This is a genomic window from Paraburkholderia sp. BR10923 (genome assembly GCF_040948765.1).
GTDB classification, from domain to species: Bacteria; Pseudomonadota; Gammaproteobacteria; order Burkholderiales; family Burkholderiaceae; genus Paraburkholderia; species Paraburkholderia youngii.
The window spans coordinates 1-46055 of record NZ_JBFPKO010000036.1 but is presented as its reverse complement, the minus strand read 5'-3'; the positions used below and the strand labels follow the sequence as shown (position 1 = coordinate 46055).

General features: G+C 64.6%; 39 protein-coding genes. 13 read left to right on the top strand and 26 right to left on the bottom strand.

Annotation, left to right across the window (positions count from 1 at the left end; translation table 11 throughout):
* Positions 1-167: 167 nt before the first annotated feature.
* From AB3X94_RS36910 to AB3X94_RS36870, 9 genes are all read right to left on the bottom strand, one after another.
* On the bottom strand, positions 168-728 hold the full coding sequence (locus AB3X94_RS36910; RefSeq protein WP_176105649.1) for a phosphonate degradation HD-domain oxygenase: 561 nt from the start codon (positions 726-728) through the stop codon (positions 168-170).
* A gap of 3 nt (positions 729-731) precedes the next feature.
* Entirely contained in the window at positions 732-2183 is a 1452-nt protein-coding gene (gene phnY / locus AB3X94_RS36905) for a phosphonoacetaldehyde dehydrogenase (protein WP_368614085.1), read from the bottom strand.
* Positions 2180-3460, bottom strand: a complete 1281-nt coding sequence (gene phnA / locus AB3X94_RS36900; protein WP_176110328.1) for a phosphonoacetate hydrolase — start codon at positions 3458-3460, stop codon at positions 2180-2182. The genes phnY and phnA overlap by 4 nt, the downstream gene beginning before the upstream one ends.
* Positions 3461-3485: 25 nt before the next feature.
* On the bottom strand, positions 3486-4229 hold the full coding sequence (locus AB3X94_RS36895; protein WP_217709837.1) for a phosphonate utilization associated transcriptional regulator: 744 nt from the start codon (positions 4227-4229) through the stop codon (positions 3486-3488).
* Positions 4230-4337: 108 nt separating this feature from the next.
* Positions 4338-5201 (bottom strand): 2-aminoethylphosphonate ABC transport system, membrane component PhnV, encoded by an 864-nt coding sequence (gene phnV / locus AB3X94_RS36890; protein WP_368614084.1) that lies wholly within the window; start codon positions 5199-5201, stop codon positions 4338-4340.
* Positions 5191-6153: a 2-aminoethylphosphonate ABC transporter permease subunit gene (locus tag AB3X94_RS36885; RefSeq protein WP_018435709.1), complete on the bottom strand. Its 963-nt coding sequence runs from the start codon at positions 6151-6153 to the stop codon at positions 5191-5193. Before AB3X94_RS36885 ends, phnV begins: the two co-directional genes overlap by 11 nt.
* Entirely contained in the window at positions 6131-7246 is a 1116-nt protein-coding gene (gene phnT, locus AB3X94_RS36880; RefSeq protein ID WP_368614083.1) for a 2-aminoethylphosphonate ABC transport system ATP-binding subunit PhnT, read from the bottom strand. The genes AB3X94_RS36885 and phnT overlap by 23 nt, the downstream gene beginning before the upstream one ends.
* A 101-nt stretch (positions 7247-7347) precedes the next feature.
* A complete protein-coding gene (gene phnS / locus AB3X94_RS36875) occupies positions 7348-8439 on the bottom strand; it encodes a 2-aminoethylphosphonate ABC transporter substrate-binding protein (protein WP_176385190.1) in 1092 nt (363 codons plus the stop codon).
* 619 nt (positions 8440-9058) lie between these two features.
* On the bottom strand, positions 9059-9814 hold the full coding sequence (locus AB3X94_RS36870; protein ID WP_176105641.1) for a DeoR/GlpR family DNA-binding transcription regulator: 756 nt from the start codon (positions 9812-9814) through the stop codon (positions 9059-9061).
* Between the two features lie 258 nt (positions 9815-10072).
* Between AB3X94_RS36870 and AB3X94_RS36865 the strand changes: the two genes are divergently transcribed.
* Both AB3X94_RS36865 and AB3X94_RS36860 read left to right on the top strand, forming a co-directional pair.
* Positions 10073-11629: an ABC1 kinase family protein gene (locus tag AB3X94_RS36865; RefSeq protein ID WP_368589473.1), complete on the top strand. Its 1557-nt coding sequence runs from the start codon at positions 10073-10075 to the stop codon at positions 11627-11629.
* Positions 11630-11715: 86 nt separating this feature from the next.
* Complete coding sequence (locus AB3X94_RS36860) at positions 11716-12585, top strand: DMT family transporter (RefSeq protein ID WP_368614082.1); 870 nt, start codon at positions 11716-11718, stop codon at positions 12583-12585.
* A gap of 42 nt (positions 12586-12627) precedes the next feature.
* On the opposite strand, the gene AB3X94_RS36855 is transcribed toward AB3X94_RS36860, so the two are convergent.
* Positions 12628-13611: a L,D-transpeptidase gene (locus AB3X94_RS36855; protein WP_368614081.1), complete on the bottom strand. Its 984-nt coding sequence runs from the start codon at positions 13609-13611 to the stop codon at positions 12628-12630.
* A gap of 383 nt (positions 13612-13994) precedes the next feature.
* Between AB3X94_RS36855 and nadE the strand changes: the two genes are divergently transcribed.
* A complete protein-coding gene (gene nadE / locus AB3X94_RS36850; RefSeq protein ID WP_176126070.1) occupies positions 13995-14855 on the top strand; it encodes an ammonia-dependent NAD(+) synthetase in 861 nt (286 codons plus the stop codon).
* A gap of 107 nt (positions 14856-14962) precedes the next feature.
* On the opposite strand, the gene AB3X94_RS36845 is transcribed toward nadE, so the two are convergent.
* The 5 genes from AB3X94_RS36845 to AB3X94_RS36825 form a co-directional block, all read right to left on the bottom strand.
* Positions 14963-15238 (bottom strand): RNA-binding protein, encoded by a 276-nt coding sequence (locus tag AB3X94_RS36845; protein WP_176105636.1) that lies wholly within the window; start codon positions 15236-15238, stop codon positions 14963-14965.
* Positions 15239-15648: 410 nt separating this feature from the next.
* A complete protein-coding gene (locus AB3X94_RS36840) occupies positions 15649-15999 on the bottom strand; it encodes a hypothetical protein (RefSeq protein ID WP_368614080.1) in 351 nt (116 codons plus the stop codon).
* A gap of 71 nt (positions 16000-16070) precedes the next feature.
* The gene (locus tag AB3X94_RS36835; protein ID WP_368614079.1) at positions 16071-16745 is read right to left on the bottom strand and encodes a hypothetical protein; all 675 of its coding nucleotides are present in this window, start codon (positions 16743-16745) and stop codon (positions 16071-16073) included.
* Between the two features lie 184 nt (positions 16746-16929).
* On the bottom strand, positions 16930-18594 hold the full coding sequence (locus AB3X94_RS36830) for a S10 family peptidase (RefSeq protein ID WP_368614078.1): 1665 nt from the start codon (positions 18592-18594) through the stop codon (positions 16930-16932).
* Between the two features lie 78 nt (positions 18595-18672).
* The gene (locus AB3X94_RS36825) at positions 18673-20232 is read right to left on the bottom strand and encodes a protease pro-enzyme activation domain-containing protein (protein WP_176105632.1); all 1560 of its coding nucleotides are present in this window, start codon (positions 20230-20232) and stop codon (positions 18673-18675) included.
* 273 nt (positions 20233-20505) lie between these two features.
* On the opposite strand from AB3X94_RS36825, the gene AB3X94_RS36820 reads away from it, so the two are divergent.
* Positions 20506-21018: a DUF1993 family protein gene (locus AB3X94_RS36820; RefSeq protein WP_176126064.1), complete on the top strand. Its 513-nt coding sequence runs from the start codon at positions 20506-20508 to the stop codon at positions 21016-21018.
* Positions 21019-21081: 63 nt separating this feature from the next.
* Here the strand turns inward: AB3X94_RS36820 and AB3X94_RS36815 are convergent, their stop codons facing one another.
* Complete coding sequence (locus AB3X94_RS36815) at positions 21082-21762, bottom strand: LysE family translocator (protein WP_176105630.1); 681 nt, start codon at positions 21760-21762, stop codon at positions 21082-21084.
* Between the two features lie 156 nt (positions 21763-21918).
* On the opposite strand from AB3X94_RS36815, the gene AB3X94_RS36810 reads away from it, so the two are divergent.
* Positions 21919-22389: an Lrp/AsnC family transcriptional regulator gene (locus tag AB3X94_RS36810; RefSeq protein ID WP_176105629.1), complete on the top strand. Its 471-nt coding sequence runs from the start codon at positions 21919-21921 to the stop codon at positions 22387-22389.
* Between the two features lie 86 nt (positions 22390-22475).
* Entirely contained in the window at positions 22476-22709 is a 234-nt protein-coding gene (locus AB3X94_RS36805; RefSeq protein WP_013091435.1) for a hypothetical protein, read from the top strand.
* Between the two features lie 70 nt (positions 22710-22779).
* Here the strand turns inward: AB3X94_RS36805 and AB3X94_RS36800 are convergent, their stop codons facing one another.
* On the bottom strand, positions 22780-23256 hold the full coding sequence (locus AB3X94_RS36800) for an OsmC family protein (protein WP_176105628.1): 477 nt from the start codon (positions 23254-23256) through the stop codon (positions 22780-22782).
* 45 nt (positions 23257-23301) lie between these two features.
* A complete protein-coding gene (locus AB3X94_RS36795; protein WP_368614077.1) occupies positions 23302-23685 on the bottom strand; it encodes a hypothetical protein in 384 nt (127 codons plus the stop codon).
* 152 nt (positions 23686-23837) lie between these two features.
* Here AB3X94_RS36795 and AB3X94_RS36790 point away from each other — a divergent pair, with 152 nt between their 5' ends.
* The 6 genes from AB3X94_RS36790 to AB3X94_RS36765 all read left to right on the top strand — a co-directional run bounded on the left by AB3X94_RS36790 (position 23838) and on the right by AB3X94_RS36765 (position 32895).
* Positions 23838-25841, top strand: coding sequence for a VTT domain-containing protein (locus tag AB3X94_RS36790; RefSeq protein WP_368614076.1), 2004 nt, complete (start codon positions 23838-23840; stop codon positions 25839-25841).
* Positions 25842-25901: 60 nt separating this feature from the next.
* On the top strand, positions 25902-26693 hold the full coding sequence (locus AB3X94_RS36785) for a phytanoyl-CoA dioxygenase family protein (protein WP_368614075.1): 792 nt from the start codon (positions 25902-25904) through the stop codon (positions 26691-26693).
* Positions 26694-27357: 664 nt separating this feature from the next.
* On the top strand, positions 27358-28542 hold the full coding sequence (locus AB3X94_RS36780) for a phospholipase A (protein ID WP_368614074.1): 1185 nt from the start codon (positions 27358-27360) through the stop codon (positions 28540-28542).
* Between the two features lie 34 nt (positions 28543-28576).
* Positions 28577-28744: a hypothetical protein gene (locus tag AB3X94_RS36775; protein ID WP_176104960.1), complete on the top strand. Its 168-nt coding sequence runs from the start codon at positions 28577-28579 to the stop codon at positions 28742-28744.
* Positions 28745-29042: 298 nt separating this feature from the next.
* Positions 29043-30275, top strand: coding sequence for a hypothetical protein (locus AB3X94_RS36770; RefSeq protein ID WP_368614073.1), 1233 nt, complete (start codon positions 29043-29045; stop codon positions 30273-30275).
* Positions 30276-30291: 16 nt separating this feature from the next.
* The gene (locus tag AB3X94_RS36765; protein ID WP_368614072.1) at positions 30292-32895 is read left to right on the top strand and encodes a response regulator; all 2604 of its coding nucleotides are present in this window, start codon (positions 30292-30294) and stop codon (positions 32893-32895) included.
* 18 nt (positions 32896-32913) lie between these two features.
* Here the strand turns inward: AB3X94_RS36765 and AB3X94_RS36760 are convergent, their stop codons facing one another.
* The 5 genes from AB3X94_RS36760 to AB3X94_RS36740 all read right to left on the bottom strand — a co-directional run bounded on the left by AB3X94_RS36760 (position 32914) and on the right by AB3X94_RS36740 (position 38627).
* On the bottom strand, positions 32914-34020 hold the full coding sequence (locus AB3X94_RS36760) for a porin (RefSeq protein WP_368614071.1): 1107 nt from the start codon (positions 34018-34020) through the stop codon (positions 32914-32916).
* A gap of 109 nt (positions 34021-34129) precedes the next feature.
* Positions 34130-35389: a nitrate/nitrite transporter gene (locus tag AB3X94_RS36755; protein WP_176105620.1), complete on the bottom strand. Its 1260-nt coding sequence runs from the start codon at positions 35387-35389 to the stop codon at positions 34130-34132.
* Between the two features lie 99 nt (positions 35390-35488).
* Positions 35489-36448, bottom strand: coding sequence for a 2Fe-2S iron-sulfur cluster-binding protein (locus tag AB3X94_RS36750; RefSeq protein ID WP_368614070.1), 960 nt, complete (start codon positions 36446-36448; stop codon positions 35489-35491).
* Positions 36449-36464: 16 nt separating this feature from the next.
* Positions 36465-37247, bottom strand: coding sequence for an SDR family NAD(P)-dependent oxidoreductase (locus AB3X94_RS36745; protein ID WP_176105618.1), 783 nt, complete (start codon positions 37245-37247; stop codon positions 36465-36467).
* A gap of 105 nt (positions 37248-37352) precedes the next feature.
* On the bottom strand, positions 37353-38627 hold the full coding sequence (locus tag AB3X94_RS36740; RefSeq protein ID WP_176385139.1) for an aromatic ring-hydroxylating dioxygenase subunit alpha: 1275 nt from the start codon (positions 38625-38627) through the stop codon (positions 37353-37355).
* 141 nt (positions 38628-38768) lie between these two features.
* Here AB3X94_RS36740 and AB3X94_RS36735 point away from each other — a divergent pair, with 141 nt between their 5' ends.
* Entirely contained in the window at positions 38769-39557 is a 789-nt protein-coding gene (locus AB3X94_RS36735; RefSeq protein WP_368614069.1) for an IclR family transcriptional regulator, read from the top strand.
* A gap of 114 nt (positions 39558-39671) precedes the next feature.
* Here AB3X94_RS36735 and AB3X94_RS36730 read toward each other — a convergent pair whose 3' ends face one another.
* From AB3X94_RS36730 to AB3X94_RS36720, 3 genes are all read right to left on the bottom strand, one after another.
* A complete protein-coding gene (locus AB3X94_RS36730; protein WP_368614068.1) occupies positions 39672-42674 on the bottom strand; it encodes a response regulator in 3003 nt (1000 codons plus the stop codon).
* Positions 42675-42922: 248 nt separating this feature from the next.
* Positions 42923-43675 carry an OmpA family protein gene (locus AB3X94_RS36725; RefSeq protein ID WP_176105615.1) on the bottom strand — a complete coding sequence of 251 codons (753 nt, stop codon included), beginning with the start codon at positions 43673-43675 and terminating at the stop codon, positions 42923-42925.
* A gap of 89 nt (positions 43676-43764) precedes the next feature.
* A partial coding sequence (locus AB3X94_RS36720; protein WP_368614067.1) for a YadA family autotransporter adhesin occupies positions 43765-46055 on the bottom strand: 2291 nt, incomplete at its 5' end.

Here is a 46055-nt window from a genome sequence, read left to right as displayed (position 1 = left end):
TTAACCTGCCCACGCCGCTGAAGCCCTCGCCAACAAAGGCTTCCCGCCTCTCCGCGCCCCGGCGTCCGGAGCACGAAAGAGCGGAATTCTAGTCGCCGCCATCGCGACTTGCAAGCGATATTTTGACGCTCGAAGTGCGACCTGCCGCGCCCCAAAAACACCTCGACTCACGAAGTCGCATGCGCGCGCATCGCCCGTTCGACGACGGCCAAATAGTGGTCGATCCCCGGCGTCGCACGATCCCTCTCTTTCGCGCGATCGTCCCATCGGCGCAAACGCATCGCGTCTTCCGCGTACGGCTTCTGCGTAAATGCCTGCGCCTCTTCCCTGCTAAAGATCCCGCCCTGCAACTGCAAGCTTCGCACCGAATCGGCGGAAAGCTGGCCGAAATACGTGGCGTCGATCGCGCATAGGCAGCGCTTTGCGTCGACGTGCAGACGAATCGGCTCCAGCACCGCATCCGACAACACCGGTCGCAAAAACGGCAAGGCGAAATACTGATGCAGATCGTCGACACCCCGTTCCGTCGGCGTCTCCCCTTGCAGGTTCAGCAGATGTCCGAGGTCGTGCAAAAACGCCGCGGCGACCAGTTCGTCGCTCGCGCCTTCCGCCTCGGCCAGCGCGCCGCTCTGCAACGCGTGCTCGAGCTGCGTCACCGGTTCGCCGCTATACGCGAGGCTGCCGTGCCGCTCGAAAAGCACACGGATATCGTCGAGACTCAATGCCACGGGTCACTCCCAAGGTAATGAAAACGTCTTCAGATTGGTAAAGCCCTTCATCGCTTCCTGAACGCCTTCCTTGTAACCAAGCCCGGAATCCTTGATGCCGCCGAATGGCGTCAGCTCGATCCGGTAGCCCGGCACTTCCCACACGTTGACGGTCCCCACGCGCAGCTCGTTAATGAAACGCGTGATCGCGTCCTGCCGGTTCGTACACACGCCCGACGACAGCCCGAACCGCGTCTCGTTGCTGATGCGGATCGCGTCGTCGAGCGTATCGAACGCGATGATCGGCGACACCGGCCCGAAGGTTTCCTCGCGCACGAGCGTCATCGACGGATCGACGTTGTCGAGCACGGTCGGCGCATACAGGGCGCCGCTGCGCTCGTTGCCAATGCGCAGGCGCGCGCCCGCGGCCACCGCCTCGTTCACGCGCGCCTCGAACCGCTGTGCGGCGGCGGCGTCGATCACGGTGCCCATCTGCATCGACGCATCGAACGGATCACCGAAGGTCCACGCGCGCGTCTTCTCGACGACCCGCTCCGTGAACTCCGCCGCGACGCGCTGTTGCACGAGCATCCGCTTGACAGCCGTGCAGCGCTGCCCCGAGTTCTTGTACGAGCCTTGCACCGCGAGCGTCGCCGCACGCTCGAGATCGGCGTCGTCGAGCACGATCAGCGGGTCATTGCCGCCCAGCTCCAGCACGAGGCGCCGATACCCGGCCTTCGCCGCGATGTATTTGCCGATCGCAACACCGCCGGTAAACGTAACGAGTTCGACCGACGCGTGCGTAATCAACTCCTCGGCGATTTCGCGCGGATCGCCGGTCAGCACCTGCAGCATCGGCGCGGGCAGCCCCGCCTCATACAGCAGATCGGCCAGATAAAGCGCCGACAGCGGCACCTTCTCCGACGGCTTCACCACCACGCGATTATTCGTCGCGATGGCCGGCGCGACCTTGTGCGCGACCTGGTTCATCGGATGATTGAACGGCGTGATCGCGACGATCACGCCCGCAAGCGGTTCGCGCTGCGAAAACACCCGACGCTTTTTGCCATGCGGCGTCAGATCGCACGAGAAACTCTGACCGTCGTCGCGCAACGCCTCGAATGACGCAAAGCGGAACACGTCGGCGACGCGACCGATCTCGTAGCGCGAATCCTGCTTCGACAGCCCCGACTCCAGCGAGATCAGATCCGACGCCTGTTCGATGCGCTCGCGCAGCAGCACCGCCGTGCGCTCCAGAATCTGCGAACGCTCGTAGCGTGACAGCGTCGGCCGATACGCGAGCGCATAGTCGAGTGCGGCGCGCACATCGTCGATGCTGGCGAGCGGCACGGTGCCGACACGCATGCCGGTATAGGGATCGAATACGTCGAGCGTGCGGGCGCGCGTCGCGCGCTCGCCGCGCAGCCGCAGCGCTTCTACGCGGAACGCCGGATGGTCCCGCAGCACCGGGTTCATGATGTCGACACGCGATTGAGCGCGACGTCGAAGATATCGAAGTTGCGCAGCCGCTTGCCTTCGTTGCCGCTGGCCGTTGGCTGAACGCGCCGGTTGAACAGCAGCGGCACTTCCTGCTCGGAAATCCCGCCATGCGAGCGCAGCGGCACGGTGAGGCCGGACAGGTCGTGCTCGTCGCGCCGCGTGCCGAGCACGACATGCTTCGTGCCGATCACGACCAGATCGCCGATGCGATCCTCGGGCAACCCGAAGCGCGCGCACGCTGCGTTGCGGTCGAGCACGACTTCGATTCCCGGCAGGCGGCCAATCCGCGCAATCACCGACGCAGCATCGAGCTCGCGCGGCAGATAGACGGTCGCGAACGAACCCAGCGCGCCATGATGCACGACGTACGGATCGGTGATCGGCAGAATCACGCGCGTCGTCGATGCGCCGAGCCAGTCGTCGAGCAAGTCCTGCAGATAGATCACGTTCGGCTCGCCGGTTCGCGGATCGTGCTTCGCGTTCATGCCGTGGTCGGCGGTGAGACCGATCACCCAGCCGAGCGCGTCGAGCTTCGCGAGATAGCCGTCCATCATCGCGTAGAACGCGTTCGCGCCTTCGGTGCCTGGCGCCCATTTGTGCTGGATATAGTCGGTCGTCGACAGATACATCAGGTCGAGCTTGCGCGTCTGCGCGAGCCGCACGCCGGCCGCGAACACGAATTCCGACAATCCCGCGCTATACACGTCCGGCAACGGCAGACCGACCAGACCGAGCACACCGTCGATGCCGTTTTCCTCGACCGTCACCTTGTCGGCTTTCTCCGCCGAAAAGCAGATGCCCTTCAACTGCCAGCCGAGCAGTCCGCGCAGTTTGTCCTTCGCGGTGACGACGGCGACCGCGGCGCCCGCGTCGGCGGCGGCCGCGAGCAGCGTGGGCGCGCGCAGGTAGGCAGGGTCGTTCATCATCACCGCCGCGCCCGCGCCGTTGTTCGCGTCGGTGTCCCAGAAGTAGTTGCCGCAGATGCCGTGCACGGACGGCAGCACGCCGGTCACGATCGACAAGTTGTTCGGGTTCGTGAACGACGGGATCACGCAGTCGCCGCGAAACGCCGCGCCACCCTCGAGCATCGAGCCGATGAAAGGCGCGACACCGGCCGCGACCGCCGCGTCCAGATAAGCAAACTCGCAGCCGTCGACACAGACGACGACCGTCGGTTGCGAAGGGAGGCGATAGCTCCGGCCGTTGACTTCGATCGTGCGTTGCTCGGCGTGTGTCATCGCGTGGTCTTCCATTACAGGGGTTGTCATTGCCAAGGCCTCATCGTCCGCGCGAGCCGGCCGCGCCCGCGGTTGCCGGGATGCGCCGCTCGTGCGCCGCATCACCCGCCGCGTCGCACGCCGCACGGGCGCGCTGCAAGCCGCCCTGCACATGCGCGCGCATCAATTGCGCGGCCTGCTCCGCATCGCGTGATGCGAGCGCGGTCAGAATTGCGCGGTGCTCGGCGAGCGAGCGCGCCATCGCGTCGCCTTGCACGACCAGCGCCGCTCGCCGAAACAGGCTCAACTCGCTGACGAGCCTGCGATACGTGTCGTACAACTTCGTGTTACCCGCCGCCGCGACCAGCCCATCGTGAAACGCGACGTTCGCGCGCGCATACGCATCGGGATCGTGCGACGCGAGCGCGGCGCGCATCGCATCGACGCAATCGCGCAGCACCGCGAGCTTGCCCGCATCGATGCTGGCCGCGAGCATCCGGCACGCCGCCTCTTCGAGCACCGCGCGCACCGTGTAAATCTCGTCCGCTTCCGCGAGCGACACCGTCCGCACGAACACGCCGCGATTCTTCTCGGTCCGCACCAGCCCCGCCTGCTCCAGCGCGCGAAACGCCTCGCGCACCGGCCCGCGCGACACCTGCAAGCGCGCCGCCCAATCGGCTTCGTTGAGCTTATCGCCCGGCGCCAGCGTGCCGTCGACGATATACCGCTCGATCTCGTCGCGCACCAGCGTCGTCAGCGAATGGCGGCGCACGACCTCGATCGGATCGACGGAAGCAGAGTGCATATATTCGGTCACTTTGACAAATTTCGCCACATCGCATCGGATGTCCACCGTTGGGCGTGCGCGCTTCAGATCAAGGAAACCGCCCGCCGATCAGCCGGGTCAGCCCGGTCAGTCGATCCGGCGACGCGGAGCACGCGCCGCGATCAGCAGCAGCGCGACCAGCGAGACCAGCAGCAGAATCAGCGACAGCGCGGAAGCCGGCAGGTAATAGCCGCGCTCCACCTGCCCGACGACGACGATCGGCACCGTCGCGAAGCCCGGCGGATACACGGTCAGCGTCGCACCGAGTTCGCCGAGCGACAGCGCAAAACCGAGCGCGAGACTCGCGCGGATCGCCGGCACCAGTTGCGGCAACACGACACGGCGCAGCACTATCGACGGCGGCGCCCCGAGGCTCGCGGCCGCTTCGCGCAGCACGGTCAGCTCCGGGCGCAGCGCGGCGGCCGCGCAGCGATAGCAGAACGGCAGCACCAGCGCGAGCTGCACGAACACGACGATCGCCGCCGAGCTCGACAGATCGAGCGGCCGTTTGTGATACGCGATCAGCACCGCGAGGCCGAGCACCACACTCGGCACGCCGTTGGGCATCATCGCGATCGTGTCGACGATAGCGCCGAGGCCGCGCCGGTCGCGCCCTTCGAGCGCGAGCGCGAGCCACAAACCGAGGATCGTGCCGAGCACCGCGACGCCCATGCCGACTTCGAGGCTGGTGGTCAGCGCGTCGAAGTCGCTCGAACCGAGGCGCTCGAACCAGCGCATGCTGAAGCCGTCGGGCAAGATCGTGCCGGACCAGTGCGACGCGACGCTCGATAGCGCGACGACCAGCACCGGCAGCACGAACAGCCAGAAGCACAGCAGCGCGGCGAAACCCAGAAAGAGACCGCCGAGCAGTCGCACGACAAGGCTGTGCCGCACGGGCCGGCCCTTCTTGTGCATGACCGGCAGCACGGTCGGATCGAGTTCAACGGCCATGACCGGCTCCTTTCACCTTGCGACTATTGACGCGCCGGTACAACGCGTACAGCGACAACGACATCAGCAGCATCACGACCGCGCCGGCGGCGGCGGTCGGCAGATCGAGATCGACGGTCGCGGCGCTATAGATCGCGACAGGCAGCGTGATCAGATGGGCGCTGCCGAGCACCAGCAGAATGCCGAACTCGTTCAACGTCAGCAGAAAACACAGGATCGTGCCCGCTGCGATACCCGGCCACGCGAGCGGCAGGATCACCTTGAACGCGACCATCAGGCCGTTCGCGCCGAGGCTGCGCGCGGCTTCGATCAGCCGCTGGTCGAGCAGCGCGAACGATGCCAGCGTCGGACGCACGACGAACGGCGTATAGAACACCACTTCCGCGAGAATCACGCCGCCGATGCCGAACAGAAAGTCGAGCGGCGGCGCCTGCAGATTGAACAGCCGCTGCAGCCCGATGCTGACCGAGCCCTGCGAGCCGTACAGAAAGATCAGCGTGAAGGCGACCAGAAACGACGGGAACGCGACGAACAGCTCGAGGAAGCGCGTGACCATGCGCGCGCCCGGAAACGGCTTGAAGAACAGCAGCGACGCGAGCGCCACGCCGAGCAGCGACGCCAGGCTCGCGCTCGCGAACAGGATGCCGAGCGTGGTGCCGATCACGCCGCGCGTTTCGGGGTTGCCGAAGAACGTCACGTACGCGTGGCCCGACAGGCCGTGCGCGCCGGTCAGACTCAGCATCACGAGCCGCACCAGCGGATAGATGACGAGCGGTCCGAGCACCACGACCGCAATGAACAGCAGATGCCATTGCGCGAGGCGCTCGCGCCGCTTCACCGCGGCCGCATGCGCCGCGGCGCTCGCCAGACGGCGTGCGGCGGCGGCTTCGAGCTCGGCTTGCGCGGCAAGGTCGAGCGGATTGGACGTATCAGGGCTTGATAAGGACGACATCGCCAGCCTCGTAACGCAGGGAAACACGCGCGCCCTTCTCCGGCGTCATGCCGAGGCTGCGCTGCATCGTGACGAGCACGGGATCGTTCGGCAGCGCATCGAGCACGACCGATACCGACAAGGCCGCGCCATACCACTCGACCGACGCGATCGCGCCATGCAACTGCCCCTCGCCGAACGGCACGATGCGCAGCGCCTCCGGACGCAGACACGCGACACGTTCGCGCTCGTTGTAGCGCGCGTCGTCCATGCCGAACGCGACCTGCGGCGGCAGCAGATTGGCCGCGCCGAGGTAGCGCGCGACGAAGCCGTCGGCCGGCGTGTCGTATAGCTGCTGCGGCGTGCCGAGCTGCGCGATGTGGCCATCGCGCATCAGCAGCGTGCGGTCGGACAGCACGAGCGCGTCGTCCTGATCGTGCGTCACGCAGACGATCGTGAGATTCGGCAGGCGCTCATGCAGCGCCTTCAGTTCGGAACGCACCGACGCGCGCAGATTGGCGTCGAGCGCGGACAGCGGTTCGTCGAGCAGCAGCACGTCGGGTTCGATCACGAGCGCGCGGGCGAGCGCCACGCGCTGCTGCATGCCGCCCGACAGTTGCGCGGGCATCACGTGACCGGCGTCGCCGAGCTGCACGAGCTTCAGCGCATCGGCGACGCGGCGCGCGACGTCGCGCGCCGGAATGCGCCGTGCGCGCAAACCGAACGCGACGTTCTCGAATACCGTCAGATGCGGAAACAGCGCGTAGCTCTGGAACAGCAGTCCGAGGTTGCGCTTGTGCGGCGGCACATGCGTCAGATCGCGGCCGGCCACCGTCAGTGTGCCGGCCAGACCGTCGGCCTCGATGAAGCCCGCGATGAAGCGCAGCAAGGTCGTCTTGCCGCAGCCGCTGCGGCCGAGCACGGTGAGCAACTCGCCGCGCTGGATGGTCAACGACAGATCGTCGAGCACCGTGCGCGCGCCGAAGCGCACCGTCAGGTGATCGATCTGCACGCCGCCCGGCGCGGCGGCGCCCGGCGCGGCCAAACGCGCGGCGTCGAGCGCATCCAGCGGCGCGCCAGGCGCGGTGGGGTGAGCGAGACTGGCCGTATTCACCGGGGTCTTCCTCCAACAGAATTAATGCAGATGCGGCGCCGCGCAGCAGCTGCGAAGCGCCGCCCGAATCGACAACGTCAAACGTTGCTTATCTGAGTCACTTACTTCGGCTTGACCACTTCGGTCTCTTTGCCCGACGAACCGATCACGTCGCTCTTCCAGCGCGCGGTCCAGTCGGCCTTCTTCGCCATCACGTGATTCCAGTCGACCGGAATCAGCTTGACGCCGCTGATCGCCTGCTTGACCGTTTCGCCGTTCTTGCCGGCGAGCGGCACGTCGCTGCGACCCGGAATGCCGAAGATGTCCGGCACCTTCGACTGCACTTCCGTCGACATCAGATAGTCGATCAGCTTCTTGCCCTTGTCCTGGTTCGGACCGTTCTTGATCAGCCCGATCGCATACGGCAGTTGGAACGTGGTCGGCTGACCGCCGGGCGTAGCGGCGAGGAACACCGGCTTCAGAGACAGGCCGCCGTTGGCCGCGTCGTCGAGATCCATCTGCAGATCGCCGTTGGCGACCGCGATCTCGTTACGCGATAGCAGCACGTCGAGATAGCCCGTGCCCTTGGTGTGGAACTTGGCGCTCTGCTCGAGCTTCTTCAGATAGTCGAACGCCTGGTCTTCGCCCATCAGCGACGAGGTCAGGATGATCACCGCCATGCCGTCGCCGGCGGTCGCCGGATTGGAATAGGCGACCTTGCCGGTGAAGTCCGGGTGCAGCAGGTCCGCGAACGTCTTCGGCTGATTTTTCGTGACTTCGGGGTTGATCGCGAACGAGAAGTAGTTGTTCACGAAGGTCGCCCATGCGCCGTTCGGCGCCTTCGCGATGGCCGGCACGTTCTTGTAGTTGGCGCTCTGGTACGCCTGCAGCAGACCGTTCTGGTCGGCCTGCTGGATGAACGGCGGCAGCGTGACGAGCACGTCGGCCTTCGGCTGGTCCTTCTCGATGGTCGCGCGGTTCACGACTTCGCCGCTGCCCGCCGTGACGATATTGACCTTCACGCCTTCCTTCTTTTCGAAGGCCGGCAGCACATCCTTGTACAGATTTTCGAGGCCGTCGGCCGTGTACAGCACGACGGCGTCGGCCGCATGAGCCTGCATCGCGGCACCGCCGAACGCTGCGGCGGCGACCAGCACCGGCAGCAGTTTGCGCGCGAGACCGGCCGCGGCGTGAAGGGAATTCGTCTTTTTCATGTCGCTCTCTCCGAAAGGCTAAAAACCAGACGGTCGGGATAACCCATACCTGTAGTGATTGAACGGCGGCACGCGCCGCTTGGCGTTGCCCGCTGCGGTTGCCGCGCCGGTCTGTCGTGGATTGCAGATTGCCGACAACTTTGCCGCTGCTCGCCCAGCCTGACTGACAGCCCGCCTCCGACACCCGCGCTGCCTGCCGCGCCTGAGCGGGCACGGGAAGAATCACAGGTTTCGATGACACGGCCGTGACGATTTTGCCGAATTCCAAAAAAAGACACAAATTGCCAATTCAAGCCAACCGTTGGAATTCGTCGCGCCGCCCAAAAATGGAACTCCGCGCGCCGATCCCGGGTGGATCGTACATGGCGAAAATGACGATGTATGCACGATGCATCGACGAAATTGCGAAGGCGCGGCGCTGCTCGCGGACGCGGCGCTCGCGCGGCGCGCTGGCAGTGCTCGTAGCGTTCCCCGCGGTTACCTTTGCTGCGGTGTACGCGGCCCTGATAACGGCGCGTATTGTGCCCGGCCGTTCCGTTCCAATATCTGGAGCGAAACCCGCGGCTTTTTTTAGTTAGATTTTGGCGGGTGCGGAATGGCGTTCAGCGAAGGAGCCGTCTCACGCGATCAGAATCTCCGGACCATGCGCGGTGATCGCCTTGCCTAGCGCGCGCTCGGGCGCCAGTTCGGTGACCAGATACCGCGCCGACTCGATACCGTTGATGCGCACCGGCGTCACGCGTCCGAACTTCGAATGATCGGCGACGACCACCACCAGGTCGGCCGCGGCGATCATGCGGCTGCGCACTTCGGCCGCCATGCGGCTGTAGTCGGTCAGATAGCCGTCCGGGGAGATCCCGCCCGCGCCGATGAACGCGAAATCGGCGTGGTACTGCGTGATCTGGTGGACCGTGTCGAGTCCGAAGGTCGCGTCCTCGATATCGGACAGCTCGCCGCCGAGCAGCGTCACGCGATTGTCGTTGCGTCGGCCGAGCAGCAGCGCGATGCGCCAGTCGTTCGTGTAGACCGTCAGCCGATGCCGGTCGAGCAGCGCGCGCGCGACCGCCTGCGTGGTACTGCCCGAATCGACGATCAGCGATGCGCCGTCCGGCACGAACTCGGCCGCGCGCTCGCCGATCGCGCGCTTCGCGCCCGCGTTCTCGGCTTCGCGCGTATCGAGATCTGGCTCGCGCCGATCGCTCGACAGCGCGCCGCCGTGGGTCGTCACGAGCAAGCCGCGGCCGGCCAGTGCGTTGAGGTCGCGACGGATCGTTTCGCGCGATACGTTCAGTTCGCGCACCAGTTCAGCGACCGACAGCGCGCCGTTCTTTGCGACTTGCGCGAGGATGTATTGATGACGTTGTTCTGCGAGCATCTGTGCGCCGTGATTGAGGAAGGCCGCCGTATTGTATTACGCGTATTGCGCGCTGTTGGCGCGGGCGCGCAGGTTGCGCTCATGGCGGGCTCATCGCGCGCTAAGGTTGCTGCGAGCCGCCCCTTGCGCGCGAACCCGCCCGCCACCGCGCCGACCTGCTAACCTTGACGGCTGGACTCTTTGGGCCATGCGGCGAACGCCACGCCGCCGCCCGGCCGAGTCCCGCGCACAACGCCTCGCCCGTCAACCGAACCGCCGATGCCGCCACTGTTTCGCCGTCTACTGCTGCTGTTCCATGCGCTGCGTTACGGCGCGCGCCTGATCTGGCTCGCCGCCCCGCCCGACCACAAGCTGCATTGGATGATCGAGCTGATCGGCCGCGTGCATGCGTCCGAGCGCAGCGGCGCGCAGTTGCATGGCCTGCTGCCGGCGCTCGGTCCGCTCGCGAGCCGCTTCGCACAGACGCTGGCCGCTCGCCCGGAGCTCGCGAGCGGCACGCTGCATGACGCGCTGGACGCCATCGACCACATGGAAGCACCGCTGTCGCCGGACGACTCCGCGCTGGCCTTGACGCGCGCGTTCGGCCGGCCGCTCGGCGAGCTGTTCAGCGCGGTCGACCTCGTGCCGGTGCGCAGCGGCTTCGCCGAGCAGACCCATTTCGCGCGGCTCGCGGTGCCGCTCAAAGGTCACCATGAGGTCGCCGTCAAGCTCGTGCGCGCGCAACAGTTGCAACAGATTGGCGATGAGCTCGCGCTGTTGCGCTGGGTCGCGCGCTGGCTCGAAAAGCTGTCGCGCGTCGCGCGCCGGCTGAAGTTGCGCTCGCTCGCGCAAACCTTCACCGACGACATCCTGCGCCGCTTCGACCTGCGCGCCGAAGCCGCGAACCTGAGCCAAACCGGCCATCATTTCGACGGCGACAAGCGCATCGTCGTGCCGGACGTGATCTGGGAGCTGTGCACCGACCACACGCTGACGATGCAGCGCATCAATACGCTGCCCGCGAGCGACCTGCCCGGCCTGCACGCGCACGGCATCAAGCTGGCGCCGCTCGCCGCGCATATCGTCGAGGTGGTCACCGAGCAGGCCTTCGAGCATGGCTTTTTCCACGCGACGCTCGATGCGCGCCGCGTGCGCGTCAGCATCGAGCCGGACACGCTCGGACGCCTCGTGCTCGCGGAGTTCTCGATCATGGCGACGCTGTCGAGCGGCGAGCGCGAGTTCTTCGTGCACGGCGCGACCGCGTTGTTCGACCAGGACTACGGGCGGCTCGCCGACATGCATCGCGAGGCCGGCCACGTGCCGGACGACACACGCCCCGAGATGCTCGAAGCCGAACTGCGCACGCGCGCTGAAGCGCACTTCGCGGCGGCGCCCGAGGATCGCTCGGCGGGTTCGCTGTTTCATCATCTGCTGCACGGCGTGCAACCGTTCGACGGCCAGGTGTCGGGCCAGCTCGCGACCGCGCAGCGCTCGTTCCAGCAGGCGGAGATGCTCGCGCGGACGCTGCATCCGGGCGTCGATACATGGAACATCGCACGCGGCGTGCTTGCCGATATCGCGCGACGCGATCTCGATCATCGCGGCTGGCTCAAGCGGCTGTCACACGAACTGCCGCATCTCGCGCATATGCTGCCGCGCGTGCCACAACTGGCGGTGCGCTATCTGCAGCAGCACGATCGCGCGGGTACGCCGCAGCAGAACGCGCAACTGCTCGCGGATCTCGCGCGCGAATACCGGCGCACGCGTTGGCTATTGTGGGCGTGCGTGGTCTGTGGCGGCGCGCTCGGAGCGGGGATGACGCTGCTCGCGTGGTGACGGTCCCGCGCGCCCATTGCAGCTTTGAACAAGACGCGCGCCGCCCGTGCGGTCAACATGGCGGCTTTTTCACACCCTCCGCCCCGATGCTCGCCACCTTTGCTGCCGCCGTGTTCGTCGTGCTGTGGTCGACCGGTTTCGTAGTCGCCCGCGCGATCACCCCTTACGCCGATCCCAATCTGTTTCTGCTGGCCCGTTTCGGCGGCACCGCGCTGATCTTCGCGCTGGCCGCGCTCGTCGCGCGCTCCGCCTGGCCGACCGGACGCAACTTCGGCAAGCACCTGAGCGCCGGCGCACTGCTGCAAGGGGTCTATCTGGGCGCCGGCTACTGGGCTGTCGCGCAAGGTCTGAGCGCGGGCGTGATGGCTTTGCTCGGCGCGCTGCAACCGCTCGCGACGGCCGCCGTTGCCGCGCCGCTGTTCGGCGAGCGCTTGTCGCGGCGCGGCTGGAGCGGCATGGCGGTCGGCCTCGCCGGCGTCGTGCTGGTGCTCGCGCCGAAGCTCGCGGCCGCGACGCCGCCCACGCACGGCAACGCGCCGGCGTGGCTGGTCGTGCTGATATCGATCGTCGCGGTGGGGGCGATCACGGCGGGCACGCTGTTCCAGAAGACCTCGCTCGCCAAGGCCGATATTCGCAGCGCGAGCGCGGTGCAGAACGTCGGCGCGGCTGCCGTCGCGGGGGTGCTGGCGCTCGCGCTCGGCGAGCATCGCTGGATCGCGTCGCCGACGCTGTGGGCATCGCTCGCGTGGGGCATCGTGATGCTGTCCGGCATCAGCGTCACGTTGCTCGTCTGGATGGTCCGGCGCGGGGATGCTTCGCGCGCGACCGCGCTGCTGTTTCTCGCGCCGCCGCTCGCCGCGCTCGAAGGCTATCTGGGGTTCGGCGAGACGCTGCTGCCCGTGCAGATTGCCGGTTTTGCGGTCGCCCTGGCGGGCGTGTTGTTGGCGAGGTCGTGAGGGGCGCCCCGCGCTGGTATTGCGACAAGACCTGGGCGTCCGTCAGTCGGCCGTATCCGCGTGCGCGGGCATTTTTGCGCGCGCGACCGCACCGGGCACTGGCGACCAGGCTGGCCGGCTCTTGCGCTGCGAATCGACGACGACGATAAAACGCCCCGCCCACGGCATGATCTGCCGATCGCTTTTCAGCACCCACAAAGACTGGCCGGAATCGACGAGCTGCTGGTATTCCGCGTCGAGAATCCCGTAGTGATCGAGAAACGTGTTGAGCGACGCGGGAATCCGCACGCAGCCCTTCGAATGGCGAATACCGAGCAGCTGTTCTAGCCGATCGGGGTCGGTCGCGTGCATCTGGAAACGCATCTGCGACATGCCGCCCTTGCCCCAGCCGCGTTCGCCCTGCCCCCAGCCGAGGTCGAAGATGCGCATATCGCGACGGCCATAACCGCGAATGTGGTTTTCGTTCTCCGTGCCCTCGGAGCGGAAATCCATATTGTCGGGCGTATGTTCAAACACGCCGAGCGGCGTGATGAAGTGGTCGTACTCGCCAGGCCGTCCGGTGGATACCGGCGATGCGCCGATCATCTGCCAGTTGTCGGCGGGCGCTGGGCGGAAGTAAATCAGGAGCGCCTGCACGTTCGCATTGCGATCGACGAGCACCACATACTCGCCCGACAGATTGCCAAGCTCGTTCCCGTTGAGCGCCTTCTCCAGACGGTCGGCGTACGCACGCTGCTCCGCGACGGGCAGTCTGAGCCGGCGCGTCACGTCCTGCGCGAATACATCGCGCAGCAAGAACGCGCGGCGCGGATCGACGATGCCGGCCGCGTCGGGCGCGGCGACGGTGGCGGCGTCGATGGTGCCCAATGGTTGGCTCGCGCCATTCCACGCTTTGGCCGAAGTGGTCGGATTCACAGTGTGCGCCGCCGATGTTGCGGATGCAGGCGACTGAGCGGTACCGGGCACCGCTGCATGAACCTGCGCCGCCATCGCGCCCGCACCTGCCGATATGACGGTTGCGCACATCCACGCGCAAATCCTCAGGCGGTTAAATCCAGGCTGGCCAGGCCGATCTGGGTATCTCATCGCGTCCTGAAACAAACATGATTATTATTGATTGACACGCCGGATCCCGGTGGCGTTCGCTACGATCGATGTTACGCAGCGAATTGACGCGTGTCGATGAATATACCCTCTAACTTACGACCTCTTCAAAAACGATTGACTATTTCCCCGCAATCGACATATCAGTGAAATGCAATTAATTCGCAATTAAGCTGGTCATCGGAAAATCAGGCCACAAAAGCGAAGGACGATTTCATTCGACGAAAGATCGCCCGAATACGGCGGCACATCCCGATACTCGAGCCCTTTCAAGCGCTTTTTCTCTCGCGAGGACAACAACGATCATGGCTCCATCCGATCCCGCCGCCCGCCAGGCCCGCATCGCGGCCGAAATGCACGTCACAGCTAAATTCGACGCAAGCCGCGAAATCGAGCGCCGGGTCGATTTTCTGGCGAACTATCTGCGCAACAGCCACCTGAGAACTTATGTGCTCGGCATTAGCGGCGGCGTCGATTCGACGACGGCCGGGCGTCTCGCGCAACTCGCGGTCGAGCGTTTGCGGACTAACCATTACGACGCGCGTTTCGTCGCCGTGCGTCTGCCTTACGGAAAACAGCGCGATGAAGCGGATGCACTGGAGGCATTACGTTTCATTCGCGCCGACGAAAATCTGACTATCGATATCAAACCCGCCGCCGATGCAATGCTCGAATCGCTCGATAAAAGCGGTGTGTCGTTCAAGGACGAATCACAGCGGGATTTCGTGCACGGCAATATCAAGGCGCGCCAGCGGATGATCGCGCAATACGCGGTGGCGGGTGCGCGCTCCGGTGTCGTGATCGGCACGGACCACGCGGCTGAATCGGTGATGGGCTTCTTTACGAAGTTCGGCGACGGCGGCGCCGACGTGCTGCCGCTCGCCGGGCTCAGCAAGCGCCGCGTGCGCGCGCTCGCGCATACGCTCGGCGCGCCCGACGCGTTGGCGCACAAGGTGCCGACCGCCGACCTCGAGATGCTGCGGCCGCTTCGTCCCGACGAAGACGCGTACGGCATCCCGTACGACGCGATCGACGATTTTCTCGAAGGCAAGCCGGTCAGCGATACCGTGCGTGACGTGGTCCTGCAGTTTTACAACGCGACGCGTCACAAGCGGGCGCTGCCGTACACCCCGTTCGACTGGCAGGCGTCACCTGATGGGCAATGACGAGACAGCGAAGCAGCTCTCAAACGAATAAAAGCGGTGGACCTGCGCGCGACGCCGCGCATGGCCACCGCCTTCGAAAGGAATCGACGTTACCGAGCCGCCTACACCTACGGCGCTCGCTGCTCCGGCGGCGGTTCGTCGCTGAACAGATCGGCGCTCGCTTCGAGCGGCTGGCCGCCCAGATGCTTGCCGTGAATCTGCCGCGCGATCACGTCGCCGACATACGGCACGCTCGCGTCGAGTTCCACCGTCGCGTAGGCGTTGGGCTTGCCGGCGTCCACCACCTCGACGTGTTTAGCGTAGTGGCCGAGTTCGCGCTTCAAGAAATCCCGCACGTCCTGCTCGCTGCACGATTCGGCGATATTGCGCACAGTCAGGTTCATGCGGACTACCCTCGCCGTGCCCGGCGCTCAGTCAGTCGGTCAGAGCTGGAGACACGCACCGGTCGCAGCGCGACACGCTGCTTCGTCTGAGCCACGGCCAGTGCGCGAAGTGCGACGACGCCGGTCGCGCCGGCCAATCCCAAAGCGAGCAATGACAAAAAGAAGGCCATCGTTCCAATCTCCTGTGCAAATTTCATCCTGTTCTCAGGATAGCCCGCTTCGACAGCGAACACACTGTGACGCAGTGTCGTAGGCAACGGCGAAACACCCCCGTCGATGCACTGTACCTGAATCAGTCGCGCCAATCCTGGAAAACTTCGGCTGCTTCAGCACCTTGCATGCCTGGCACGCAGACACATCGTCAAAGGCATCCTGCGGAGGATGTCAGCAAGGCGGGCTGATCGCGCCGATCAGTCGGCCGCTTGCACGTTCGCCGCGCTCACCCACCAAGCATTTTTACCGTGCGGCAGGCGGACCAGCACCGCGGAAGGATCGTCGACGCCGTCGTCGGCGATCTGGCAAACCGGCAGGCCGTCGGGCAGACGCTTCACTTCGCCGGCGGCCTCGAACAGCGCGATTCGCCGCGCATCCAGCGGGCGCAGTTGCCGATACACGTCGAAGCTGAGCGCGGCGGGCACGTCACCGCGAATCTCGAGCTCATTGGCGCGCGCGCAATGCGCGGGCGCGGCGGCAACCGCGGCTGCGCTGCCGCTTAGGCAGCCGATCGTCAGCGCAACGGTGGCGAGGCGGGAATGGGTCATCGTGTTTCTCCGAAAAAAATGAGGGCAGCGAACCGTGGTTCCGCGACGACTGCGGCAGCGCGCGGATGCGCTCAACGCTCGCGCTCATGCGCGTCGCCGCGCCGGCTGTCTTCGCTGTCGGCGCCGTCGTCGTCGCCAGTCGCGACGTCTAGCCGGCTCACGTCGCACGACGCCTGGCCAAAGCCCGCGTATACCGCCGACCAGTTACCGACGATCGCCGCTTGCGCCTGCGCGAGACTCAGCTTGCCTTCGCAGACGCAGCGCTTGAGCATCGCCGTCGCGCGTGCCTTGCGGCGCTCGCCCTGCGGGCCGGCCCACGGCAACAGATCGAGATTGGCCGGCGCATCGGGCGATCCGCCGAGCATGATCGGCACGTGCCGGTCGAGCGCAAACGCGGCGCTGTCATCCGCATCGATCCCGCGCGCGGCAAGCATGCGGTCCTTGTGCGCCATCAGTTCGTCGAACGGCGGCGCGACGGTTTCCGCATAACCGGGGCGGCAAATCGTCCGGCCGATCGACTGCTGGGTCACGCGGTCGTCGAGGACGTCGCTCGGCTGCGCGGCGGCGTCCCCGATGCGCAGCGCGAGCAGTGCGCCGACGGCAACGAACAGCGCACGATGTGTGATGTGCGCGCGCGGGCGAACGACGCTCTTGCGCCCGAGCCGCGGCGCATTGGCCGCCTCATTGCTGCCGGTGATGTCGCGGGAAAGACCGCGCCGATGCGTGTCTGCGATGCCTGCGTTCATTCGTCTGCGCGCCGGCGGCACGCGGTAGTTCAATTCGCAAGGCAATTAAAACACAATCAATCTGGATGAGTACAAAAGCCCGACATGGCAGCGCACCGTTTGCCGGCTCGCGGCGACCGCCGCGAGCCAGAGCAGACCAGCAGAACGCGACGTCGCGATGTGTCGCGACGCCCCGCGACCGCCGCTACTTCGCCACCCGCGCCTGCAATGCGCGGATCCGCCCGAGCGCCTGCGCGTTCGACACCGTCTCTTCGTACATCTTTGCGAGGTCGGCTTTCAGCGCGGTGCGCGAACCGCCGTCGAGATACACCATATGCCCCGATGGATAGAACCGCGCCGACAGGTTCTGCCGCACCTGCTGACTGACCAGCGGCATCTGCTGCAGGTCGAGCACGGTTTGATAGAACGGCGTGACGAAATCGTAGAAACCATTCGCCGACAGCACCTTCAGGTCGGGATTGAGCGCCATCACGGCCGCAAGGTCGCCGGCCGTGTACAGAATGATGTTGCCTTTCGAGTCGACGCCCTTCTGCGCGCCGGTCGGATCGATATGGCTGAAATCCCAGTACTTGAAGGCCTGATCGTTGAGGTCGGTGAACGCCGAGTTCGACGTGTACTTCAACTGCTCGTTCAGATACACGTTCCACATCGTCGTGTAGACGCCGGTGACCGCGGTCATCGTCGGATCGTTGCCGCCGGAGTTCGGGTCGATCTTGCCGGCGATGCCGGTGTCGATCGCGGTCACGCGGCCGTCGTAGGCGCCGAGCGCGAGGCCTTGCGACTTCAGCAAGGTGGTCAGGAACAGCGAATTGCCGCGGCTGTCGTAGCCGGCGATGTCGAGGCTCCACGCGAGCAGTGTCGTTTTGTCGATGCCGGTGTATTCGCTGAGTTTTTCGACGGTCGCGGTGTCGGTGGTCGGGAACTTGCGCAGCGCGGCCAGGTAGTCGGTGCGCGCGAACTGCGCGACCTCCTCAGCGAACGTGCCGAGATCGGTGGGCCGCGGCGCGACGCCGAGCTTCTTGTGATACCACGCGTCCGCGGCCGCCGTGGGCAGCGCGCCGACCGGGTTGCCCGACTGCGTGTAATCGAGAATCGAAGACTGCAGCGTCACCCCATTCAGATCGACGCCATCCTCGTGCAGCCGGTACGCGAGCACGCAGCTGCGCGCCGTGCCGTAGGACTCGCCGAACAGATACTTCGGCGAATTCCAGCGGTTGTTTTTGGTCAGAAACCGCTTGATGAACTGCTTGATCGAGTCCGCGTCCTGATCGACGCCCCAGAAATCGCGATTCTTCTTCGGCGCGATCGCCGCCGAATAGCCGGTGCCGACCGGGTTGATGAATACGAGGTCGCTTTTGTCGAGCAGGCTGTCCGGATTGTCTTCGAGCGAATATGGCGCCGGCGGCGTGAAGCCCGGCATCGACGTCTTGATGCGGCGCGGCGCGAACGAGCCGAGCAGCACGAATACCGACGACGATCCGGGCCCGCCGTTATAGAAGAACGTGACCGGCCGCGTCTCTTCCTTCTGATTGTCCTGCGTGAAAGCGACGTAGAACATCCTCGCCGACGGCTGCGAGCTGCTCGGATCGACGATCACCAGGTGGCCCGCGGTCGCCGTGTAGTTGATGTTGTGCCCGCCGATGGTCACCGAATGATGCGTGATCGCGGCCGTCTCGACCGTATCGGTAACCGAATCGTCCGGGCCGTTGCCGTAGGCGACCGGGTCGAAGAACGGCTGGTCGCCGGCTTTGTGCGGGGTGCTCGTGGCGGTGGACGCGCCGGCCGAGGCCGTGGCGTGCGTGTTGTGCGGCGAATGCTGGCTACCGGAAGCCGATTCTGTATTCGTCATGATCGCTCCAAGGGTTGTTTTATTGCCGTGCGTCCTCGTTCTTACGTCTTGTTGTTGTGTGATGCGCTGTGTTGCAGACTATAGTGCGCCCGCCACCTTCCCGCCATTGGGACTGCCCAGGCCCGTGCAGGCGTCCCACCCCTTCGACGCCGCAAAACTGCCGTTGTTGCCCTCGGTGATGTCGTTGCACACGCCCGTCGCCTTGTACAGTTTCGCGTTGACGAAGCCGACCGGCTGTCCCTTCGCCGCGTTGATGCGCGCGATCAGCGCCGCCCACAGCGGCGCGACCGCGCTGGTGCCTCCCACCACCGTTTGCGTTCCGTCGACCAGCACTTCGTAGCCGGTCGACGGCGAGGCATCGCCCGCGACGTCCGGCACGCCGCGCCCGCTGAGCGGCTGGCTGCCGCCGGCCGTCATCGTGGCCGACAAACCCTGCTGCCACGCCGGCAACTCAAACGCGGTGCTGATGCCGCCGCCGCTCGCACCGCCCAGTTCACCGTCGTTCCACACGACCTCGCGCGTGATCGCCGAACCGGACGCGCTCAGGTGCGTGCCGCCGCAGGCGAGCACGTACGGGCTCGACGCCGGGAAGTCGACCTGGTCGCCGCCGCCCGAGCCGTCGCTCGACCCGCTGTCGCCCGACGCTGCGCAGATCGTCACGCCGAGCGCCGCCGCCGATTGCAGCACGCTGTTGAGCGCATTCATCGACTGGCCGGTCCAGACCGACTCCGGCGCGCCCCAGCTGATCGAAATGACCGACGGCTTGTAGGTCGTGTCGTGCACCGCGCGGCTCACCGCGTCGATGAAGCCGGCGTCGCTGTTCTGCGTGAAGTACACGGCGATGGTCGCGCGCGGCACGAGCGCACCGACGATCTCGATGTCGAGCGTAACCTCGCCGTCCGGCCCGTTCGGGTCGCCGCTCGGCTTGTTGCCGGCCTGATCGACACCGACCGCGGTCACGGTCGGCTCGCTGACGCCGAGGCTCGAGAAATAGGTCTTCAGGTCCGACGTGTTGTAGCCGCCGCCGAGCTCGATGATGCCGACGCACTGGCCGCCGCCGTCGCCCTGCGGAAACTGGTAGAGCGACGCGAGCTGCGGCGGCGTGAACGACTCCTGCTGCGCGCGCGCCGCCACGAACGGCGGCCGGATACGGAAGTGCGGTCGCGCCTGCGGCCGGTTGTCGAGCCCTAGCACCGCCTCGACGACGCCGCGCAGATCGTCCGGCACGCTGATCGTGCCGGTGCGGCCACGGAACTGGCCAGCCGTGTGGTGCTGGTAGCGTTCAAGCTTCACCTCGAACGCGCTCTGGAATTGCGCGATCGTGCCGCTCAGCAGCACCGAGCGCGCCGCCGGGTCCTCGCGCACGACGGCGAGCCCATGCGCGGCCGCAAACGCGCGGACCTTCGCGATGTCATCGGGCGCGGCGCCGTAGTCCTGGGCGAGCGCCTCGCGCGACAGCGGCTTCACGCTCGCGTCGCCGGCTTCGATGCGTTTCATCAACGCGTCGAACTGCGCCTGCTGCTGGCGGCGCAGCATCACGAAAACTTCGATCCGCTCGGCGGGATCGCATTGCCCGATGACCGTGGTGCCCTGCGCGACCTTACGCTCGCTGCCTGGCAATGGGTGCTTGGTGACCATGGTGTCGACTCTCCTGTTAGCGTGGCTTCGCACACGGTCAGCCACGCGCCTGCACGAAGCGCATCGTTTGCGCGATACGCGGCAGGGGTTGTTCAAGAACTTCGTCCAAGCGTCCGACCAAGGCATTCGAACACAGTTCCGACGCGTGCGGCAGTCGTCCGAATGGCTAATGCGCGGCGGGGATGCGACACGCTATGATGCTGGAGCGGCATTCCCGCCGTTTCAGTGCCGCGCGCGCCGCCCGCGCGCACGATCGAGAAATCAGAGGAACCCATGTCAATTTCGATGTATCAAGCATCACTGCCTGTGCTGATTCGCGGCCTCACCAACCTCCAGGCCATCCTCGGCAAGGCCGAGGCGCATGCCGCCGCGAAGCAGATCGAACCGTCGGTGTTCACCAATGCCCGGCTCGCGCCGGACATGCTGCCGCTCGTGCGCCAGGTGTATATCGCGAGCGATACCGCCAAGGGTTGCGCGGCGCGCCTCGCCGGCGTCGAGCCGCCGAAGTTCGAGGACGTCGAGCAGACTTTCGATGAGCTGCGGGCCCGTATCCAGAAGACGATCGATTACCTGAAGGAATTCAACGAGGCGCAGATCGACGGCTCGGAGAGCCGCACGATCACGCTGAAATTGCGGCCGGGGCCGATCGAGTTCACGGGAGCGTCGTATCTGTTCGGTTTCGTGCTGCCGAACTTCTTTTTCCACGTGACGACCGCGTACGACATCCTGCGTCATAACGGTGTCGAGCTCGGTAAGCTCGACTATCTGGGCGGGATGCAGCAGTAATGGGAGCGGGCGGGTCGTCGATCGCGGCGCCCCGTTCGCGCAGTCTCATGCCGGCCTCGAGTGTCAATCCAGCGAAAGCCGCAGCGCGAAGCCGATCAACGCAGCCGAAAACGTCCAACGTTGCAGCGTTTGCGCCAAAGGATGGGCGCGCATCCAGTTGGCGATGCGGGCGGCGCCGATCGCATACAACGCGTCGAAGCATGCGCCGATCGCGAGCAGCACGACACCGAGTTCGATCATCTGCCACGCCACCGGCCCCGCTTCCGGCCGCACGAATTGCGGCAACAGCACCGAGCAGAACAGTAGCGCCTTCGGGTTGAGCAGATTCGTCAGCAGACCTTTGACGAACGCGGTCCGCAACGGCCGCGCGCCTCTATCTGCATCACTCGAAGGAGTGGATTCCACACGCGACGCGCCGGCCGCTTGCCTGTTGCGTGCACCGGCGGGCAATGCGAATCCGGGCGAGCGGAAAATCTGAATCCCGATCCACGCGAGATAGACCGCGCCGGCATAACGCACCGCGTCGTACAGCCACGGCGCGTTGCGCAGCAGCGCCGCCATGCCGCACGCCGATAGTGTCACGTGCGTCGCGCGCGACACGCCGAGCCCCGCGGCGGCAGCGAAGCCGCTGCGCACGCCGCGCGCGATGCTGGTTTGCAGGATCAGCGCCATGTCCGGCCCGGGCACCGCATAAACGACGATCAATGCCGCCACGTAGACGGCCAGCAGGTGAGCGGAAATCATCGGAGCCTCCTTGTTGTTCGAGACTCCATCTTGCTATCGGAAGCGGAGCGTTTGCTGGCGATTTTCGGCACACACCAATCAGAAAATAGCGGAATACGCTAAGATTTCAAAATCTAGTGGTGTCTTCCCCCAACCCGCAGCAAGCACCTTCCGATTATGTCCGCCGACGATCTCGACAAAACCGACCGCGCGATTCTCGCCGCGCTGCAAAACGACGGCCGCATGTCGATTGCGCGTCTCGCCGACATGGTCGGCCTCAGCGAAACGCCGTGCGCGCGGCGTCTGAAACGTCTGGAGAACGATGGTTACATCGACCGTTACCGGGCGGTGCTGTCGCGCGCCGGGCTCGGTCTGGGCGTGGTCGCATTCGTGCTGGTGCGCTTCGCGGTACACGACCGCGTGGTGTCGACGCGCTTCGAGCGCGAGGTGCAGGCCATCCCGCGTATCCTGTCGTGCCACAACGTGTCGGGCAGCGCCGACTACATCCTGCAGATCGTCGCGCGCGACCTCGACGACTACGGCACCTTCATGCGTGATGAACTGCGCAGCCTGCCGGGCGTGACGTCGGTGGAATCGGCCTTGTCGTTGCGCGAAGTGAAAGCGTTTGGCGGTCTGCCGCTGTCCTGAACGCGAACGTGGCATAGTCACCCCTTTAGTCCCCTTTAGGAGCGGCGCGAGCCGCCCCGACGCAACCCGACGACCCCGGAGTTCTCATGGATCACGACAAGGCGCGAGCCGAAGAAACCGCCGCAATGGAACGCGTGTTGACCGCCACCAAGCGTGTGCAGACGGCGTTCGCGTCGCTGCAATCGCAATTCCCGCCCGCAGGCAGCGGCAAACCCTCGCAATTTGCGTTGCAGACTTTCGACGCCGCGCTGCAGGAACTCGAAGACGCGCAAGCCGCGTTCGACGAACTGCTCGGCGATCTGCTCGACGGCAATCGTTGAGCATGAACGAGTGGCTGGCCGGCGCCCTGCTCGCCCGCCGGCTCGCATGCCTGGCGCCGCCGCCCGCGCCTCAACGCACATCCGTCTCCACGACCGCCTCGCAGAGAATCGGAAAGTTGACCGAGTTCGCGATGTAGCACTTCTGATGCGCGACGTGATGCAGATGCATGGCCTGCTCGACGTCGCCGCCCGCGCGGATCGTCACGCGCGGGCGCAGCACGATCTGCGAAAAGCGGCCTTCGTGACCGGAATCGAGCATCGTGCCTTCGGCGTCGTCGCGATAGTCGAGCACTACGATGCCCGCGTCCGAGCACAGATGCAGGTACCAAAGCTTGTGACACGCGCTCGCCGACGCGACCAGCAGGTCCTCGGGATTCCAGCGCGTCGCGTCGCCGAGAAACGCCGGGTCCGACGAGCCCGGAATGTCGGGCTTGCCGCTGGAAGAAATCACGTGGTCGCGGCCGTAGTCGCGGTAGCCGGAGGTGCCGCTGCCGCGGTTGCCGGTCCATTGCACCGATACGCGATACTTGTGCTCACCGTGTGCCATTCCCTTCCCCTGTGGTCGGATCGGAACTGCATTCTATCCGCCGCCCTAGCGCGGCGGCGCCGCGCGGCCGGTCACGTTCGGCGCGCGCGGGTCGGGACTCATGTAGAGCGCCGTGCCGTTCGCGCGCATGTTGTTGAGCGCGCCGCCCGAGCCGGTCGCGCCACCGGCGCCGAGCCCATACGAGCCACCCGCCGACATGCCCGGCCCCGGCATCGCACTCGGACTGACGCCGGTACCGATGCCCATTGCGCCGCCGGCAGCCGCATTGCCGCTGTCCGCGCTGGTGCCCGCGCCGGTGCCCGCACGAGTCCCGGCTTGGCTGCCGCCAGGATTGCCCAGTTGCTGAGCCTCGACCGTCCCCGCGCCCCCCACCGTCAACAGCGTCACGAGCAACGCCGACCATACGATCCCACCGGTTGCTGTCTTCATAGCTCCCCCAAGCGCATCGATCCGCCGAGCCACGATATCTATTCTGAGCCGATCGCCCGACCGCTGCAGAAGCGCCGCCCCCGCCCGCGCCCACCGTTTGCCCGTGCGCGTTATGATCGATCGTCACGCCCGAGAACCGCCGATCGCGCACGATGGAGCACGCCTACAGCCACCTTTTGCATCTGCTCGCCGGCCACTCGACGTGGATGCTCGCGGTCGTGTTTCTCGCCGCATTTTTCGAATCCATCGCGGTCATCGGCACCTTCGTTCCCGGCAGCACCGCGATGTTCCTCGCCGGCGCGCTGACCGGCACCGGCTCGCTGAGTCTTGCCTGGGTCTTCGTGTGGGCGATCGTCGGCGCGGTCGCCGGCGACGGCGCCAGCTTCTGGCTCGGCGATCGCTACAAGGAGCGCATCGTCACCCTGTGGCCGTTCCGCGCACACCCCGGCGTACTCGACGCGGGCCAGCGCTTCTTTCTGAAGCATGGCGCGAAGAGCGTCGTGCTCGCCCGCTTCATCGGCCCATTGCGGGCGATCGTGCCGGTCGTCGCGGGCATGATGGGCATGCGGCCGCTGCGCTTCCTCGCGATCAACGTGCTGTCCGCGCTGTTGTGGGCGCCCGCGCACATCCTGCCCGGTGTCGTGTTAGGCGCATCGGTGCTGCTCGCGGGCGCGGTGTCGTTCCGGCTCGTCGTGATCATCGCGATGCTGGTGTGCATCGTGTGGCTCAGCTTTCGCGGCGCGGGGTTCCTCGTATCGCACGCGAACGCGTGGTCGAGCGCGGCGGGCCGTCGTCTCGGCAGCTGGGCATGTCGACATCCGGGTCCGCTCGGCCGCATCGCGCGCCGCATGCTCGACCCCGACACGCCCGATGCGACCCATCTGCTCGCGACATCGCTGATCGTGCTGGTGGCCGGCGCGCTTTTCTTCGGGGTCCTTGAAGACGTCGTCAGCGGCGATCCGTTGACGACCATCGATCTGTCCGTCTATCACTTCCTGCAATCGGTGCGCACGCCGTGGGGCGACACGGTACTCGCGGCGCTCGGGACGCTCGGCAGCGGCATCACGCTGCTCGCGCTGGTCGTCACGGTTGCGCTGTGGATGGTATGGGAGCGGCGCTGGCGCACGATCACCTACTGGCTCGCCGCGGTCGTGTTTTCGCAGCTGCTGATTCTCGGCCTGCAACTCGCGATGCGCCGCGCGCCGCCCAATGAGTTGATGACAGGCCACTTCGTGTTTCCGAGCAATCACGTCGCCGCGACGGTGATCGTCTACGGCTTTCTCGCGTTTCTGCTCGCTCGTCGGGTCGACAAGCTCGAAGGCGTGCTGGTTGCCGGAGCGAGCATCATCGTCGTGATCGTGGTCGCGCTCGCGGGCGTGTACTTCGGCCGCTACTGGGTGTCCGACGCGATCGGCGGCGCGGCGCTCGCCTATGTGTGGGTCGCGCTGATCGCGCTGACGGCGATCTGGCGGCATCCGCGGCCGCCGCCGCCGCGCCGTTTCATGCCGCTCGTGGTGCTCGCGGTGGTCGTGCTCAGCGTCGGGCTGCAGCTCGGCGTCGCCATGCCGGCGCCGCCGAACACCGCGCCGCAACCACCACCCGTGCAGTTCACGCAGGCGCAGTGGAAACACTCCGAGTGGCAGCGGCTGCCGTGCTATCGCTCCGACATGGGCGGCGATCGCAAGGAGCCGCTGACGCTGCAATGGGTCTCCGAACCCGCTTCGATCCGCGAGCTACTGCGCGCGCGGGGCTGGATCGAGGGCACCGACGTGTCCGCGCACAGCCTGCTGTCGCTCGCTTCGCCCGACGTCGCGGCGGTGTCGCTGCCGGTGCTGCCGAAGCTGAACAATGGCGTGCCGTCGTCGCTGATCTTCATGCGGCCGGGCGAATCGCGCGAGGAACGTTATGTGCTTCGTTTCTGGCCGAGCGCCTACGCGGTCGGCAACGGCACCGCCGCGGCGCCGCTGTGGGTCGGCGCGTTTGCGCACGAGAGGCTGACGCGGCCGTCGTGGCCGCTGAACATTCTGCGCATCGACCGCAATGGAACTCCGATCGACGCGCGCACCAGCTTGGGCGAAGAACTCGGCGCGACGGTCCTCGCGGAAGTCGATTGTCACGGCGTGCCGGTGTCGCTGCTGGTCTCGCCGATGGAATGAGCGTCACATGCAGGCTACCTAGGCAAGCCCCGACTCAACGACTCGACAAAGGAGACAACCGTGGGCCGCTTTTCGACTGAACAACTCGATGATTGCGCAGCGACGTTCGAACGCGACGGCATGGTCGTTCTGCGCCAGCACTTCCCGAAAGCGACGCTGCTCGCATGGCGCGACGCGTTCGCGCCATTGCTGCAACAGCAGATTGCCGCGCGGGCGACCGCCGTGCGCGGCGAAAACCGGCACTACGTCACGCTGCCGTTCACGGGGGTCTTCGCCGATCAGTCGATCTTCTGTGATCCGGACGTGCTCGGCATCGTCGAGCGCGTGGCCGGCGACGATCCCGTGATGTGCCAGCTGGCCACCGACACGCCGTTGAACGGCTCGACGTATCAGGAGATTCATCGCGACACACCCGCGCTGTTCGAAGGCGAAGCGGAAACCCCGTCGTTCCAGCTCGCGGTCAACTTTCCGTTGTGTGACGTCACGCTCGAGAACGGCCCATTCGAAACGACGCTCGGCACGCATCGGATGCGCTCCGACGACGCGCTGAACGCGTGGCGCGACGGCCGCCTGCCGTTGCATGCGATCACGATGGAACTCGGCGACGTGATGATTCGCGACGTGCGCGCGCTCCATCGCGGCACGCCGAACCGGACCGACCTGCCGCGTCCGATGGTCGTGATCGGCTATAGCCGCAGCTGGTATTTCCGACCGGAAGTCCGCATCGACGTACCCGAAGCCGTCTATGCGCAATTGACCTCACGCGCGAAGCGACTACTGCGCCATATGCCGCGCGTGAGCGAACTCGACAAGACGGGCGCGCCGGAGCAATACCGGAAATTCGCCTATTGAAGCGGGCTTTCAACTGTCGCATTGATTGGGCAACGATTTGCCGGGCAATCGAATCGCGAATCGCCACGCAATTGTCATGAGCGAAAACTGCGGCGCGCCCAACGGATATATCAAGGCGCGAATCACCCGCGATTTAACATTTAAAGCTCCGTTGCGAAAATGCAACGACACGACGCTATTCCGACGTTGTTCCGACGCTGTTCCGACGCTGTTCCCGTCGCTATTCGCATCGATAGCGCGGCAGGTCTTTTTCCACTCGCGCCATTCCTAATAGCACTGGCAGAATGAGCGAAAAAACGGATAGCGGGAACCGGCGTGGATGGCAGTTTCCGCAATCAAAACGCGGACCCTGATTTTCTATCCAACTGCATGCTTTGACGCTATCGTCTCATTGCGACCTGAACTCGTAGACCAATAGGAGCTCCGCGTGCGGAATCGATTGATGTCTCGCGTGAAGAAAAACCGCCAGTCTGGCGTTCGCAGCCATCGCTCGCGCGTTTTCCGATTGTCGTCGAGTCCGCTTTCCGGCTCATTTTCCAAACTGCTCCCCAGCCTATCGGTTTGCATCAGTGCGCTGGTGCTCGGCAGCTACTCTGCGTATAGCGTCGCCGGGGTTTCCATATTGCGTCCGCCGCGCGAAGCGAGGTCCGACGAACCGCTTGTCGTGACGATCGTCTACACCGGCGACGCACCCTCCGGCACGTCGGTCGACGTGCCTCGCACCTTGAGCGTCACGCTGACCAACGGCGAGGCCCTGCCAAGGGCCGTACTGCTCACCCGCGCATCCGGCGCACCCGAGCATGTCCGGCTAGCGGCCGGCGAGATGAAGGCGGTCAGCTATAGCGCGCCATGGCCCGATTGGGCGCGCGGTGCGCTTCGCATCGACGTGCCTGGCGTCGACGTATCACCTTCGGTGGTCCTGCTCACTCGCATGCCTCGCAACGCGGCGACGGCCAGCGCCGCAACAGCGACGCCCGCGTCTGCGGCGGCGGTTGCGTCCGCATCCGCACCGGTCGTGATCGCGCCAGCCGAAGGGCCGATGCCCGGCAACGAGTCGATCGCCGCGCAAGTGCCGCCTTCGACCGTGAAGCCCTCGAATTCCTTGGTGCCGGACCTCGGCACCTTTCTCGTAGGGCGATTTTCGTTCTACCAGCCCACCTACTTCGCCGACGGCTGGGACTCGTCGGAAAGCGGTCTCGCCAAATTCCAGGTCAGCTTCAAATTCCGCTTCGTACTGCCCGATGATCCGCGTTCACGCGGTTTTCTCGACAACCTTTACTTCGCCTACACGCAGACTTCTCTGTGGGATATCCGCGGGCATATGAACCCGTTCTACGATACGAGCTACATGCCCGCTCTTTTCTACTACCTGGAGGACACCGGGTGGAGGACCAGCTGGTTCACCCGGATGGGCATCGAGTCGGGCTACGAGCACGAGTCGAACGGAACCGCCGGTCCCGGGTCGCGTGGCATTGACTATGTCTACATCAAGCCGATCTGGGATTTTGGCGACCTCAACGCCAACCACCTGACCATCGAGCCGAAAATCTACGCCTACACGCACAAACAGGACACGAATTCGGATATCGCCAACTATCGCGGCTATGTCGACCTGCTCGTCAAATACGGCAGCCCGGATGGCTGGCAGCTCGCGACCACGTTGAGAAAGGGCACGAAATCGACCTATGGAAGCGTCGACGTACAATTTACCTACCCGCTTGCCAAGATGTTCGGCAGTGCATGGGGCGGGTATCTGTTTCTAAACTATTTCAACGGCTACGCGGAAGATCTTCTCTCTTACAACCAGCACCGCTGGGCCGCGCGCATTGGCTTCGCCGTGTCGCGCTGACGCATGACGTTGTCCTCTGTAGGCGCCGGGCCAGATGTACTCGGCGCCTTTGCGCGACATGAGTTACATGCCGGCATTGTTCTTTTACCGCGAGGACAGCGGTTACGTATGGCTCGGCTTCTTTAGCGGTTATGGCGAGGACATTCTCGACTACAACCAGCATCGCTGGATTGCGCGAATCGGCTATAGCATCACACGCTAATCAGGTATTCGCCGGAAATGCAAGCAAAGGGCCGCCGAGCGGTCCTTTTGCCATTCGAGGACGGCGCACGACGTGCCGTAATACATCGAAAGTTCTGCCGTAATTCTTTCAAAAGATTGCCCAGAGCCGATTCCCACCCGGCGGGCAACCCGTCTTGAACCGCTCGTGAATGCTGTGTGCACGAACAGACGGGCGTATCGGTGCGGATTTCTCTAGAGTTGAAGGGTCGCCGGTCCAACCGGCTGGCCACGCCGCGCGCTGACTTTTCCAGCGTCTAATCAGAACCAAGGAAAAACCAATGAAGACCGCTCTCCTTAAAGACCTGTCGACCGTTTCAAACGAGCCAACCGGACTTCTTTTGCATCGGAATAGTGCACCGCTTGCGCTCAAGCACGAAATTCACCCGGAACAGATCCGCGATAGCCTGCCGGCCCGTCAGGGGGGAGTCGGCTTTCTGTTTCACGCGACCGATTGGGAGACCCTTTCATTTTCTTTTCACAACGTTCGCGAACGCAGCGAGTCGTTCGAAGAAGAGTTGTGGAAGACCAAGCCTTTCATCGCATCGCCGATCTATTCGGGCTCGCAGGTGATCGGCGCGAATATCGCCTGCCCGGTGCCGCTCGAAATGTGGCTCGGCAGCCCGCGCGGCATCAAGCGCTTTCGGGCGACGCAATTCTTTCCGGCGCTGGAGCTCGCCAGAAAGGCGGGCTTGAACATGGTCGCGATGGGCGCGTCGACGCCGTACGCATGCAACTACGGGGCGCTGCCCCGGCCGGTCAAGCCGCCTCACATCACGACCGGCCACGCGGCGACCGCGGCGATGCTGAAGGACTGGGCGATGCATTGCTGCGAACAGCTCAGCCTCGAATTCGGCAACACGAAGCTCGCGCTGTTCGGCGCGGCCGGCCGGCTCGGCACGACGGTCGCGAAGTATCTGCTGTACAAGGATGCGCCGAAGGAACTGGTGCTGATCGATCTGCCGGACAAGATCAACCTGCTGACCGATCAGGCGAACGAGTTGCTCGCGTCGGACCTGCTCGGCAAATCGAAAGTCTCGGTGCATACGTTCAGCCCGGACACGCCGCTCCCTGACTTCGACGGCGCGATCCTCGCGAGCAGCACGAGCGTGCCCTACCTGAGCGCCGCGGATCTCAAACGCGCGCAATTCTGGATCGACGATTCGCATCCGCGCGCGGCCAGCGTCGAAGCGGAACTCGCTTCTCGCGGTCATACGCTCTATATTGAATGTTTCGCGCGTGGGCCCGCTGAACTCGACACCGCTTTCCCGTTCAGGCTGCCGTCCACCCGCGACTGCTATACCTGCTTTGCCGAAGGTTATTCCGCGTGGCAAGAAGGCATCGCATCCGATTTCATCATCGGTAGCCCGCCCGTGTGGTCGGTCTCTTATACTCATGGTCTTCTGAAGAGGTACGGCTTTTCGGTCGGACCGTTTCACGGCAAGAACGGCGATTCGCTCGCCGAAGGCGTCGAAGCACAGCAATTCAATACGCATGAAATGATGGGTTCCTGATGAACTCGGAGGCCTGATGGCGAGACCGCGCGAAAGCATGCGGGATATGCTGGAAAGAAGCAGGTTCGCGATTCGATGGGGAGGCGCACTCGGCCTCCTGTGTCACCCCATCTATTACATCGTCTGGACCTACCTCCTTCCGCAGCCTTACGACAACCTGCTGCTGCGGCTCAGCGCGGCGGCCGTCTGCGTCCCGCTGCTGTTCCAGGCGCGCTGGCCGAGGCGCTACAACCCCGCTCTGCTGATCTACTGGCATTGCTGCCTGATTTACGTGCTGCCGTTCGTCTGCACGTTCCTGACCGTCAGAAACGGCTTCTCCACGATGTGGATGATGACCGAGGTCATGATGATCTTCATTCTGGCGCTGTGTATCGACAACCCGCTGCTGCTGATAACGTGCATCGGTATCGGCGTGTTTTCCGGCGGCCTTGCCGGCGTGTTGAGCTCGCCGACGCCGATCGTTCTCAGCGCCGACGACAAGTCCAATCTCGCGCTGCTGCCGGTGGTCGTGCTGTGCAGCATGGCGTTCAGCCACGCGATCAGCAAGGGACGCATCTTCGTCGAAAAGAACCGCGCGTTGCAGGCGCTCGCGGGTTCCATCGCGCACGAGATGCGCAATCCGCTGAGCCAGTTGCGGCACGTGCTCGACCGCGTCGAGGAAGCATTGCCCTCGGCGAACAAGGCGGGCGCGGCGCCGACGCTCACCGACGGCACGGCCTCACTGATGTACAACCATCTCGCGCAGGGCCAATTGTCGATCGAGCGCGGCCTGCGCATCATCGCGATGACGCTCGACGAAGTCGCCGCGAAATCGATCCGCCCGGATAGCCTCAGCTACCTGCATGCCGGCGCGACCACGCGCAAGGCGCTCGCCGAATACGGCTTCGACAACGACAAGGAACGCGCGAAGGTGAGCGTCGTCGTCAACCGCGACTTCGTGTTCAAGGTCGACGAGACGGTCTATCTGTTCACGCTGTTCAACCTGATCAAGAACGCGCTGCATCACATCGTCGCGTATCCGCAGGCGACGCTGACATTGACCGTCGATAGCAACTCGGTGATCGTGCGCGACACCGGCCCCGGCATCGCGGCGGAGATCCTGCAGCATCTGTTCGAGCCGTTTCGCACGGCCGGCAACTCGGGCGGCACCGGGCTCGGGCTCGCGTACTGCCAGCGCGCGATGCGCGCGTTCGGCGGCAGCATCGACTGCGAATCGGAACTCGGCAAGTTCACCGCATTCACGCTGCGCTTTCCGCCGGTGGCGGCCGACGAGGTCGCCGAGCACGAGCGGCGCCTGTTCGAACGCGCGATGCCGGCGTTCAAGGGCAAGCGCGTGCTCGTCGTCGACGACGACGCTACGCTGCGCGCCCGCACCCGCCGCGTGTTGACGAAGGCAGGCGCCTATGTCAGCGAGGCGTCGGGCGGCGAGCTTGCGCTCGCCACGCTGCGGCGCGCGCCGCTCTACGACCTCGTGCTGATGGACATCAGCATGCCCGATCTGGACGGCTATGCGACGACCGAGCGCATCCGGGCCGACCGGGACTGCCCGAACCGCAACGTGCTGATCGCCGCCTACACCGCCGAACCGGGCAACGCGGTGCGGCTGCGCGCGCGGCGCGCCGGCATGGACGAGATCATCGGCAAGACGTCGAGTGTGCAGGAGCTGATCACCGCGGTGCAGGCCCTGTTCGACAACGGCGTGCGGCATCAGCCGGGCGAGCTGCCCGACGGCTTCGCCGGCAGAACCTTCGTGATTGCCGACGACGACACCTACAGCCGGCTCGTCGCAAAGGCTTATCTGGAGCGCTGCGGCGCGAGCGTAATCGAGGCCGACCACGGTCAGGCGGTGCTGACCAACCTGCACGAAGACGGCTTCATCGACGCGATCCTGATGGACGTCAACATGCCGGGCATGAACGGCATCGAGACGACGAAGTCGATTCGCGCGCGCACCGATGCCTACGCGACGCTGCCTGTCATCGCGCTGACCAGTCACACCGATCCCGCAGCGGTGCAGGCCTGCCTTGCCGCCGGGATGAACGAGGTGTTGATCAAGCCGGTGCAAGCGGGCTCGCTGTACGCATGTCTCGCACGGCAGTTCGGCACACGCGGCGAGTTGGGTGCGGACTCTCCATCTTCACAACGGATTGCGGAAACCGCGGGCGAAAGCGCGCAAACGGATTTTGCGGCGACGCCGGTGGCATTGGCCCCCACTGCGAGCGCGCACGCGGCCACCCCTATCGCTGAAGAAAGCCTGCTCGACGAACCGCACCTGGAAGAACTGGTCTCGCTCGATCTGCTCGACGAATCGTTCCTGAACGGCATCGAACAGATCCGCTCGCTCGTCGCGCGGCTCGCGGCAAACAGCGCGGCTGTCGATATCAAGGCGACGCACGCGAGCTTACATGCGCTGCTTGGCGTAAGCGGCAACATCGGCGCGAAGGCACTGCATCGGTACGCACGACAGATCTATCCACGCGTGATCGGCGGTGAGTGGCCGGTGGAAACCGACTGGCTCGTCCAGGTCCGCACGCTGGGCGCGCGCTCGACCGACGCGTTGCAGCGATATTACGCGTCGGCGAAAGGCCCGCGCGATCATCGCGATGCACTGAGCGATTGAGCGCGCGCGCCGCCGCCGTCAGAACTTGTGCAGCACGCCGATCGCAACCGCCAGCTGGTTCGCGCCGGTCTTCACGGTCGTCGTCGCGACCGAAGTCGCCCATCCGGTCGCACTCAGCGCGGCCTTCGAGCTGTTGATCACATAGGTGATGTCGGTGTACAGCGCCGTGCGCTTCGACAGCCAGTAGTCCGCGTTGACGCCGGTGCTCAATGCGTGCGCGTCGACCTGGCGATACGCGTGGTAGTAAGTCGCGGCTGCGAGGTCCAGCGCCGGCGTCGCCTTGTAGCGCACGCCCGCGAACGCCATCGACTGCGGCGGCGATGCGGTGAGCGTCGACGGGACATCGTTCAGCAGCAATTCGTAGCCGCCGTACAGCGTCGCCTTGCCGATTGCATACGAACCGCCGGCCACGTAGCGCCGCTCGCTATCGCCCGATGTCGCGATCACCGAGCCTTGGCGCTGCTCGTACACGAACGTCAGATTCAGCGGCCCCTGCACGTAGCGTCCACCGATGTCGTACTGCTTGCCGACGCGGAACGAGCCCGCCACCGGCACGTTGGAGGCGACTGCGTCATAGCCGAAGCTGTAGAGCGCATTCAGCTCGAACGGTCCCACATGGCCGAGATACGACACCGCGTTATCCGCGCGACCGACGAACTGCGCGTCCTGCGCGGAAAGGCCGTAACTGGAATAACCGAGCGGGTCGAGCGCGAGGAAGTAGCGGTACATCGGCGTCATCTGCCGGCCGAGCATCATCGCGCCGTAGCGGTCCGATTCGAGTCCGACGAACGCTTGCCGGCCGAACAGCCGCCCGCCTTGCTGCAGCGCGCCGGTGTTCATCGCCATGCCCGATTCGAGCGTGAAAATCGCCCGCAGTCCGTTGCCGAGATCTTCCTTGCCGGTAAAACCCCAACGCGAATTCTGCCGGTTGCCGGTGCCGAGCGCGACCTGGGTGCCAGACGATCCCTGCGGCGTGACAGCGTGAGTCACGTAGGTCACCCCCGAGTCGACGATGCCGTACAGCGTGACCGACGACTGCGCGTGCGCCGCGCCGCTGATGCCGATACCAATACCACATGCAAAAAGGACCTTCGAGGGCCTGGCGAGAGGCTTGTGCTTCACCATGTGTCTCCTGCTGGAAATTGAGTTGTTTTGTGCTGCGAAAGCGTGATCGTTCGATCTCTGTGGTCGCGGTAGCCGGCGCGTGGCCGCGGCGGCTGCCGGAGAGAGTCGGTCATTCGCGTGCGATGTGCGGATTGACGAAGAACATCGCGACGACCGCGATAGCGGGTCCGATCGCGAGCGTGACGAGCGCGAGCATGAATGAATGACTCGCGCCATACAGCGAGCCGACCACCATCGGCGACACCGCGCTGCCGGACTGCCAGATCGCATTGGTCCAGCCGGCGCTCGCGCCGGCGAGGCGCTTGCCGGATGCGTCGCTCACCTGTGCCATCAGCACCGGCAGATAGCCGAACGAGAACGCCCCGAGGATCGGCGCGACCAGATAGAACTGATGCGCGGTCGAGCAGTAGCCGAACACCAGCAGCGCGATCGTGAACGCTATCAGGCAGCCGATCGACATCATCCGCCGCGACACGCCAGGCAGATCGGAGATCCAGCCGAGCGTCGGCTTCGCGATCACCGCGCCGATGCCGAACGACGCGACGATCGATCCAGCGACGATCGGTGCAATGCCGTATTGGCGCGTCATCAGCGCGTTGCCCCATGCGGCGAAGCCGACGGTCGCCCACAAGCCGCCGCAGCCCGCAATCGACAGGGCAATCAGGTTCCGGTTGCGCAACAGGCCGAGCATGTCCTGCAGGCTGTTGCGCGCGGGCTTCGCTTCGTTCGAAGGCCGGTTCTTCAGCAGCAGCAACGTGACGATGCCCCACGCGAACGTGACGATGCCGAGCATATGGAATGCGTTCGACCAGCCGTGCCGCGCTGAGAACGACGGCACGACCGCGTTCGCGATCACGACGGCGAGCGACGTCGCGGTCGTGTAGAGGCCCATTGCGCGGCCCCGGTCGCGCGTGAACCATGCGGGAATGATCTTCATGCCGGCCGAGTAGTCGGCGCCCGCCGCGAAACCCATCGCCGCCTGAATCACGATGCCGAAGGCGAGCGAATGCGTATAGCCGAACGTAAACGTGAGTACGCCGAGCGGCAGCAGCGCGAGCGTGAGCATCGCGCGACCGCCGAGCAGATCGGTCAGCATGCCGCCGACCACGTTCGCAAGCACATAGCCCGCGTAGAACGCGGTCACGAACGCACCGAGCATCGACACGCTGATGCCGAGCGACGCGCCGACCGGCGCGGCCACCGTGCTCCACGCCACGCGGACCACATAGCTGAGCAGAAACGCGGCCCAGACGATGAACAGCGCGACCCAGCGATACGGGTTCGTGTCGGCGCTGCTCGCCTCCCGTGCGCCGTTCGTGGCCCAGACGTTCGCGGACATGCCCTCCGACGACGCCAGATTCTTCTCCATGACTCCTCCAATGCCGGGCGTGCCAGCGGCCGCCCGTTTTCTTTCTTTCTGATGGATAGGGTGCCGGCCGCCTGCTGTGACCGGCGCGGGCGAATGCCGTTACAGATCGAGCACCAGCACCCTCGACTTCGCACGTGAACAGCACGGCAGGAACTGATCGTTGCGGGCCTGCTCCTCAGGCGACAGGTACAGATCCCGGTGGTCGGGTTCGCCTTCGAGCACCCGCGTGATGCAGGTGCCGCAGATGCCCTGCTCGCACGACACCGGCACGTCGACGCCCGCCGCCGCGAGCGCCTGCGTGACCGTGCAATCGGCCGCAATCGACACGACGCGGCCCGAGCGCGCGAGCCGCACGTCGAACGAGCCGCCGTCGCCGGCAGGCTGCGCCGCCGCGAAGTATTCGTAATGCAGACGATCGTCGCTCCAGCCGAGCGAGCGCGCCGTATCGAGCACCGCGTTCATGAAGCCCTGCGGACCACACACGTACAGATGCCGGTCCGCGCCGCCTGTCAGCAGTGCGTTCAGATCGAGCATGCCGTGCTCGTCGTCGAAGTGGTACTGCGCGTTGTCCGCCCACGACGACGCGGCGATTCGCTCGACGAACGCCGCACGGCTTTTCGAGCGCGCGCAGTAATGCATGTCGAACGCCGCGCCCATCGCTGCCAGCTGCTCCGCCATGCAGAGAATCGGCGTGACGCCGATGCCGCCCGCGAGCAATAGCGGCTTCGCGTCATGGCGGGCGAGCGGGAAATGATTGCGCGGTACGCCGATGCGGATCGCGTCGCCTTCGTTCACCGCTTCGTGCATGCGCAGCGATCCGCCGCGCGAATCGGCGTCGCGCAACACCGCGATCTGATACCGGTGACGCTCGTGAGGCGCGTTGCACAGCGAGTACTGCCGCACCGGCCCGCCGGGCACGTAGACGTCGATGTGCGCGCCCGCCTCGAACGGCGGCAGCTCGCGGCCGTCGACATCGACGAACTCGAAGCCGGCGATCCCGTCGGCTTCGTCGCGCCGTGCGGCGACCCGCACCATCAGCGTGGAATCGGTCATGTTCATGCCACCTCTCCTCCGCTCACATCGCCGACAGGCCGCCGTCGACCATCAGCGTCGTGCCGGTGATGTACGACGCCTCGTCGCTCGCGAACCACAGGATCGGCCACGCGATCTCTTCGGGCGACGCCCAGCGGCCGATCAGCGAGGTGTCCTGGCGCTGCGTCTTCAGCACTTCGACGCTCTTGCCCGCTGCAATGGCGCGGTTCACGTGGAATCCGGTCAGCGTCGACCCGGGGCATATCGCGTTCACGCGCACGCCGTTCGCGGTCTCTTCGAACGCGAGCGTGCGGGTCATCGCCAGCATGCCGGCCTTGGTCGCGTCGTACAGGCCCATGCCCTTGCGGCCGGTCACCGCATAGCACGACGATACGTTGACGATACTCGCGCGGCCCGCGCGACGCAGGAACGGCAGCGCCGCCCTGCAATAGTTCGACGTGCCGACCAGATTGACCGACACCATCGCCTGCCACTCGGCCGGCGTCGCGTCGGCGAGCGCGCTGTAGTTGCGCATCGCCGCGTTGTTGACCAGCACGTCGAGCCGGCCGAACGAAGCGGCGGCGAACTGCACCGCGCGCACCGCATCGGCGTCATCCGACACGTCGGCCGGGAACGTCTCGACACGCGCCGACGGATCGGCCTCCTTCAGGTCTTCAGTGACGCGCGCGAGCGCCTCCGGATTCGCATCGACGAGCACTACCGCAGCGCCCTGGGCGCAGAACACGCGCGCGGTCGCGGCGCCGATGCCGCCTCCGCCGCCAGTGATCAGCGCGACCTTGTCTTCGAGTCTTTTACGTTGCTGCATTGCTTGCCGGCGCGCAGCCGGCCTCCTTTTGCGGAATGGGCAGAAGGTCCAGTCGGACCAGACGACGACACACGGGGGCGGAGAGAAGCCCGGCCCCGCCGTGCATCAGATCGTGTAGATCGGTTGGTCCTTGCCGTCGTGCAGATGGATCACCGCCCATTCCTGTGGCTTCTGATCGCGCGGCAGCAAGACGCCGGCAGCGCGCACGCGCTGCTGGTCGGCGTCGATTGCGGGCGGATCGGTGTCGGGCACCAGCGCCGTGGCCGCCTCGTACATCATGCGGCGCGCCATCACGATCGCGCGGTCGGTCGGCAACAGCTTTTCCTTGCTGTGGTCCTGGATCGGACCCATGCTTTCCTGCAGCGACGCGTCCTGCATCGCGAAGCCGAACACGCCCGAGTACGCGCGCTTTTCCTTCTGCGCCTTTCGGTCGATCAGGTAGTCGTTGTCCTTGTTCGCCTTCGGACGGAACGAGCCGCCCTCCTCGTACTCGCAGTGAATGCCCTTGCCGGCATTCAGGTCGGCCAGTTCCTGCTCGTCGAGCGGACGGTCCGGGCGGAAGTTGATGCTCCACGCCCAGCAGTTGTGATCGTCGATCGGCACCCACACGTGGCCCGCGAGCGAATGGTCACCGAACGGCGGGATCAGCGTGTACCACGGGAACAGCCACTGCGTGACGCGCCAGTAGTACGAATCCGGCTCGCCGTTGCGGCGGCCGAACAGCGTGAGGCCGAACGGCTGCTTCTCGATCTCGAAGATCACGTTGCCGTCCGCCTTGATGTAGTCGAGCGCCTTCGTGCCTTGGTGCATCGGGTCATCGTCGACTTCGTAGCGGTGCACATACGACACGTGGCTCGTGTCGATGCCGCCTTCCATCGCCTGCAGGTAGTTCGATTCCTGCAGCCGCTTCGACACGAATACGTGGCTGTCCGGCAGGTTGCACCACTCGAGATCCGGCGGCGCCGGCTGACGGTCCTTCGGCCCCATGTACGCCCACACGATGCCCGCGCGTTCGATGCACGGATACGCGGTGATGCCCATGTGCTTGCACGCCTGCGGTGCGGACGGCACCTCGACGCAGTTGCCGTTGCGGTCGAATTTGAGGCCGTGATACGAACAGCGAATGCCGTTCTCTTCATTGCGGCCGAAGTAGAGCGACACGCCGCGGTGCGAGCAGAACTCGTCGATCAGCGCGGGCTGGCCTTCGGAATCGCGAAAGGCCAGCAGCTTTTCGCCGAGGATCTGCACGCGCACCGGCGGGCAATCGGGCTCCGCGATTTCGCTCGCGAGCAGCACCGGCACCCAATAGCGACGCATCAGATTACCCATCGCCGTGCCCGGGCCAGTGCGAACCAGCGTCTCCGACATGTTCTTGTCCATAATTCCTCCGAATCCGGTTGTCCGTTGTATGAGAATATGGTCTCATTGTACGGACAGATTGATGTGAGTCAAGTTCGTGCCGATAGGGACTTTCACTACAATGTGCAATCGACGCGGACCTTCGCGGAAAGGAAATTTCAAATGGAAGAAAAAAAGCCGCACGAAAATGTGCGCGCAGTCGAACGAGCGCTAGAAATTCTTCTGGTGTTCCGACCCGGGGACAAGGAATTGACCGTCGCGGAGTTGCTGACCCGCGTGGACCTGAGCCGACCGACGCTGTACCGACTGCTGAATACGCTCGAACAGAACGGCTTTCTCGCGTCGTCGGGCGAGCCGCAGCGCTTCAGGCTCGGCAGTTCGGTCGCGCAAGTCGCGCACGCCTGGATGGCGAACAATACGATCGCGCAGCTCGCGCAGCCGATGCTGCGCGAGCTTTGGGAAGCGACCTCGGAGACGGTCGCGTTGTTCGTGCCGGAGGGGACCTACCGGATTTGCGTCGCCGAACTGGAAAGTCCGCAGCCGCTCAGTTTCCGGCGCGGAGTCGGCTATCGCGAGAAGCTCGTGCTCGGCGCGAGCGGCCGCACGATTCTTTCGCAGATGCCGCTGTCAGAGGACGATCTGCGGCGGTATCTGACCGATCCGGATCAGGACGTCGCGGCGCTCGCCGCCGATCTCGATGCGGTCCGCGCAAAGGGCTTCGGCACCAGCCATCACGAGCTGATCGCCGGCGCAGTAGCGGTGGCCGCGCCGTTCTTCAACGGTGCGAACCAGGTGGCGGGTTCGGTGTGCATCTTCGGGCCGAGCGTGCGCGTAACCGACGAGCGCGTCGCGCACTTCGCGGCGTTGCTCAAGCGAGAGGTGGGCAATCTGTCGCGCGCGCTGGGGCATCAAGGGGAAACTGGACGGGTGCCGAGTGTGGCGCGTCGGTGAAATGGGCATCGAAGATTTTGGCCAACGCCGGGAGCGCAATCAGGAAAGTCGACACTCAGTTCTTGCTTCTCCTGACGCCGATCCATGGCTGAAGCCAAAAACTCACGTCTCCGGCTATACGCTCATAACGCGCCGCGCGAGCGTCGAATAAGCGAGTGGCTCAAAACGATTGAGCCCCTCCTTAACCTCAGGAATGTCGTTATTTCTGGCGTGCTGCTCCATCTGTGCGCAAGCATTCGCCACTTCGGGTTCCTGAATCATCGCGAAAGATCCGCGTACCGCATGAAGCTGGGCGAGCACCGTTTTCATATCCCCAAGCTCAATGGCGGCATGCAGTTCCCGAAGCGAATCCCTCAGCGCCTGAGTCATCGCGGCGTGGATGTGCTCGGGCAATGGCCCTTGCGAAATGTCGCGCCTCGCCACGGTGTCGTTCGCGGGACGCCTGGCTGCTTCGTTGACCAGCCGCCGCACCGTCGCTTCCATCGTGTCGAGCAGGACAGGTTTTAGCAGGACCTCGTCGATTCCCGCTTGCGTGCATTGCGCGCGCACTTCTGCCGCGACGTGCGCAGTAATCGCGATGATCGGCACCGTCGAACTTTGGGCACGAAGGCACCGCGCGAGCGCGTACCCGTCCATCCCCGGCATATTGATGTCGGTCATCACCAGATCGAAGTGGCGCTCGTTGAAGCGCCGCAACGCCGCACCGCCACTTTCGGCCATATCGGCCTCGTATCCCAGCGTGGCAAGTTGAGCGACAAGCAGCTCCCGATTGGCGAGCTGATCGTCGACGACGAGGATGTGGATGGCGTGTGTGTCGATCTCGGTGGACTTCGGTTCGGCTTTGGTATGCCCTGGGGCGCTGACCGGGGTGGCTGCACTCACCGGAATGGGCAAGGTCACGACAAAGGTGCTTCCGGCATTCAACTCGCTCTTCACCCGAATCGTGCCATGCATCAATTCAGTCAGGCGCAGACAGAGCGCGAGTCCGAGGCCTGTTCCGCCGTAGCGCCTCGCAATCGACGAATCGGCCTGCGTAAAAGCATGAAATAGCGTCTCCTGCTGCTGCGGAGTCATGCCGATGCCGGTGTCGCTGACACCGATCACGATCGGAGAATCGTCGGCCGTGTCGTCCTTGAGGTAGACCTCCAGTAGGACATCGCCCGTGGCGGTGAATTTGATCGCATTGCTGACCAGATTGATCGCGATCTGGCGGATTCTCGTCGGGTCACCGAGATAGTGCGGCGCGAGCGCATCATCTATCACGCAGTCGAACTCGAGCCCCTTCGCCTGCGCGACTGGTTCGAACATCGCGGCCACCTCACGAATCACCTGACCGAGATCGAAGCTGATCGACTCGAGCGTCATCTGCCCCGACTCCACCTTCGAAAAATCGAGGATGTCGTTGATGATGCCGAGCAACGCAGTGGACGACGACGTGACAACCCCTACCCGCTCCTCCTGCAACGGCGACAACGGCGAGCGTCCGAGCAGCTCGAGGTTGCCGAGAATGGCATTGAGCGGCGTGCGTATTTCGTGGCTCATCATCGCGAGGAACGCCGACTTCGCCTCGTTGGCGGCGTCCGCCGCGGCACGCGCCTCGTCCAGCTTGCGTTCGGTGTTCTTCAGCGTCGTGATGTCGGAAAAACTGCATAGCAACACGTCTTTCCCGCGATATTTGGTGCGCACCATGCTCACCAGCAGGTCGTCCACCCGGCCATCGGCTAGCCTGAGCGGCATCTCCAGATCGGACTGCCACGCGGGAGCGTCGGGGCTGTGGTCATAGAGAGAGAGCAAACGCTCGTGCAAGCGTGGTTCGTCCGGATGCGTGTTCAGTTCGTAGCTACGCATCAGGTTGCTCTGCAACAGAATTTCGCCCTGTTCAAAAGACAGCAGCGCGAACCCGGACGGCGCAGCGGCAACCATCGCGCGATTCAAGGCTTCACTTTCGAATACTCGTTGCGAACGTTCGTAGTCGGGCTTGAACAGCTTGTGATCGAGCATCAACAGAAGCAGCCACATGAATCCCAGGACCAGCAGCATCACTGCAATGTACGCAGCGAGGCGCGGCCCCAAGTCGCGCAGAATCGTGCGCCACGTGAATGCGTAAACGATGATCCAGCCAGAATTCGTTACTTCCGCACTGGCCGTGAAAAGTCGATTGCGATAGCGACGGCTTTCCCCGGTTCCCTGCGTCGCTTGCGAACGAGACTCGAGAATCCGTTGCGTCAGCGTAGCGTCGCTACCCGGCGTGGCTGTACTGAGGATCACATTGCCGGCGGAATCCAGCAGCAGCGATTCTTCATCGTAGCGCCCCCCGGCAAGTATTTCGATTATGGAACCCAAGTAGATCTTTCGGACAGCGACGAGGAAAATCTTGCCCTCACTAAAAGCCGGCATGACGAGCCGGATTGCGGGCTTGTCGCCGAATGGATCTGTGACTGGCCCAAACCAGGTCGCACCCTCGCCCTCTCGCAACCGCTGGATCACCGTTGGGTCTGTCAGATCGCCGAGGTCCGGTGCAATGCGGTCGAGAAGCTCGTGGACGTCTATCGCGCCGCTTTGCTTGACCGGGTTGCCCGATGCCGGTGCAGGAAGAATTCCGACGAAGCGCCGGTCCGGTGAATAGAAATAGCCTGACACCGCATTGGTCTGCACCTTGGCCCAAGGTCCAACACGATAATGAAAATCGACGCCGAGCGCGAGATACGGTGCAAAATCCGATGCGTGGTGCGACGGACCAACATCGCCGAGCATCATCACCGGGTCAAAATTCGCGTGTCTCTGCAGAATGACTTGTCCATGCTGCGCGGCAAATTCGTCGATGAGGGCCGCGGGTGGAAGTGGTCGCGTGCCCCACCCCGATTCTTCATGCAGGATCGCGGCTCGCAAGGTTCTTTCCCGCTCGAGGAACTCCAGTTGCAGGCGAGTTTGGCGTAGAGAGAAGTCTCTGTAGCGATCCTCTATGTATTCCGCGACCGCCGAGTGCAGCACAACGCCGGTCAACAGCACCAGCACAAACGAGATGGCGATGCCCGCCCCCATGACCAGCGCCCGCTGATATCGGTTTAGCCTGCTCGGCTCATCAATGTGTGCATCGCCATTGAGTGCGTAAGTCACACGCTCATGTCCAGTGGAATCTGTGCTCTTTGATGGCATGGCGGACCCGCATCCGGGACCTTGGAGATGATTTCAGCATCATACGGCCAATCTGAGGCGTTGCGCGTTTGAAGTCATTCGAGCCGCGTTCAGGCAGGGACCGACGAGCGCAGGTCCGCACGAGAAGTCTCATGAAAAAAATAAATGCCGTTCAGTGACTTGACTGAACGGCATTACGGCGACGGCGGAGTATCAACTGAACGGGACGATCAGGAGATGACTCCAGACGCTACGACGCGCACTTCCACGCGGCGATTGAGCGCGCGTCCTTCAGCAGTCGCATTCGAGGCGACCGGATCATCCGCGGCCGCGCCCTCGGCGACGAAACTCTGGGCCATCAACCCGCGGTTACGCAGGTATTGCAGGACCGACTGGGCACGCGCTTCCGACAATTTCTGGTTGTGGGCTCGTGTGCCGGTCGAATCCGTGTAACCAATTATCGTCACACGTCGGAAGTTGATGCCCTCATTCACGCGCAAGAAATTATCGAGACTCGCCTTTGCCGCACTACTCAATACGGCACTATCCGTGGCGAAATTCGCGTCGCCCTGCAGCAGGACCTGGCGGCGCTCCTGAGACTGGGGTTGAGGTCGAGGTTCGGGTTTCGGTTGAGATGGAGGTTGGGGAACCGGGGCGGGGACAGCTTGCGCCTCAACCGGTTTACCACACATGAAGGTAACCTCGCGCGGATCTTTCGTATTGACACCGGACCTGACTCCATCAACGGCCTGCACCAGCGTGACAGGCTTGTCCTTGCAGATCTCGGCCGCCACTTTGAAACAGGTTTGTGAACTTTCGAGCAGACCACCGCACTCGACGCGATAAGTCGGCGCTTTCTGGTCTGGAGCAACGATTGCATGTGCGTTGTAGGTGGGGCCCGATTGCGTCGTACATGCCGCCACAAGCCCCAATACTGAGCCCAGCAATGCCAGGCGTGGATAAACTGAAAAGTGCTTTTTCATGTTTTGTAGATTCGCTTGAAGCGAAAGAAGAAAAAATTGTTTGATTCGAAGCGGAGGAGAGAGGGGGCGTACCCCCTCTTACTAAACGCTTACCACTGGTACGAGGCGCCCACCCCGACAGTCGTTCCACCGCTGGACAAGCCAACACCCGCTTTCATCTTGATGTTTTGCGTGATGCGAGCCGTACCACCGATCGCGACAGCCTGATAGCCCTTATAGGTCCCGCCACCAATACCGATCGACAGCGTCTTGTCCTTATCGACGTCCGGAATCATCGTCAGCGCAGTGGCCGCCGCAATACCCGAGTAAGCGCCCCTAGCCACATCGTTGATCGCCTGGTCTGCAGCGTTCATGCGGTCGTCGAGGCCCGACAGGGCATCACCCACGTTCGAGTATGTGCCACCTGAGAGCTGATACGACGGTCCGGTCACCGCACCGGTCGTCGGATCGATGCTGGCGCCGCCGCCCAGACCATCAACCACGGCCGTCAGCTGCGAGACGTTGACGGCATCGGTTGCTTGTGAGCCAGCCGCGACGTTGGTGACCTGACGCTGTCTCCCAGCGGAGCCCACAGAGACCGTGTTCTCCCGATCAGCAACCGAATCCTGACCCAAGGCAACCGAGCTGGAAGCCGTGGCTTGCGCACCCTGACCGACTGCAACCGCACCAGAGGATGCCGCGGCGCCTGAGCCTATTGCCACTGCACTGTCCGAGGCGTTGGCGTTCGAACCGACTGCTGTACCGTTGTCACCCGTAGCCACCGCACCGGAACCAGCCGTGGTGCTGCCCGCACCCGTACCCGGCGCCGCAACGTTGACAACGGCACTATCATCCGACGAGGTATCCGTTGCGTTGAAGTACGGATTGCTGCCCGATCCACCGTTGCCTCCCGAGCCACCGTTGTTCTCAATGTTGGTGACTCGGCTGTTGACATTGGTCACCTCGTTCTGCAGCGCTTGCAGCTGACCGTAGTTCACAGCGTCATAAGTTGACGATCCTGCGGCAACGTTGGTCAACACCACTGGACCAGACGACCGGCCGCCACCCAGCGTCACGCTGTTGTAGTTCACCGTGCCATCGGTGTTGATGTCGTACTTGACCACGCCTAGATCCAGGTTGGTCATATTGCTACCGATCTGGTCCAGTGCCTGATTCGTTGCATACAACTGCGAGCCGTTCACCGCGTCCGTGCTCGTCGCGCTCAGGCGACCGGCGGCCACGTTCGTGATCGTGCGTTCGCTACCGTCGCTGCCCACGCTCACCGTGCTCGTCGGGTTGGCACCGGCGAACGCATACTCCGTCCCGCCAATGGTCGCGCCGCTCGTGCCCACCGCGGCAGACGTCGTCGAGCCTGCGCCCAGCGCCACATCATTTGCGTTGTTCGACACCGCACCCATACCGATTGCCACCGAATCCTCACCCAGCGCAGACGAATCTGCACCCGTCGAGTTCGCATGGAAGTACTTCGTGCCGTTCTCGTACAAGTTCGTCACCTGGTCACCCAGGTTGGTGATCGACTTCGTGTTCTGGTCCACCTGCTGGTTCGTGACGTACAGCTGCGAGCCATTCACCGCGTCCGTGCTCGCCGACGACAGCTCGCCTTCGGCCACGTTCGTGACCTTCGTGCCATGGATGCCGTCGCCCAGCGTGATCGCGCCCTTCGACGAGTCGTCGTAATGCACCGCCAGCGGATCCGTCCCGCTGCCCGCACCATTCCTGATGTCCTCGCTCAGCTGGTCCACCTGCTGGTTCGTCGCGTACAGCTGCGAGCCATTCACCGCGTCCGTGCTCGTCGCGCTCAGGCGACCGGCGGCCACGTTCGTGATCGTGCGCTCGTTACCCACGCTGCCCACGCTCACCGTGCTCGACGGGTTGGCACCGGCGAACGCATATGCCGTCCCGCCGATGGTCGCGCCGCTCGTGCCGACCGCCGCAGACGTCGTCGAGCCTGTGCCCAGCGCCACATCATTCGCGTTGTTCGACACCGCACCCATACCGATTGCCACCGAATCCTCACCCAGCGCCGACGAATCTGCACCCGTCGAGTTCGCATGGAAGTACTTCGTACCGTTCTCGTACACGTTCGTCACCTGCTCGCCGATGCTCGTCACCTGGTCGCCGATGGTCGTCACCTGGTCGCCCAGGTTCGTCACGTTCGTGTTGGTCTCGGTCAGCTGCGCCATGTTGACCGCATCGCCCGGGTTCACACCTTCCGCCACGTTCGTGATGGTCTTGCCACCCGCGTCGATGCCGCCCGTGGTGATGCTCGGGCCGTTCTTGATGGTCAGGCCGTCGTTGTTCACCACCGTGTCACCCATCGTCACGCTGTCGACCTTCAGGTCGCGTGCCAGATCGAAGTTCACGTCGTTGCCGGCCGTGC

Excerpts from the sequence above, each read along its gene's own strand:
- phnY (WP_368614085.1), bottom strand. The coding sequence starts at position 2,183 with ATGAACCCGGTGCTGCGGGACCATCCGGCGTTCCGCGTAGAAGCGCTG.
- phnA (WP_176110328.1), bottom strand. The coding sequence starts at position 3,460 with ATGGAAGACCACGCGATGACACACGCCGAGCAACGCACGATCGAAGTC.
- AB3X94_RS36895 (WP_217709837.1), bottom strand. The coding sequence starts at position 4,229 with ATGCACTCTGCTTCCGTCGATCCGATCGAGGTCGTGCGCCGCCATTCG.
- phnV (WP_368614084.1), bottom strand. The coding sequence starts at position 5,201 with ATGGCCGTTGAACTCGATCCGACCGTGCTGCCGGTCATGCACAAGAAG.
- AB3X94_RS36885 (WP_018435709.1), bottom strand. The coding sequence starts at position 6,153 with ATGTCGTCCTTATCAAGCCCTGATACGTCCAATCCGCTCGACCTTGCC.
- phnS (WP_176385190.1), bottom strand. The coding sequence starts at position 8,439 with ATGAAAAAGACGAATTCCCTTCACGCCGCGGCCGGTCTCGCGCGCAAA.
- AB3X94_RS36870 (WP_176105641.1), bottom strand. The coding sequence starts at position 9,814 with ATGCTCGCAGAACAACGTCATCAATACATCCTCGCGCAAGTCGCAAAG.
- AB3X94_RS36865 (WP_368589473.1), top strand. The coding sequence starts at position 10,073 with ATGCCGCCACTGTTTCGCCGTCTACTGCTGCTGTTCCATGCGCTGCGT.
- AB3X94_RS36860 (WP_368614082.1), top strand. The coding sequence starts at position 11,716 with ATGCTCGCCACCTTTGCTGCCGCCGTGTTCGTCGTGCTGTGGTCGACC.
- AB3X94_RS36855 (WP_368614081.1), bottom strand. The coding sequence starts at position 13,611 with ATGTGCGCAACCGTCATATCGGCAGGTGCGGGCGCGATGGCGGCGCAG.
- nadE (WP_176126070.1), top strand. The coding sequence starts at position 13,995 with ATGGCTCCATCCGATCCCGCCGCCCGCCAGGCCCGCATCGCGGCCGAA.
- AB3X94_RS36845 (WP_176105636.1), bottom strand. The coding sequence starts at position 15,238 with ATGAACCTGACTGTGCGCAATATCGCCGAATCGTGCAGCGAGCAGGAC.
- AB3X94_RS36840 (WP_368614080.1), bottom strand. The coding sequence starts at position 15,999 with ATGACCCATTCCCGCCTCGCCACCGTTGCGCTGACGATCGGCTGCCTA.
- AB3X94_RS36835 (WP_368614079.1), bottom strand. The coding sequence starts at position 16,745 with ATGAACGCAGGCATCGCAGACACGCATCGGCGCGGTCTTTCCCGCGAC.
- AB3X94_RS36830 (WP_368614078.1), bottom strand. The coding sequence starts at position 18,594 with ATGACGAATACAGAATCGGCTTCCGGTAGCCAGCATTCGCCGCACAAC.
- AB3X94_RS36825 (WP_176105632.1), bottom strand. The coding sequence starts at position 20,232 with ATGGTCACCAAGCACCCATTGCCAGGCAGCGAGCGTAAGGTCGCGCAG.
- AB3X94_RS36820 (WP_176126064.1), top strand. The coding sequence starts at position 20,506 with ATGTCAATTTCGATGTATCAAGCATCACTGCCTGTGCTGATTCGCGGC.
- AB3X94_RS36815 (WP_176105630.1), bottom strand. The coding sequence starts at position 21,762 with ATGATTTCCGCTCACCTGCTGGCCGTCTACGTGGCGGCATTGATCGTC.
- AB3X94_RS36810 (WP_176105629.1), top strand. The coding sequence starts at position 21,919 with ATGTCCGCCGACGATCTCGACAAAACCGACCGCGCGATTCTCGCCGCG.
- AB3X94_RS36805 (WP_013091435.1), top strand. The coding sequence starts at position 22,476 with ATGGATCACGACAAGGCGCGAGCCGAAGAAACCGCCGCAATGGAACGC.
- AB3X94_RS36800 (WP_176105628.1), bottom strand. The coding sequence starts at position 23,256 with ATGGCACACGGTGAGCACAAGTATCGCGTATCGGTGCAATGGACCGGC.
- AB3X94_RS36795 (WP_368614077.1), bottom strand. The coding sequence starts at position 23,685 with ATGAAGACAGCAACCGGTGGGATCGTATGGTCGGCGTTGCTCGTGACG.
- AB3X94_RS36790 (WP_368614076.1), top strand. The coding sequence starts at position 23,838 with ATGGAGCACGCCTACAGCCACCTTTTGCATCTGCTCGCCGGCCACTCG.
- AB3X94_RS36775 (WP_176104960.1), top strand. The coding sequence starts at position 28,577 with ATGTACTCGGCGCCTTTGCGCGACATGAGTTACATGCCGGCATTGTTC.
- AB3X94_RS36770 (WP_368614073.1), top strand. The coding sequence starts at position 29,043 with ATGAAGACCGCTCTCCTTAAAGACCTGTCGACCGTTTCAAACGAGCCA.
- AB3X94_RS36765 (WP_368614072.1), top strand. The coding sequence starts at position 30,292 with ATGGCGAGACCGCGCGAAAGCATGCGGGATATGCTGGAAAGAAGCAGG.
- AB3X94_RS36760 (WP_368614071.1), bottom strand. The coding sequence starts at position 34,020 with ATGGTGAAGCACAAGCCTCTCGCCAGGCCCTCGAAGGTCCTTTTTGCA.
- AB3X94_RS36755 (WP_176105620.1), bottom strand. The coding sequence starts at position 35,389 with ATGGAGAAGAATCTGGCGTCGTCGGAGGGCATGTCCGCGAACGTCTGG.
- AB3X94_RS36750 (WP_368614070.1), bottom strand. The coding sequence starts at position 36,448 with ATGAACATGACCGATTCCACGCTGATGGTGCGGGTCGCCGCACGGCGC.
- AB3X94_RS36745 (WP_176105618.1), bottom strand. The coding sequence starts at position 37,247 with ATGCAGCAACGTAAAAGACTCGAAGACAAGGTCGCGCTGATCACTGGC.
- AB3X94_RS36740 (WP_176385139.1), bottom strand. The coding sequence starts at position 38,627 with ATGGACAAGAACATGTCGGAGACGCTGGTTCGCACTGGCCCGGGCACG.
- AB3X94_RS36735 (WP_368614069.1), top strand. The coding sequence starts at position 38,769 with ATGGAAGAAAAAAAGCCGCACGAAAATGTGCGCGCAGTCGAACGAGCG.
- AB3X94_RS36725 (WP_176105615.1), bottom strand. The coding sequence starts at position 43,675 with ATGAAAAAGCACTTTTCAGTTTATCCACGCCTGGCATTGCTGGGCTCA.